Annotated in this window: 43 protein-coding genes and 1 tRNA gene (1 of these 44 only partly in view); 25 read left to right on the top strand and 19 right to left on the bottom strand. The window is 35.5% G+C overall.

Annotated features, from left to right (window positions below; translation table 11 throughout):
* The 5 genes in view from gyrA to HMPREF2801_RS05110 are tightly spaced (at most 9 nt apart) and all read left to right on the top strand, a layout consistent with a single transcriptional unit that may run on beyond the window.
* Positions 1-1,555, top strand: the 3' portion of a protein-coding gene (gene gyrA / locus HMPREF2801_RS05130) for a DNA gyrase subunit A (RefSeq protein ID WP_070610977.1). The gene continues 875 nt to the left of window position 1, outside the view; 1,555 of the gene's 2,430 nt are visible here — the last part of the coding sequence; its start codon lies off the left edge, out of view; its stop codon occupies positions 1,553-1,555.
* Between the two features lie 8 nt (positions 1,556-1,563).
* The gene (locus HMPREF2801_RS05125) at positions 1,564-1,875 is read left to right on the top strand and encodes an STAS domain-containing protein (protein ID WP_070610976.1); all 312 of its coding nucleotides are present in this window, start codon (positions 1,564-1,566) and stop codon (positions 1,873-1,875) included.
* Position 1,876: 1 nt separating this feature from the next.
* Positions 1,877-2,227 (top strand): ATP-binding protein, encoded by a 351-nt coding sequence (locus tag HMPREF2801_RS05120; RefSeq protein WP_019125343.1) that lies wholly within the window; start codon positions 1,877-1,879, stop codon positions 2,225-2,227.
* A gap of 9 nt (positions 2,228-2,236) precedes the next feature.
* Complete coding sequence (locus tag HMPREF2801_RS05115) at positions 2,237-3,022, top strand: SigB/SigF/SigG family RNA polymerase sigma factor (RefSeq protein ID WP_070610975.1); 786 nt, start codon at positions 2,237-2,239, stop codon at positions 3,020-3,022.
* Positions 3,022-3,672 (top strand): transporter associated domain-containing protein, encoded by a 651-nt coding sequence (locus HMPREF2801_RS05110; protein ID WP_070610973.1) that lies wholly within the window; start codon positions 3,022-3,024, stop codon positions 3,670-3,672. Before HMPREF2801_RS05115 ends, HMPREF2801_RS05110 begins: the two co-directional genes overlap by 1 nt.
* A 258-nt stretch (positions 3,673-3,930) precedes the next feature.
* Here HMPREF2801_RS05110 and HMPREF2801_RS05105 read toward each other — a convergent pair whose 3' ends face one another.
* The gene (locus tag HMPREF2801_RS05105; protein WP_070610971.1) at positions 3,931-4,263 is read right to left on the bottom strand and encodes a phage holin family protein; all 333 of its coding nucleotides are present in this window, start codon (positions 4,261-4,263) and stop codon (positions 3,931-3,933) included.
* 89 nt (positions 4,264-4,352) lie between these two features.
* Between HMPREF2801_RS05105 and cutA the strand changes: the two genes are divergently transcribed.
* Positions 4,353-4,670, top strand: coding sequence for a divalent cation tolerance protein CutA (gene cutA, locus HMPREF2801_RS05100; RefSeq protein WP_070610970.1), 318 nt, complete (start codon positions 4,353-4,355; stop codon positions 4,668-4,670).
* A gap of 100 nt (positions 4,671-4,770) precedes the next feature.
* Here cutA and HMPREF2801_RS05095 read toward each other — a convergent pair.
* Positions 4,771-4,847: transfer RNA gene (locus tag HMPREF2801_RS05095), tRNA-Arg, on the bottom strand.
* Between the two features lie 109 nt (positions 4,848-4,956).
* Positions 4,957-6,291 carry a D-alanyl-D-alanine carboxypeptidase family protein gene (locus tag HMPREF2801_RS05090; protein WP_070610968.1) on the bottom strand — a complete coding sequence of 445 codons (1,335 nt, stop codon included), beginning with the start codon at positions 6,289-6,291 and terminating at the stop codon, positions 4,957-4,959.
* Between the two features lie 178 nt (positions 6,292-6,469).
* On the opposite strand from HMPREF2801_RS05090, the gene folE reads away from it, so the two are divergent.
* The 5 genes from folE to HMPREF2801_RS05065 are packed head-to-tail and all read left to right on the top strand — an operon-like array spanning position 6,470 to position 9,652.
* Entirely contained in the window at positions 6,470-7,027 is a 558-nt protein-coding gene (folE, locus tag HMPREF2801_RS05085) for a GTP cyclohydrolase I FolE (RefSeq protein ID WP_019125349.1), read from the top strand.
* Positions 7,024-7,503 (top strand): HD domain-containing protein, encoded by a 480-nt coding sequence (locus HMPREF2801_RS05080; RefSeq protein ID WP_070610966.1) that lies wholly within the window; start codon positions 7,024-7,026, stop codon positions 7,501-7,503. Before folE ends, HMPREF2801_RS05080 begins: the two co-directional genes overlap by 4 nt.
* A gap of 10 nt (positions 7,504-7,513) precedes the next feature.
* The gene (gene folK / locus HMPREF2801_RS05075; RefSeq protein WP_070610963.1) at positions 7,514-8,332 is read left to right on the top strand and encodes a 2-amino-4-hydroxy-6-hydroxymethyldihydropteridine diphosphokinase; all 819 of its coding nucleotides are present in this window, start codon (positions 7,514-7,516) and stop codon (positions 8,330-8,332) included.
* Entirely contained in the window at positions 8,322-8,891 is a 570-nt protein-coding gene (locus HMPREF2801_RS05070; RefSeq protein WP_070610961.1) for a glycoside hydrolase family 73 protein, read from the top strand. Before folK ends, HMPREF2801_RS05070 begins: the two co-directional genes overlap by 11 nt.
* 41 nt (positions 8,892-8,932) lie before the next feature.
* The gene (locus HMPREF2801_RS05065) at positions 8,933-9,652 is read left to right on the top strand and encodes a hypothetical protein (protein WP_246829978.1); all 720 of its coding nucleotides are present in this window, start codon (positions 8,933-8,935) and stop codon (positions 9,650-9,652) included.
* A gap of 374 nt (positions 9,653-10,026) precedes the next feature.
* On the opposite strand, the gene mgtE is transcribed toward HMPREF2801_RS05065, so the two are convergent.
* Positions 10,027-11,349, bottom strand: coding sequence for a magnesium transporter (gene mgtE / locus HMPREF2801_RS05060; protein WP_070610958.1), 1,323 nt, complete (start codon positions 11,347-11,349; stop codon positions 10,027-10,029).
* 381 nt (positions 11,350-11,730) lie between these two features.
* On the opposite strand from mgtE, the gene HMPREF2801_RS05055 reads away from it, so the two are divergent.
* Positions 11,731-12,636 carry an alpha/beta hydrolase gene (locus HMPREF2801_RS05055; protein ID WP_070610956.1) on the top strand — a complete coding sequence of 302 codons (906 nt, stop codon included), beginning with the start codon at positions 11,731-11,733 and terminating at the stop codon, positions 12,634-12,636.
* A gap of 210 nt (positions 12,637-12,846) precedes the next feature.
* On the opposite strand, the gene HMPREF2801_RS05050 is transcribed toward HMPREF2801_RS05055, so the two are convergent.
* From HMPREF2801_RS05050 to msrB, 3 genes are all read right to left on the bottom strand, one after another.
* The gene (locus tag HMPREF2801_RS05050; RefSeq protein ID WP_070610954.1) at positions 12,847-14,250 is read right to left on the bottom strand and encodes an alanine/glycine:cation symporter family protein; all 1,404 of its coding nucleotides are present in this window, start codon (positions 14,248-14,250) and stop codon (positions 12,847-12,849) included.
* Between the two features lie 11 nt (positions 14,251-14,261).
* A complete protein-coding gene (glsA, locus tag HMPREF2801_RS05045; protein ID WP_246829977.1) occupies positions 14,262-15,194 on the bottom strand; it encodes a glutaminase A in 933 nt (310 codons plus the stop codon).
* A 203-nt stretch (positions 15,195-15,397) separates the two neighbouring features.
* Positions 15,398-16,336: a peptide-methionine (R)-S-oxide reductase MsrB gene (msrB, locus tag HMPREF2801_RS05040; RefSeq protein ID WP_070610952.1), complete on the bottom strand. Its 939-nt coding sequence runs from the start codon at positions 16,334-16,336 to the stop codon at positions 15,398-15,400.
* Positions 16,337-16,576: 240 nt separating this feature from the next.
* Here msrB and HMPREF2801_RS05035 point away from each other — a divergent pair, with 240 nt between their 5' ends.
* The gene (locus tag HMPREF2801_RS05035) at positions 16,577-18,580 is read left to right on the top strand and encodes a C69 family dipeptidase (protein WP_070610950.1); all 2,004 of its coding nucleotides are present in this window, start codon (positions 16,577-16,579) and stop codon (positions 18,578-18,580) included.
* Positions 18,581-18,717: 137 nt separating this feature from the next.
* On the opposite strand, the gene ftsH is transcribed toward HMPREF2801_RS05035, so the two are convergent.
* From ftsH to HMPREF2801_RS05015, 4 genes are all read right to left on the bottom strand, one after another.
* A complete protein-coding gene (ftsH, locus tag HMPREF2801_RS05030; RefSeq protein ID WP_070610948.1) occupies positions 18,718-20,562 on the bottom strand; it encodes an ATP-dependent zinc metalloprotease FtsH in 1,845 nt (614 codons plus the stop codon).
* A 92-nt stretch (positions 20,563-20,654) separates the two neighbouring features.
* Positions 20,655-21,695 (bottom strand): ribonucleotide-diphosphate reductase subunit beta, encoded by a 1,041-nt coding sequence (locus HMPREF2801_RS05025; protein ID WP_070610946.1) that lies wholly within the window; start codon positions 21,693-21,695, stop codon positions 20,655-20,657.
* Between the two features lie 18 nt (positions 21,696-21,713).
* Positions 21,714-24,242 (bottom strand): ribonucleoside-diphosphate reductase subunit alpha, encoded by a 2,529-nt coding sequence (locus HMPREF2801_RS05020; RefSeq protein WP_070610944.1) that lies wholly within the window; start codon positions 24,240-24,242, stop codon positions 21,714-21,716.
* Positions 24,243-24,454: 212 nt separating this feature from the next.
* Positions 24,455-26,215, bottom strand: a complete 1,761-nt coding sequence (locus HMPREF2801_RS05015) for a copper amine oxidase N-terminal domain-containing protein (protein WP_070610941.1) — start codon at positions 26,213-26,215, stop codon at positions 24,455-24,457.
* Positions 26,216-26,861: 646 nt separating this feature from the next.
* On the opposite strand from HMPREF2801_RS05015, the gene HMPREF2801_RS05010 reads away from it, so the two are divergent.
* The 3 genes from HMPREF2801_RS05010 (at position 26,862) to HMPREF2801_RS09465 (ending at position 40,405) form a co-directional block, all read left to right on the top strand.
* Entirely contained in the window at positions 26,862-33,845 is a 6,984-nt protein-coding gene (locus HMPREF2801_RS05010) for an InlB B-repeat-containing protein (protein ID WP_070610940.1), read from the top strand.
* Positions 33,846-33,869: 24 nt separating this feature from the next.
* Entirely contained in the window at positions 33,870-39,893 is a 6,024-nt protein-coding gene (locus tag HMPREF2801_RS09475; RefSeq protein ID WP_070610938.1) for an InlB B-repeat-containing protein, read from the top strand.
* Positions 39,894-40,018: 125 nt separating this feature from the next.
* Complete coding sequence (locus HMPREF2801_RS09465; RefSeq protein WP_070610936.1) at positions 40,019-40,405, top strand: hypothetical protein; 387 nt, start codon at positions 40,019-40,021, stop codon at positions 40,403-40,405.
* A gap of 289 nt (positions 40,406-40,694) precedes the next feature.
* Here HMPREF2801_RS09465 and HMPREF2801_RS04995 read toward each other — a convergent pair whose 3' ends face one another.
* From HMPREF2801_RS04995 to HMPREF2801_RS04960, 8 genes are all read right to left on the bottom strand, one after another.
* The gene (locus HMPREF2801_RS04995) at positions 40,695-41,132 is read right to left on the bottom strand and encodes a DUF4825 domain-containing protein (protein ID WP_070610934.1); all 438 of its coding nucleotides are present in this window, start codon (positions 41,130-41,132) and stop codon (positions 40,695-40,697) included.
* A 203-nt stretch (positions 41,133-41,335) separates the two neighbouring features.
* Positions 41,336-42,082, bottom strand: coding sequence for a 5'/3'-nucleotidase SurE (gene surE / locus HMPREF2801_RS04990; RefSeq protein WP_070610932.1), 747 nt, complete (start codon positions 42,080-42,082; stop codon positions 41,336-41,338).
* 23 nt (positions 42,083-42,105) lie between these two features.
* Complete coding sequence (locus HMPREF2801_RS04985; RefSeq protein ID WP_070610930.1) at positions 42,106-42,891, bottom strand: MBL fold metallo-hydrolase; 786 nt, start codon at positions 42,889-42,891, stop codon at positions 42,106-42,108.
* Between the two features lie 48 nt (positions 42,892-42,939).
* Positions 42,940-43,788, bottom strand: a complete 849-nt coding sequence (locus HMPREF2801_RS04980; protein WP_070610929.1) for a two-component system regulatory protein YycI — start codon at positions 43,786-43,788, stop codon at positions 42,940-42,942.
* A 4-nt stretch (positions 43,789-43,792) separates the two neighbouring features.
* Positions 43,793-45,130, bottom strand: coding sequence for a hypothetical protein (locus HMPREF2801_RS04975; RefSeq protein ID WP_070610927.1), 1,338 nt, complete (start codon positions 45,128-45,130; stop codon positions 43,793-43,795).
* Positions 45,114-46,913 carry a HAMP domain-containing sensor histidine kinase gene (locus HMPREF2801_RS04970; protein ID WP_070610924.1) on the bottom strand — a complete coding sequence of 600 codons (1,800 nt, stop codon included), beginning with the start codon at positions 46,911-46,913 and terminating at the stop codon, positions 45,114-45,116. Before HMPREF2801_RS04970 ends, HMPREF2801_RS04975 begins: the two co-directional genes overlap by 17 nt.
* On the bottom strand, positions 46,913-47,617 hold the full coding sequence (locus tag HMPREF2801_RS04965; protein ID WP_019125378.1) for a response regulator: 705 nt from the start codon (positions 47,615-47,617) through the stop codon (positions 46,913-46,915). Before HMPREF2801_RS04965 ends, HMPREF2801_RS04970 begins: the two co-directional genes overlap by 1 nt.
* 11 nt (positions 47,618-47,628) lie before the next feature.
* A complete protein-coding gene (locus HMPREF2801_RS04960) occupies positions 47,629-48,114 on the bottom strand; it encodes an Lrp/AsnC family transcriptional regulator (protein ID WP_019125379.1) in 486 nt (161 codons plus the stop codon).
* A gap of 190 nt (positions 48,115-48,304) precedes the next feature.
* On the opposite strand from HMPREF2801_RS04960, the gene HMPREF2801_RS04955 reads away from it, so the two are divergent.
* From HMPREF2801_RS04955 to HMPREF2801_RS04915, 9 genes are all read left to right on the top strand, one after another.
* On the top strand, positions 48,305-48,877 hold the full coding sequence (locus HMPREF2801_RS04955; protein ID WP_070610922.1) for a GNAT family N-acetyltransferase: 573 nt from the start codon (positions 48,305-48,307) through the stop codon (positions 48,875-48,877).
* Positions 48,878-48,880: 3 nt separating this feature from the next.
* Complete coding sequence (locus HMPREF2801_RS04950) at positions 48,881-49,891, top strand: DnaD domain protein (protein WP_070610921.1); 1,011 nt, start codon at positions 48,881-48,883, stop codon at positions 49,889-49,891.
* Positions 49,866-50,837, top strand: coding sequence for an ATP-binding protein (locus HMPREF2801_RS04945; protein ID WP_070610919.1), 972 nt, complete (start codon positions 49,866-49,868; stop codon positions 50,835-50,837). The genes HMPREF2801_RS04950 and HMPREF2801_RS04945 overlap by 26 nt, the downstream gene beginning before the upstream one ends.
* Entirely contained in the window at positions 50,834-52,036 is a 1,203-nt protein-coding gene (locus HMPREF2801_RS04940; RefSeq protein WP_070610917.1) for a pyridoxal phosphate-dependent aminotransferase, read from the top strand. The genes HMPREF2801_RS04945 and HMPREF2801_RS04940 overlap by 4 nt, the downstream gene beginning before the upstream one ends.
* Positions 52,023-52,304, top strand: coding sequence for a hypothetical protein (locus tag HMPREF2801_RS04935; protein WP_070610915.1), 282 nt, complete (start codon positions 52,023-52,025; stop codon positions 52,302-52,304). The genes HMPREF2801_RS04940 and HMPREF2801_RS04935 overlap by 14 nt, the downstream gene beginning before the upstream one ends.
* An 87-nt stretch (positions 52,305-52,391) precedes the next feature.
* Positions 52,392-53,993, top strand: a complete 1,602-nt coding sequence (locus tag HMPREF2801_RS04930; RefSeq protein WP_070610914.1) for a potassium/proton antiporter — start codon at positions 52,392-52,394, stop codon at positions 53,991-53,993.
* Between the two features lie 8 nt (positions 53,994-54,001).
* Positions 54,002-54,406: a hypothetical protein gene (locus HMPREF2801_RS04925; protein WP_070610912.1), complete on the top strand. Its 405-nt coding sequence runs from the start codon at positions 54,002-54,004 to the stop codon at positions 54,404-54,406.
* Between the two features lie 387 nt (positions 54,407-54,793).
* Positions 54,794-56,230 (top strand): APC family permease, encoded by a 1,437-nt coding sequence (locus HMPREF2801_RS04920; protein ID WP_070610910.1) that lies wholly within the window; start codon positions 54,794-54,796, stop codon positions 56,228-56,230.
* Positions 56,231-56,250: 20 nt separating this feature from the next.
* Complete coding sequence (locus HMPREF2801_RS04915; RefSeq protein WP_070610909.1) at positions 56,251-57,573, top strand: M18 family aminopeptidase; 1,323 nt, start codon at positions 56,251-56,253, stop codon at positions 57,571-57,573.
* Positions 57,574-57,671: the final 98 nt, after the last annotated feature.

Below are 57,671 nucleotides of genomic sequence, written 5' to 3'. Positions count from 1 at the left end.
AAATATAACAGATGCTTCAAATAGAAAGGGCATCAACATAATTGTTGAACTAAAAAGAGATGCCAATGCAGAAGTTGTTTTAAATAAGCTCTATAAAAATACACAAATGCAAACAACTTTTGGAATTATAAATCTTGCCCTAGTAAATGGAAGACCAGAAGTTTTAAATTTAAAGGAAATCATAAGATATTATGTGGACCACCAAGTTGAAGTTGTAACTAGAAGGACAAAGTTCGACTTAGACAAGGCTGAAAAGAGAGCTCACATAGTTGAAGGACTTTTTATAGCCCTAGATAATATTGACAGAATCATAAAAATTGTAAGGTCATCTAAAGATGACAATGAAGCAAAGGAAAAGTTCTACCAAGAATTTAAATTATCTGATGCACAATCTCAAGCTATTTTGGATATGAGAATCAGAAGACTTACAGGACTTGAAAGAGAAAGACTTGAAGCCGAATATGAAAAGCTAAAGGCAGACATAAAATGGTTTAAAGAAGTTTTGGAAAATAACGATGTACTTATGAATGTCATAAAAGAAGAACTTCTTGAAATAAAAACAAAGTATGGTGATCTTAGAAGAACTGTAATTTCTCACGACAGAACTGATATCGAAATGGAAGATATTATTAAGAGAGAAGATGTCGTAATAACTCTTACTCAATTTGGTTACATCAAGAGAATGAGCGAGGGAACTTATAAGCCACAAAAGAGAGGCGGCAGAGGAGTCTCCTCTGGAAATATGAGAGACGAAGACTTTGTCAAAGAACTTTTTGTCACATCAACTCACGATATGATTTTATTCTTCACATCTTTAGGAAATGTCTTTAAGTTAAAGGCTTATGAAATTCCAGAAGATTCAAGAACTTCAAGGGGAACTGCAATTATTAATCTACTTGATCTTCAAGAAGGTGAAAGAGTTACTTCAATAATTCCAGTGGAAGAATATGACCCTGACATGAATTTCTTAATGGTTACAGAAAAGGGACTTATTAAGAGAACTCCTTTTAAGGAATATAAAAACATTAGAAAAACTGGAATAATTGCCATAAAATTAAATGAAGGCGACAAGTTAATTGATGTTCATTTGACTAAGAATGAGGAAGATGTAATTCTTGTAACTAAAAAAGGTCTTGCTATAAGATTTAATGAAGAACAAGTTAGAAAATCTGGCAGAAATTCTATGGGAGTCAAGTCAATTGATTTAGATGATGATGATATTGTAGTTTCATCTGATTTAGTTTGCGAAGATAAGTATCTTCTCGTAATATCAGAAAATGGTTTTGGAAAATTAACTGAAATAGCTAAGTACAGACCACAAAACAGAGGCGGCAAGGGACTTCTAACTTATAAAATTACTAAGAAGACTGGAGATGTAGCTGCTGCTGCAGTAGTGGAAAAGGAAGACGATGTAATGATAATTGCAGATTCTGGAATTATTATTAGAATTTTGACAGAGGACATTTCAATTCAAGGAAGAAATACTTCTGGGGTTAAACTTATGAACTTGACAGATGCTAAAGTTGTAGCTGTTGCCAACTATATTGGAGATTAGGAGGCTTTATGGAATTTAAATTAGAGTCAAAAAATACTGATGAATTTTTAGTTTTATATCCCAAGGGAGAACTTGATGTATATAATACAAAAAAATTCAAAGAAAAATCTTTAAAGATTTATGAAAAAGACAAAAAAGATATTTTATTTGATTGCAGTGACTTGGAATATCTTGACTCAACAGGTCTTGGTTCACTTATTTTCATCTTAAAGGAAATAGAAAAAGACGGTCATAAAATTGTAATTGAAAATCTAAACAATTCAATACTAAAGCTCTTTAAGATAACTAAACTTGAAGATATGTTTGAAATCAGGGGGTAGTATGGATAGGCTTAAATATCAAATACCAAATGATGCAAAATACTTTTCTACAGTAAGGCTTATGCTATCAGGAATCTTAAATCTTTTAAATAGAAATATTGAAGAGATTGAAGACTTAAAAATGGCAGTTACAGAAAGTTTAAACATTGCACATAATTTAAATGAAGAAGATCATATTGACTTGGTATTTGAAATAGAAGATGAAAAAAATATAAAAATTTGTGTAAGTGAAATTGAAGAAGAAAAACTAGAATCATGTGAGAAATTATTCCTCGCAAAAACGATTATAGACTCTCTTGTAGACGAATGTTATTTTAATGAAAATACATTTATTTTATCAAAAAAATTGTAAGGATTTGTTATGAATTTAAAGGAATACAACAATTTAGATAGAAGGCTTACAAAAGAAGAGAGAAAGGAACTTTTCAAAGAATATCACGAAACTGAAGACCAAGAAATAAGAGATATTTTAATAGAAGAGCACCTCTATATTGCAGAAATCCTATCTAAAAAATATACAGGTAGGGGGATAGATTACGACGATATTTATCAGGTTGCATCTATTGGTTTAATCTATGCTATACAGAGATATGACCCAGACAAGGGTTTCGAGTTTTCTTCTTTTGCCACGCCAACTATTATTGGAGAAATTAAAAAATATTTTAGGGACAATGGATGGACTATTAGAGTTCCAAGAAGAATCCAAGAACTTTCTAAAAAAATTGCAAATGCAACTGTAACCCTATCTCAAAAATATCAAAAAACTCCAACTATTGATGAGATTGCAGAATTTTTAAATTCAACTCCAGAAGAGATTATGGAGTCTATGGAAGCATCAAAGGTCTACACTCCACAGTCTCTTGACATAACTTATGATTCAGGAGACGAAAGTGAAGTTAACCTATCAGATCTAATTGGAGTAGAAGAAAAATATTTCGACAAAATTGAATCAAATGACTTTTTCAAAAGAGCCATGGAAAATTTAGATGAAGTGGAAAAAACTGTTTTAATAGACAGATATTTTAATAAAAAGACACAAGTTGTCATTGCAAAGGAACTTAACATTTCACAAATGACAGTTTCCAGGATAGAAAAGAAAGTTTTAGAGAAAATGAAAAAAGAATTAGTAAAGACTATGGAGGTATAATGAACAGAAATAGGTATCTAGTTACACTTTTAAAACTAGTAAATATATTTGAAATAGTTGTGTCCATTATGCTAATAGCTGGAGTTATTATATCGGTGCCAGATATTTTGAAATATTATTTTAAAATAATAACAAGTGATGCCACACTTTCCTACAAAATATTTCAAAATTTTCTTTCCCATGTACTCTTATTAGTAATAGCAATAGAATTTGTAGTGCTAATGATCGCACATACTGATACAAACATAATTCACTTAATATTGCTTGTAATTTCAAGAAAGATGTTAGTATATTCAGACAATATGGTGGACTTACTTATAGCTACAGTTGCAATTGCAGTTTTATTTGCTACTAGAAAATTTTTACTCACTGGAGTTAATATGGATGTATCAGGAAATGAAAATAATGAATTTTCTGCCTCAACGCCTATTAAGATTCTCAACAAAAAATATAGCTTTGATATAGACCCAGGAGATTCAACTACACTTGGAGGCTATGTAACAGCACTTCTAATTAAGAATGCAGAAGAAGCAGGGGCTGGAGTAATAGTTGAGGATGGAGAATACCTCTTCCAAATAGTAAAAATGGCAACTGGTGGAGTTATAGAAACTGTTTCAGTTAAAAGAATTGACGAAAAAGAAAATAAATAATTTTAAAGACCTATTAGCTTGATTAAACTTCAAGTAATAATAGGTCTTTCTTTTATAATTAAAAAAAACTTTTCAAATAGATTTGAATTTAATATAGAATTTAAAGCTAAAGGCAAGCAATTACTAACAAATGTAGATAAAAACAAAAAATTGTGGATAACTTTTTGTAAAAATCTTAAAAATTTTATAAAAAACCTAAAAATTTCTCACTTATCCACAAAAAAAGGCTCGAGATTATATCGAGCCTTAAAAATTATATTACATAGTTTTTTTATCAACTGGTAAGAAAGTATCTACAATACCAAGAATAAGAGCACCGATAATAGCACCAAGAACTGATACTGTAAATCCGTCTACAATTTTGCCTGTAATGAATAAAATTATAGCGGCAACAACAAATCCAACGGCGCCTCTGCCAAAAGCTGATGCGTCAATGCCTGTGAATTTATTAATAGCCCAGTCTAAAATTCCTATTACAATACCTGCCATAATTGCAGTTGAATATCCATCTGTTTGAATGCCTGGTGATAAGGCAGAAGTTATAAGTACTGCTATTCCACTAACTAGGACTTTAATTAAAAGTTTTATCATAATCTTCCCTCCTAACTAATTTATAACCAGATACCATGTCTTTAAACAAATTTTAATAAGTTTGGGTATATAGAGAGGGGAGGTTTATCATGGAATTTTTAAAAATAGAAGTATTTATACCGAGAGAAAATACAAAAAAATTAATGGAAAAAGTAAATGAAGGCGGATTTTTAAAAGAAGAAAATTATGACTTTTGCTATGCCGAAACACCTGTAACAGGTCACTTTAGACCCATAGAAGGAGCAAACCCCTACATAGGTAGTCTTGGAAAAGTGGAAGATGTCCTGGAAAATAAGGTCGAGTTTAGGATAAGAAAAAAAGATTTAGATGAAGTCATGAAAATAATAAGAGAAAATCATCCCTATGAAGTGCCAGTAATAAATGTAATGGAGCTTTATAAGGATTAAAGAAAAATTTTCGCAAAATAAAAAAATTTATGAAATAAAAAATTTTATGAAATAAAAAAATTTGTGAAAAAAAAATCACCTGCCCTTGGCAAGTGATTTGTGGCGTCCACGAGAGGAGTCGAACCTCCGGCCCCACGCTTAGGAGGCGTGTGCTCTATCCTACTGAGCTACGTAGACCTATAAAATAATTGTATAAAAAATTTTAAGAAGTGTCAATTATTTGTGACACTTCTATTTTTTATTAACTTTTTTAAATTTATCCTAAGTTTAAAATTAAACCTAAAATTTATGCTGCTTTTTCCATGTTGACAAAAATTTCTTCGAAGACTCTTTTAAATTTGTTGAGAAATCCTCTCTCATAGACTTTGTCCTTAATTATTAAATCACTTTCATAAATTAAGTCGTCATCTTTATAAAAAGAAATTTTCCCAACGCTTGTGCCTGCTTCTAGGGGAGCCTTTAAGTCCTCGTCAATCTTTACAATTTCTTTTAATTTTTCGTCAGACTTTGAGAGAACATATCCCACTTCCTTTTGATAGACTGGTATGTTTTCATCTTGAGAGTTAAGGACTTCAATGGTCCTCACTTCTTTACTTGTGTCGCCCACTGCATTATAGCCGTAGCCTTCAAAGCCACTTGTGATTAGTCTCTTGCAAGCCACAAATCTTTCGAAATCGGAATTTGAACCAGTTGTTATACAAATTAACCTCATGTCCTTTGATTTGTCTTCAACGCCCTTTTCAAGACCTGTCAAAATTACACACCTGCCTGCTGCATTTGTGTAGCCAGTTTTTAGACCGTCCACTTCAGGCACAATGCCAAGGACAGGGTTTGTGTTGTACTCAATAAAATTTCTGTCAGGCTCTTCTATTTTTTCAATACTTGTGTACTTTAAAATTTCAGGATGGACCTTCAAAAGTTCTCTTGCAAGCTTAAACATTTCTCTGGTAGTCATCTTGTTGTATTCGATAATTTCATAATTAGTGAGTCCAGTTGGATTTATCATGAGGGCATTTTTTAGTCCAAGTTCTTCGCACTTGTCGTTCATCATCTTGACAAAGCCTTCTGTTGAGCCGCCAATATATTTTGCAAGGGCTGTTATTGCATCGTTACCTGAGACAACCATTGATGCCTTTATTAGTTTTTCGACGCTAACCTTGTCCCCTTCCTTTAGTTTAAAGGAAGAGCCCATTAGGGATGCAACTTCGTGGTCTATTTCCACCTCATCATTTAGTGAGATTTTTCCCTCTTCAATTTTATCTAAGACTACAAAGATGGAAACGAGTTTAGAAGTGGATGCCATTGCACGAACTTCATCTAAGTTGTAGCCGTCTATAATTTCGCCAGACTTATAATCTCCCAAGAGATAGGACTTAGTAAGTCCCTCCAAGGGAACTTCTTCCAATTTTTTAATTTTGTCTGCCTCATATTGGTTTGCCTTTTGCACACCCTCTTTAGTTGGCACTAAAAAGTTTTGATTTCTAATTGTATTTGGATCAACTTCTTGAGCTGTTACATTTGTATTTGCATTTTCTACTGCCACACCATCTACAGCAACTACATTTAGGGGAGCTGAGAGAAAGATTAGGGCAGCAGATAAGTATAGAAGTAATTTCTTCATCTTACACCTCGGCAAATATTGTATCAAATTATAAATAAATTGTAAATTAATGATAATATTAACCTGATTAAATTATTACAATCGCTAATTTGTGGGTATTTAATATAAATGTTAAGACCAATGTGTTATAATAAAATTTATAAATTTATAAATAAAAGGAACCCATGAGGAGATTATAATGGATAAAGAAAAAATTGAAAAAGCTGTAGAAATGATAATCGAAGCAATTGGAGAAGACAAAACTAGAGAAGGTCTAGTTGAAACTCCAGCAAGAGTTGCAAGGATGTATGAAGAAGTCTTTGCTGGAATTGGCAAGACTGCTGAAGAACATCTTTCAAAAACTTTTGAAATCACTGAAGACAATATAGTTGTAGTAAAGGACATAAACTTTTACTCAATGTGCGAACATCACTTCCTTCCCTTTTATGGCAAGGCACACATCGCCTATATTCCAGACCAAAAGGTTGCAGGACTTTCTAAACTTGCAAGAACTGTAGAAACTTATGCAAAAAAACCACAACTTCAAGAGAGACTTAGCATTGAAGTTGCAGATGCCATGATGAAATATCTTGAGCCAAAGGGAGTTTTAGTTGTAATTGAAGCTGAGCACATGTGTATGAACATGAGAGGAGTTAAAAAACCTGGCTCAAAGACTGTCACAGCTGTAGCCAGAGGAGTTTTAGAAACTGATGAAAAACAAAAGCAAGAAGCTTTTAGGTTAATTGAATTCAAGTGAAAAATACAAACAAAATAGTTTTAAGTAAAATTTACAGGGACTATTTAAATGAATTAGAATACCTTGAAAGAGACAGATTTTTTTGCAGGCACAATTATGAACATTTTATATCTGTGGCTAGAATTTGCTATATATTAAAATTAGAAGAAGATGTGGATGTAGATAAGGACATGATTTATGCCACTGCCCTCCTTCACGATTTGGGACGAGTTCTAGAGATAAAGGAAGGCATAAACCATGCCATAGGATCAGTGGATATAGCAAGAGAAATTTTAGAAATTACAGATTTTTCTCTTGAAGAAAAAAATAGAATTTTAAGCTGCATTTCTTATCACAGGACTAAGGATGCTGCAGAAGACGAATTTTTTAATATTTTTTATAGGGCAGACAAGCTGTCAAGACCTTGCTTTAGGTGCCCTGCCTATGATGAATGCAATTGGTCCTATGAAAAGAAAAATCACGAAATAAAATATTGATGGGAGAATTATGGATTTTATCAAGATAAAAGACCTTGAAGTTTATGCAAATCATGGACTTTTTGGAGAAGAAAAAAAACTTGGACAAAAATTTTTAATAAGTGCAGAAATTGGACTGAGCTTTAGAAAATGTGCAATAGAAAAAAATTTGGATGAATCCATAGATTATGGAAAATTATCCCACCAGCTTTACGACCTATTTGCCAATGAAACTGAAGACTTAATCGAGACTCTTGCCTACAAGCTTACAAAATTTATTTTTGACACTTATGAAATTGCAGAGACAGTTGAAGTCACTATAAAAAAACCTTGGGCACCAATAAATTTGCCCCTAGACACAGCATCAGTTAGCTGCAAGAAAAAGAGAAGAAATTATTATATAGGCATTGGCACAAACCTTGGCGATAGAGAAGGATATATAAAAAGCGCCCTTGAAATGATGGAAGAGGAAGGCTTAAAGATTCTAGAAAAGGCAAGTATTATAGAGACTAAGGCTTGGGGCAAAACTGACCAAGGCGACTTTTTAAACACAGTTGTAAAAGTATCTTCTTTCGAAGACCCACTTGACCTACTTCACATTTTGCAAAAGATAGAACTTGATTTAGGTAGAGTTAGACACGAAAAATGGGGCGAAAGGACAATTGACTTAGATATTTTATTTATCGATAGAGAAATTATCTTTACTGACGAATTAGTAGTGCCTCATCCCTATATTGCAGACCGTGAATTTGTTTTGGAATCACTAAATGAACTAATTCCAAATTATTTTCACCCAATTTTAAACAAAAAAATAAGCAAACTTTATGAAGAAGTGAAAAATGAAAATTAAAAAAATTGGCTGCGGCTGTCTTGTAATCATCCTAAGCTTTCTTGCCATTATTTTTGTAATGAGCTTTTTCATAAATAGGTCGCAAGAAAGAAAAAGATTAGAAGAAGAAAATTACAGAGAAAATTATATTGAAGATAGTGCAAAATTGGCAGTTAGAGTTGCCAAGAGAAATGATCTCTTCCCTTCAGTAATGATTGCACAATCAATTCTTGAAAGCAACTGGGGAAGGTCTGAGCTTTCACGAGACTACAACAACTATTTTGGCATAAAGGCAGTGAAAAAGGGCGACGGTATAGTCTTCGAGACAGAAGAATATGTGGAAGGGCAAAGTGGAAGGTACATGGAGTCTTTTAAAAAATATTCTTCAAAGAGTGAGTCCTTTAACCACTACGCCAAACTTCTTTCCACTGCAAAGAGGTATGCAAAAGTAAAAACTGCCAAGGACTACAGGGATGCAGCAAAGTATATTCAAGAAGGCGGCTATGCAACAGACCCCAACTATGCCAACAAAATAATATCTGTAATAGAAAAATATGGCTTAAATAAATATGACGAATAATAATCCCAGGAGGGATTATTTTAATGAGAAAGGAGCAAAAATTGAATAAAAAATTACAAAACATAATTCTCGCTGTTTCCATCCTAATACCCTTTGGCTTTCACTTATCAGGAATGAAGTCACAATTGGGACAAGCAAGTATAATGTATTCCATACTTTGGGCAATAATTAACTACCTATTTATAATGACTGCAGTGGATTTTTCTACAAAATTCAATAAAATCTTAAAACTTCCCGGCTTAAAAATAAGAAAGAGGACTTATTATATAAATATTATCGTCTACATAGGATTTTTAATTTTTGTAAATATATATTTCTTGCAACAAATATATCTAAGAAATGTGGAAATAATAAATGCTTTGGCAAATCCATTTTTTTTAATAGGACTATTTTTACTATTCCTATACAACATGCAAAATGGAAAATTCCCTAAAAAAGAAGAAAAAGAAACAGATATATACGAAATTTCTAAGAGATCATCCTTTAGAGATGGAAAAGACAGGCTAGGAACACTTGTAGGATCCTACGACAAGGGACTAGTAATTGGCAACTATTACTTCCCCTATGAAAACATGAAATCTATTTCCAAGTCCAAGGACGAAGAAATTATGATTAAGGGTAGAGAGGAATCAAAGAACTATATAATAAAGATTGGCTCTCTAAACTCTGCAAATCAAACAATTATTGAGTTAAACAATGCCCTCAATGAAGGAAAAATTGACGAGAAAAAAATAAATTTAAAAAAGATAAAAAATTTTTAGGAAAACATTGACAAAAATGCACTCATGCATTATACTATAGTTAAGCTAGCTAGAGAAAACAAAATTGGTAACTAAGAAAAGGTGATTCCAATGAAGAGTTTTAATTTATCCCGCAAGGGAAAGGTAGCAAAGTATCTCATTTGAAGTAGCTAAGTGCTAAAGGTTAAAATGCTTAATTTAAGAGATATGAAGCTATAGGTACATAACAACTAAAAATTTTAAAATTTAGAGATCCGTAAGGGTCTCTTTTTTTTATTTTCACCAAAAAAAACGCGATACATAAGTACCGCGATTTAAATATTTTTTCTATATAATTTATAACCATAATTTATTCCATAGTTTTTAGTCAGTAAAAAATTTTTGACTTCAATATTTTAAACACCTATTAACATAGTTGCCACTTCGAAATATACGAAGAGAACGAGGGTATCTACTATAGTTGTGATAAGTGGACCAGCCATAATTGTTGGGTCAATTTTTAGTTTTTCTGCTATTAGTGGAAGTATTCCGCCTATCATCTTTGACAAAACTATAGTCGTTAGCAGTGTAATAGAAACTGTAAGTGTCACTCCAAAATTAACTGTATCAAGGATGGACATTCTAACTATATTTACTACTACAAGTATTGCCCCAACTATAAGCCCAATGCGAAGTTCCTTAAACATTACTGCAAAAAATTCTTTAAATTCAACTTCGCCTGTGTAAATCCCACGAATTATTGTGGTAGATGATTGTGTTCCTGCATTTCCGCCTGAGTCCATTAGCATGGGAATGTAGGCTGCGAGCGCTACGCTTGATGCTAAAAGTGCTTCGTATCTTTTTATTATAAAGCTAGTAAAGGTTGCCGTCACAAGGCAAATTATTAGCCACATTGTTCTATCTTTTGCAAGTCTAAAAACTGACTTGTCCCAATAGTGTTCTGGTGTAGATTCGCTAATACCATGGATATTTGCAAGGTCTTCTTCGTATTCTTCGTGCATTACGTCGATAGCCCATTCTACAGGAACTATACCAACAAGTCTACCTTCAGAATCTGTTACAGGTATTTCTGATAGGTCATACTTAAAGGCTAGCTTAGCAACAACTTCTTGGTCATCTGTGGCATAGACGCTGGAATTTATTGGGTGCATAAATTCTTCAATATTTTTATTTCTGTTACGAAGAAGGTCGGCTAGGTTCACATAGCCTATGAGGACTAGGGACTCATTTGTGACCCAAACTTGTTCCAGTCTATCTGCATCAAGTTCTGAGTGAATTATTTTTTCCAGTGCCTCAGTTGGAGTCGCCGTCTTCTTTACAAAGATAAAGCCAACGGACATAATTGAACCAACGGACTCTTGTGGATAGCCCAAAAGTTCATTGATGACTGGTCTTCTCTCTTCTTCGATGAAGTGATTCATTAGCTTTCTAACCATGTTGGCTGGCAATTCTTGCAAGGTATCTACAAGTTCATCTTCTTCCAAATCCTTCATAAGGGACATGATTTTTTCTTGGGAAAGAGAACCCATTATCTCAATTTTTTTGTCCCTTGGCAAAAGTGAAAAGGCATCTGCCAAGAGGTCCTTGTTCAAAAGTTTTATCCAAATGGCAACTTCTTCCTTTGGTAGGTCTTCTAGTTTTTCTGCGATATCAACAGGGTCCATCCTGTTGATTAATTCTTGTGTCTTTAGTAATTCTTCTCTATTGTAATTTTTCATAAAGCCTCCTTAAATTTTTGCATAAAAAAAGCCGCTGTCTAGGCGGTAAAGAGGCATACTTAAATAGACTTAGCTCTTGCTAAATCTTTAGATCTTCCTTTATCGCATAGACTAATACATTTTTCCAGGGTCGACTGGTATCCATGTAAACACCTCCATATACATTTATATTATCACAAGGGCTTCTTTAAATCTATTTCAATATAAAAAAACACTCTTGGTGGATTAATTTTTCTAATTTATGATGTAGTAGAAAACTATTAGAGGTGCACCTTTTGCTTGCAAGATGTATTTCTTTAAAATTAAATAAATTACGCCAAGTTTTTTATAAATTTCTTTTTCTCAAAGTGATAAAATCGCCTTGAAAATAGGGAGGTCGCCATGAGCTTTACATATAAAATTCTTGAAAAATTTGTAAAATTAATTAGACTTAAAAAAATATTTCTACTTCCAGAGGACAAAATTTTAAATTATGCCAGAAGGCAAAATCAAAAGCCAAGCTTTAAAGTTTTTGATGAAGAGGATCTTTATTTTGAAGATAAAATATTTTTGTCCCAAAGACTAATCATTCTTCACTCAAAAAATAAAAAGGCTGGGGCTATTTTATACTTGTTTGGCGGCGGCTACATAACAAATCCCGACAAGAGAGATTTAAATCTTGCGAAAAAAATTTGCCACGAGACGGGGAAGGATGTCTGGTTTTACTTCTATCCACTTTGCATAGAAAACAGCATAGTAAAGGCTTATGCTTCAACGGTAAAAGTTTATGAAGAGATGACAAGAACCTACAATGAAGAAGATAAAGAGCCCCTTTCTCTTATTGGATTTTCATCTGGAGCCTCCCTTGCTCTTGGAATTTGCCTTTACATAAACGAAAACAAGTTGGACATAAGGATGCCAAAAGAAATAATCGCGTCTTCCCCAGGTGGCTGTCTATGTGAAGAGCTTGACATGGATAATCTTAAAAAATTAAACGAAAAAGATATTATAGTTGACTATAAATATTTTGAAACTGCAAAAAATATTATGACAAAGGGAAAAGCTGTACCAGACTACATGCTCTATCCCTTTAGGGGAAACTTTAAGGACTTCCCCATGACCTACCTCTACTTTGGATCAAGGGAAGTAATCTATGCCATTGCCCCACTATTTGAGAAAGCCCTAAAAAATTATGGCATAAAGTATAAAATAATTGTGGGCGAGGGACTTTGCCACTGCTATCCACTTTTGTCAATCTTCAAAGAAGGAAGAGATGCACAAGAGGAGATAATAAAAATTTTAAAGTAAAAACAAAGGCTCAAAGCGAGAAGGCCTGAGCTTTTTTAGACCGTCAACAAATTTTCCCCTTATCTTTAAAATTTTAGATGGTTCTTAGAAGTTTTTATTCTTAAAAATTCCCCCATCTAATTAAAATTTTGCAAAAAAATTGGACCTAAGTTATAAACCTAGGTCCAAATTTTTTATTTAGCAAATTTTTCAAAATTATTATTGAAAAAATTATTTCCAGTAGTCTAGTTTTGAAGTGTCGATGCCAACTGCTTCTGCCTTAAATACTGGGTTCTTGCCTTCGGCTCTTTGTTTCTTATAGTCTTCAAGAGCTTTAAGTGCAATGCTTCCAAGATATAAAATTGATGGAATGTTGATTAAGCACATAACTCCCATTAAGAAGTCGGCAACATCCCATGCAAGTGACATTTCCATACCAGCTCCTACAAAGATTAATATGATTGCTATAATTCTGTAGCTAAGCATAAATGTCTTTGAAGGTGTTTTCTTATTAAGGTAAGTTAAACAAGAATCAACGTAGTATAGGTTTCCAAGTAGTGTTGTGAAAGCAAATAGGGCAAGGGAAACTGTTATGAATATGTTTCCGTAAGGTCCAAATACTGTTGAAAGTGATGCTTGAACAAATGGTGCTCCTGCTAATTCTTCAGTTGGAGCTATTCCTGATGAAAGTGACATAAAGGCAGTTGCTGAACAAATTACAATTGTGTCTAGGAATACAGAAATCATTTGTACTAAACCTTGTTTTACAGGGTGAGATACTGATGCTGATGCTGCTGCGTTTGGAGCAGAACCCATACCAGCTTCGTTAGAGTAAAGACCTCTCTTAATACCTTCTACTAATGCTGAACCTGCAACTCCACCAAAGATTGCCTTGAAGTTAAAAGCATCTTTAAAGATCATTCCAAACATTGCTGGAACATTTTTAATGTTTATAACTATCATTACAAGTGCCATGATTACGAAAATAACACCCATGACTGGTACTAATAAAGATGTGAATTTTATTATTCTCTTGCCACCGCCAAGGATACAATATCCTGCGATTAGGGCAAGTACAGCACCTATCATCCAAGAAGTTTTTCCTGTTACATAGAAGTCATATACTCTAAAGGAGTCTTGAAGATTGAAGGATGCAAGCATGTTAAATCCTACTGCGTAAGTTGCTATAAGTGCTACTGCAAATAGAACTCCAAGTCCTCTTGAGCCAATTGCATTTTCGATGTAGTATGAAGGTCCACCATAGGATACTCCGTCAGATCCTCTTTTTTTATAAATTTGTGCAAGTGTTGATTCAATAAAAGCTGATGCACCACCAATAAGTGCAATGATCCACATCCAGAATACTGCTCCTGGTCCACCAAGACAAATTGCATTGGCAACACCAACGATATTACCAGTACCTACTCTTGATGCAGTTGATACCATAAGTGCTTGGAAGGAAGATACATCATCTTTTCCTTCTGGCTTTTCTGTTATTACTTTAAAAGCTTCACCTAATAATCCAAATTGTATAAATTTTGTTCTAATTGTGAAATAAAATCCACAAGCAAGTAATACTATAATAAGTATTGGATAATATAAAACGCCATTAACGGCTGAAAGTAATTCTCTCATTTTCCACCTCTCTAATAAATTGATAAGTCTAATTCATTTGATAAAAATTCTAACATTCTAACTCCAGAGTAAGAGTTTCCGTGCTTGTCAAGTCTTGGTGCATATACTGCAAGTCCTGTTTTATTTTTTGATGCAGTAACTATTCCGCCACCCACACCTGATTTAGCAGGAAGTCCAACTCTAATTGCAAAATCTCCTGAATAGTCATAAGTTCCGCAAGTTGCCATAAGGGACCTTAAAACTCTCGCTTCCCTTGCTGTTATAATCTCTTTGCCTTCTAGGTCAATACCGTCATTGGAAATGACATAGGACATGTGAGCCAAGTTTTCTGTGTTGACAAGAATGGAACAAGCTTTAAAATATGTATCTAAGACTTCCTCTACCTTTGTGTCACTTGGCAAAAGTCCCTTAGCTAACATTAAATAAATTAGGGTCCTATTTGTGAAAGAAGATTCTTTTTCTGACTGAGCAATTTCTCTGCTGTAGTCCACTTCTTCTCCTAGAAACTCACTTGTCTTTTCAAGAATAACATCAAAAGTTTTTTCTCTGTAAACATTATATAAAATAGCTACTATAATAATTGCTCCAGCATTGATAAAAGGATTAACTGGTATTCTCTTTTCAGAAAGTTCTAGTTCAATGACGCTGTTAAAAGGCTTTGCAGATGGTCTAACACCAACATATTTTTTAAGTTCAGCGACCTTGTAATTTTTCATGGCAAGGGAATATAAAATTACCTTTACAATTGATTGAATTGAAAACCTTACTTTTGAATCGCCAACGCTTGTCAATTTTCCATCTTCAATTGTTGAAATTGCAACCTTATTTGCATCAACCTTTGCAAGCTCAGGAATGTAATCTGCAACAGCTCCCTCGTGTAAGTATTTCCTACCTAAGTTGAGAGCTTCTTCTAAAATTTCCTCTCTATAAACTATTTTTCTCACCTCCTTATATTTATTTGGGATTGTTTTCCTCTAATAATTAGATTACCATATCAAAAAGCCTTTTTCAATGTAAAATTTGAGCTTAGTAATATACTAAACTATAGAGTCTGATCTTCATTTATCCACATAAATTCTTTAAAAATAGAGAATTTTTATAAAAATAAAGGACCCTCTTATTTAATTAGGTCCTCAAAAAAATTTATTCACTTAACAAAAATTTTATAATCTGAATATCCTTTCTCATCCATTTCTTCATAGGGAATAAATTCCAGGGCTGCACCATTTATGCAGTACCTAAGCCCGCCCTTGTCACTTGGTCCGTCACCGAAGACATGACCAAGGTGGGAATCTGAAGAAATTGATCTCACTTCAGTTCTCACCATGCCAAAGGAAGTGTCTACATTTTCATCTAAATAATTTGACACAATTGGTCGAGAAAAGGATGGCCAGCCGCAGCCAGATTCAAATTTGTCACTTGATGCAAAAAGAGGCTTCTTAGAAAGCTTATCTACATAGATTCCCCTTCTGTACTCGTCATTTAACTTGCTGGTAAAGGGTCTTTCAGTGCCTGCTTTTGCCATGACATTGTAGGAAAGATCGTCAAGCTGACCTTTTTTATCCTCAAGAAATTTTCTGTCATCATCAATTATTGGGTCTTCTGCCCTACTTAAGTTCACATGGCAATAGCCGCTTGGATTCTTGTCTAGGTAGTCTTGGTGGTAGTCCTCTGCCTTGACAAAATTTTTAAGGGGAGAAATTTCCACTGCTACTTTTCCAATTTTTTCTTCCTCATATTTTATAAAGTCTCTAACTATTTCTTCGGACTCAGAGTCTCCTTCTTCCCAATAAATTCCAGTGCGGTACTGCCTTCCCATGTCGTTACCCTGTCTATTTATGGACTTTGGATTTATAATCCTAAAATAGTGGAGGAGAATTTCTGTGAGAGAAATTCTTGAAAAATCGTAATAAATTTTCACTGTCTCTGCGTGGTCAGTCCTTGCCACAATTTCATAAGATGTTTCGTCACTATCGCCATTGGCATAGCCTACGAGAGTCTTTGCAATTCCCCTTAATTTTTTAAAATAAGCTTCAGTGCCCCAAAAGCATCCCCCAGCTAAATATATAACTTTAATATTTTTCATATAATCACCTATTTACTTATACCCAAATAAGGCTTTATCTTTCAAAGGCTTGACTCTTCTTCAAAAGTAAAATAGTGCAAACCTTTTTCTTCACTATAGCGACGAATAATTGTGCACCAATAAAAACATTGACTTAATGGTAATGAGGTGGTAATTTATATTTAGTCTTTCTCTTAAAAATTGTATTTATTCACAAGGAAAACAATTTTATTAAGAGAAAATTTTTAATAGGAGGCTATTATGAAAAATAGTAAGAAAAAATTATTAGTGGCAGGTCTTGCCTCTACCCTAGTTCTTTCCATGGCAGTTCCAACTTTTGCCTGCACAGGAATTATTGTAGGAAAGGACCTTACAGCTGACGGATCTTTTATCTTTGGTAGAACTGAAGACTATCAAAGAAATAGAACTATGAGACTTGTATGTCACCCTCGCGGAGAATTTAAAAAGGGCAGCAAGCTTGTGGACGTAAACAATGGATTTGAATACATACACCCAGAAGACTCCCTAAAATTCTTCTCAACTCCAGACTCTTCTGCTAAGCCAAAGGAAATGGAACAAGGCGTTTATGATGCAGCTGGCTACAACGAAGCTGGTGTTGGCATTTTCTGTACAGTTTCTGCTGACCCATCAGAAGAAATTGAAAAGGCAGACCCATTTGTTAAGAATGGCGTTAACGAAGCAAGCATGACTACATTTTTACTTGCACATGCAAAGTCTGCTAGGGGAGCAATTGAACTTTTAGCTGACACAATTGACAAGCAAGGCGCTTCCATGGGCGACATCGTAGCCTTTGGAGACCAAAATGAAGTTTGGTACATGGAAATTTATTCTGGCCACCAATATGTTGCTATAAAATATCCTGCCGACAAGTTCAGTATTTTCCCTAACGATTATTGGCTAGGTGGCGTTGACCTTAAGGACAAGGAAAATGTAATTGCATCAAAAGACATTGTTGAAGTTGCAAAGAAGGCAAAGACTTATAAGGAAACAGCAGACGGCTTAATGGACATGGCTGGCTCTTATGGTCCAAAGGAAATTTCTGACACTAGCCGTTCAAGAGTTTGGTCTGGTATTCACGACTTAGACCCTAATTCAAAAGTTCCTTACGATGCAGATAGGTTTGAACTATTAAATGACCTTTCTAAGGACTCAGAAAAAATTACAATTGAACATGCCCTAAATGTATTTAGAAATAGATTTGAAGGAACAGAATATATTCCATCAGACAACAAGGCTGAAAGAAAAGCAAATCCAAAGACTCACAAGAGACCAATTGGATCAATTAACACAATGCAAGCTCATATCTTCCAAATTAAAGAGGGCTATCCAAAGGATGCACCTGGCATCATGTGGATGACTCTAGGAAGCCCATTAAATATTCCTTGGATTCCAATTTTCCCTGACATCAACGATTCTACAGCTGAAGCAAAAAATAACGCCCCAATTTACGATGCAAATTCATATTACTGGGTTGGCTCATCTGTAAATGATTTAGTATCAGGAAATAGGGAAGAACTTGGCGAAGCAACTCGCAAGAAAGTAACTGATTTCGAAGAAAAAGTTATGAAAGAACTTCCAGAAGTTGAAAAAGAATGGATTGCCCTTTACTCTAAAGACAAGGCTAAGGCAGCAGAATTTTCTACTGCAAAGACAATGGAATGGGAAAAAGAAGTATTTGAATTTGAAAAGGGACTTCAAGGCGAACTTTCTAAAGTTTCAAAGACTGACTTAATCGACCACTGGGCAAGAAAACCAATTATCGAAGCCATGAACAAAAAATTAATGGTTGGCACATCTGACCTTAAATTCTCTCCAAATGACAAGATCACTCGTGGAGAATTTGTAACAATTTTGGGAAGACTAGGAAATGTTGACACTAAAAAATTTGCTGAAGTTAAGGATAAGAACATCGAAGCAGGAAAATTCTACACTGAATACATGAATTGGGCTGTAGAAAATAAACTTCTTCCAAAGACTTCAAAGGCTCTAGCAACAGAAGAAATCACTCGTGAAGAAATGGCTCACATTTTAGCATCTTATCTAAAACTAATGGGCGATGATGCTGCAACTCAAAAGCTTTTTGTCTTTGACGACGAAAAAGAAATTTCTGACTGGGCTTTTGAAGACATCCAATTCCTAGCTAACAAGGAAATTTTAAGCGGCACTTCAAATAACAAGTTCTCTCCAAAGGCAAACTTGACAAGGGCAGAAGTTGCACAAATTATTTCAAAACTTTCAAAATAAAATAAAGATTCTTGAAAATATTATTCAATTTATATTACTAAAAATCCTAGAGTTTTGCCTCTAGGATTTTTTTTGGCAAACAAAAAAGGCAGCCTCAGCCGCCTTCTTCTTAATCAAGATGTTTTTTCTTAATCAAATTATTTTTCTTCATCAAAATTTTTGTATTTTGATAAAATTTCCATAAACTGCTTGCCTGTTATGGTTTCTTCTTCAAGCAAGAACTCTGCAAGTTCCTTCATGGCATCTCTGTTGTCTGCAATTAATTTTCTTGCATTTTCTTGGGCACTCTTTACTATTTTTACCATTAAGTCGTCAATTTCTTTTCGCGTTTCTTCAGAGCAGTTCATGTTTCCATTATCGCCCATATATCTTGAGCCAGAATCTTGGAACTTAACCATGCCAAACTCGTCAGCCATGCCATATTGAGTTATCATTGCCCTGGCAGTTTCTGTCGCCTTTTCAATGTCGTTGGCAGCGCCAGTTGAAACTTCGTTAAAGATAACTTCTTCTGCTGCACGACCACCACAAAGAGTTGTGATGTGGTTTATAAGATCTTCTCTTGTGTAAAGATTTTTTTCATCCTTTGGTACCTGCATAGTGTAGCCCAGGGCTCCTGAAGTCCTTGGTATAATTGTAATTTTTTCTACAGGTTCAGAACCAGTTTGAAGGGCAGCAACAAGGGCGTGACCAATTTCGTGGTAGGATACCCTCTTCTTTTCTTCTGGAGATAGTATATCTTGCTTTCTTTGTGCGCCTGCAATTACAACTTCTATGGACTCTTGAATGTCCTCTTGACGAACTTTGTCGTGACCCATTCTAACTGCACGAAGGGCAGCTTCATTTAAAATATTTGCAAGTTGGGCACCAGATGCACCGGCAGTTGACCTTGCAATAAGTGAATAGTCAATGTCATCTTCCATTTGATATCTCTTGGCGTGAACCTTTAATATTTCAATTCTGTCCTTTAGTGTTGGAAGTTCAACTCTGATTTGTCTATCAAACCTTCCTGGCCTTAGTAGGGCTGGGTCTAAAATTTCTGGTCTATTTGTTGCTGCAAGCATTACTATGCCAATGTTGCCGTCAAAACCATCCATCTCAGTCAAAAGTTGGTTTAGAGTTTGCTCTCTCTCGTCGTTACCTGAAATTCCTGCTGAGTCTCTCTTCTTTCCAATTGTGTCGATTTCGTCTATAAAAATAATGCAAGGAGCATTTTTCTTCGCTTCTTCAAAAAGTTCTCTCACTCTTGCAGCTCCACGACCAACGAACATTTCCACAAATTCAGAACCTGCTATGGAGAAGAAAGGCACATGGCTTTCGCCAGCAACTGCTCTTGCAAGTAGGGTCTTACCAGTTCCTGGAGGTCCAACAAGTAGGGCTCCCTTTGGACACTTTGCCCCAATCTTTGTGTACTTCTGTGGATTTTTTAGGTAGTCAACAATTTCAACGAGAGATTCCTCTGCCTCCTCTTGACCTGCCACATCATCAAAGTTTACAGTTTCGCCATTGGGTTCGTATTTTTCAATTTTCTTTCCGCCGCCAAAAATTCCTCCAGGACCACCAGTCATGCCTGCCATTTTCTTGGCAAAGGCTCTTTGTAAAAAGAAAAATAACAAAATTGGAATTCCCCAAGTCATTATAAAGGACATAAATAAACTTGGCTTTTCAGGAATTTCTGAAGAGTATTTTACATCTTTTTCTTCCAAATCTTTAACAAGGTCTGGGTCTTCCATCTTTCCAGTCTTGTAAATTTTCTTTTCATCCTTTAGGGTGTAAAGAATTTGGTCCTGTCTAAAGTTTACTTCCTCAATTTTTCCCTGGCTCAAATTTCTTCTAAAGTCGGAATAGGCTGCGTTCTCCATGCTGTTTTGTGAAAGCATGGGAAGAATCAACCAGTTAAGTGCAAAAACTGCCAAGATGACAACTAAATAATATCTCAGCAAATTATACTGTGGTCTCTTATTATTATTGTCTCTATCTTCCATCATTATCCTCCTAATTTTATTGGGATGAATTATGTAGCTTAAAATTTTTAATTAAAAAACCGGATACAAGATCCGGCTAAAATTTATTGCTATTAAAGGTCGTCTTCGATTACAGAAGATTTTGAATAAGCAGATGGCTTTGCTTCAAAAAAGTCTGTCTTAATTTGATTTGGATCGGAGTATTCGCTGACCCACTTCATAGATTCAGGCTCTTCAGTGTTCTCTTCAAAGAGATTTCCAAAACCTAAATTTCTTGAACGCAAGTTGCCAAGATACATAATGTAGTCTTGGATCATTTTTTCATTTAGACCTCTAATTTCATCGCCTATGACATACTTACCCCAAGAGATTTCTTCTTCAACACCTTTTTTAAGCATCTCTTTATATTTTTTTATATTTTCATCAGTAAATATTTCTGGATTTTCCTTTTTCATTTCAAGAATAATACTTCTAAAGAGCCAAAGGTGAGTGTTCTCGTCTCTGTTGATGTATCTTATTTCAGAAACTGTGCCAGGCATCTTGCCCATTCTGCCAAGATTGTAGAAGAAGGAGAAGCCTGAGTAGAAATAAATTCCCTCCAAAATATAATTTGCAATAAGGGCCTTCATGAAGTTGTCAATATTTTCATCTTCATAAAAATCTTGGTATTGGTCGCCAATAAATTTATTTCTCTTTAAGAGGACTTCGTCGTCCTTATATTGGTAGAGGATTTCTTCCCTCTCTTCAGGAGAGCAAATTGTGTCCAAAATATAGGAATAAGATTGAGAGTGAATGGACTCTTGATAACCTTGGATTGATAGGCACAAATTTATTTCATTTGCCGTTACATAGGATTGAAGTTTTGGAATTTGTGCAGTTTGTAGTGAATCAAGATAAATAAGAAAAGACAAAATTTTGTCGTAGGCAGTCTTTTCGTGGACATCTAAAAGCCTATAGTCCTTTACATCTTGGGAAAGATTGATTTCTTCTGGTATCCAAAAATTATTCATGGCTTGGCGATACCAGTCGCTCGTCCAGCTATACTTAAGGTTGTTAAAATCATTTAAGTTTGTTGTGTTTCCGTTAATAACTCTTCTCTTAGATGTTTCAATGTCTCCCTTTTCGTTAAAGAGACCTCTCTTTGAAAGTTTCATAATTCCTCCTATTATAATTTATGACGCACAGTAGTCGCAGTCTTCAACTTCTAGCGACTTGCTTCTGACATAGTAAACTGACTTTATCTTTTCCTTAGCGGCTTTGATGTAGAGATTTAAAATTTTTCTCATTGTAAAGTCTGTAGTTATATAAAAATTAATTGATTGAGACTGGTCAATGTGCCTTTGACGAATGGCAGCAGCTTCAATTACAAAATTTTGGTCTAGCTCGTGAGCATTTTCATAAAGCCAAAAGGTTTGTGGAGTCAAATCTGGAGCAACTCTAGGTAGGATTGAGCCCTTCTTTTCTTCCAAGAAGTACCTATTCATAACTGGGTCAACGCCAGCAGTAGTTGCAGATATAATTGAAGTTGAACCTGTTGGAGCTATTGCTATTATATAACCATTTCTAAGCCCATTATTTTTTACATCTTCCCTAAGTCTATTCCACTTGTCATCCTTGTAGTCTCTGAGGTCAAAATACTCGCCGCTTTGCCAATCAGAGCCTTCAAAGAAGTCGTAAGAGCCTTTTTCTTTTGCAATCTCCATGGAGGCAGTGATGGCATGATAATTTATCCTCTCGTAAACATCATCTGCCCACTTCAAGTGGTCTTCTATATCAGAAAATGCCATGCCAGCTTTTACAAGGGCGTGATGATAACCAGATGTGCCAAGCCCAATGGACCTGTATTTCCTATTTGTTACCTTGGCATAAGGTATTGGATAGTAATTCAAGTCGATTACATTATCAAGGGCCCTTACTGTTGTGGCAACAATGTCCTTTAAGCCTTGGTCGTCCTCTAGGTCAATATTGCCAAGGACAAGGGAGGCAAGGTTACATACAACAAAGTCGCCTGGTCTTGTCTTTGTGACAATAATTTCTTCGCCGTCAATATTTTCTATACTTGTGTCAAGAGTTTCAATGGCAGACATATTTTGCATGATTTCTGTGCAAAGGTTGGAAGAATAAATCATGCCCTTGTGCTTATTTGGATTCATTTCATTGACATTGTCCCTGTAAAAGGCAAAAGGAGTTCCCGTTTCTGTAAGAGACTTTATAATAAGTCTCACTAAGTCTTTGACGCTCATTTCACGCCTAGAAATATTCTTATCTGCAATACATTCCCTATATTTTTCTTCCCATTCCTTGCCGTAAAAATCTTCAAGAGAATAACCCTTCTTCTCCAAAATTTCATGAGGATCAAACATATACCAAGGAGCGTTGATGTCCTTTTCTGCAAGTTCAAAGAATAGATTTGGATAGCAAATGGCAGGGAAGATGTCATGTGCCTTCATTCTGTCGTCGCCATTATTGGTCCTAAGTTGCAAAAATTCTGGAATGTCCTTGTGCCAAGCATCTAAATAACAGGCAACAGAGCCTTGACGAACACCAAGTTGGTCAACAGCGACAGCAGTATCGTTGGCAAGCTTAATCCACCTTATTACTCCACCAGCAACGCCCTTAAAGCCCCTTATGTCTGAGCCAGTTGCACGAACCTTGCCAAAGTAAAGACCCATTCCGCCGCCATGTTTTGAGATTTGTGCAAAATTATCAATAGATCGATAAATTCCCTTTAAAGTGTCTGGCACTGTGTCAATAAAGCAAGAAGAAAGCTGGTTATAAGGCTTTCTCGCATTGGACATAGTTGGAGTTGCAACTGTGACCTTTAGCGTGGAATAGATGTCGTAAAATTTCTTTGCCCAGTAAATTTTATTTTTTTCAGGTATGGCAAGGTGCATGGCTATGCCCATGAACATCTCTTGGATGCTTTCCACAAACCTGCCGTCATGACTTCTTATGACATATCTCTTAATGAGAAGGTCAAGACCAGAATAATTTAAAAGCTGATTTCTTGAATTATCAATATAATTTTCAAGCTCTAAAATTTCCTCGCGAGAATAATTTTCCAAAATATATTTTCCGTAGAGATTTTTTTCAGTTAAAAATTTAATTTTTTCGTAGAAATTATTTATATTGATGTCGCGCAAATTTTCTGCAATTTTCTTTTCCAAATCATAATTTAAAAATAGGGCAGCAATAAACTCCCACTTAGGTGAGTCCTTGTCAGTTAGTTCACTGGCAGCCTTTATGATTTCAGAAAGATAGGCATCTTGACTTTGATCCTTTTTCACAAAAGATTCAAACTTCTTGTATAAATTTTCCAGCTCGTATTTCTTTGGGTCGTAATTTTTTCTGACAAACTTTAAAACCTTAAGGACATTTTCGTCTGTAATAAAATTAGCAAACTTGTCCAAAATTTGTCTTTCTTCAGAATGTCTATTTCTGTAAAGGATGTAGGCCTTTACAACTTCGATTTCCTTCTCGTCGATTAGCTTTAGCTCAACTAGATCCTGAATTTCCTCAACAGTGGGAGGATTCTTGGGATCATAATTTTCCAAAAGCCTATCTTTGATGTCGAGAGCATAATTATTTATGACCTTGTCATCGTAAACCTTACCTACAGAATCAAAGGCCTTTTCAATGGCATTTTTTATCTTCAAATGGTCAAAAGTAACCTCTCTCTTGTCTCTTTTTAATATTTTCATGAATCCCCCATATAGTATAATTTTTTATAATTTTATTCTAAATACTACTATATATTATCATAAAGAATAGTTTATAAGTAGTCTAATTCTGAAATATAAAAAATTTAGTTTCCATGAAAAATTTTTCTCAAGCTGAGAAAATATAGATGGAAATTTTTTATGACAAAAAAATCCCAAGAGCCTGTGCCCTTGGGATAACTTTTTCTTTAAACTTATTTAATTACTGAAAATAAAATTTTTGCTGCTTTTTCTGCAGATTTTTCTGTCTTTTCAGCAACTTTTTCTTCTTTAACTTCTTTATCTTCCTTCTTGTCAGCTTCCTTTGCTTCTTCCTTGTCGTCACCTAAAAGATCTTCCATTTCCTTTTTAACTAGGTCTTGGTATTTCTTTAAAAGTTCAGGATTTTTGTCAAGGTCAGCCTTTGCTGCAAGAATTTTATCAAGTTCTTCGCCTTCATAAAGTTCTTTTAAAGTTTTTACAACTTCTTCGTCTTTAAGGTCAGACTTCATAGAAGCAAGCATCTTATAATTTTCTTCTTTTTCAATTTGAAGAAGCTTGTCTGCAAGTTCTTTTTCAGTGATGTTAAAGATGTCAACTATTGGCATTCCTTCGTTTGCATCGTATTTAACCTTGTAGCCAAAAGCTTCTGAAACAAATCTTACTGGGATGTAAGTTCTGTCTTTGATAATAGTTGCAGGTGAATCAAGGGCAACTTCTTTGCCATTTACAAGAGCTTTGTTAGCACCAATTGTAAGGACAATCTTGTCACTACCCTTAGTAACAGTTACAGTCTTGTCCTTTCCATTCCAATCAACTTTAGCGCCGATTTTTTCGTAGAAAGTACGAGCTCCAAGCATAGTTCTGTCATTGATAATTTGTGGAAGAGCCTCCATATCATCAAAAGTGATGTCTTCTCCATTTACCCTAACAGTAACAAAGTTTGTATTCATTTCTGGCATTATTAACTTTAAATATTCGTCCATAGTTAATTTCTTAACTGAAGTTGGGAAATTAATTTTTACAGTTTCATCCTTAACTGTATCAACATTTCCCTTAACAGAAACTTTTACGAATTCAGCAAAGTTAAATGTAAGAGCAAGTTCTTGTTTACATTTATTTTCTTCAAAAGTAGTTTTTTCAGAAAGACTTGACCCTTTAATAGTTTCTTTGATTCCCTTAGCAGCTTCCTTTAAATCTTCTGCCTTGTATTCCTTGTTAAGTTCTTTGAAATCTTTCTTTTCTTCTTCACCTAATGGAAGACCAGCCTTGTCAACAATTTTAAGAGCGCTTGTTGAAACAGCGTCCCAATTTTTCATAATGCTATCAGCATATTTGATGAATTCATCGATAACAGCATCACTTGTAGTGTTTAAAGTGTAAGTGTTGCCTTCAACCTTGTAGTCAATTCCTTGCTTAATTTCTTTAGAAGCAGTGTTCATTAAATCTAATAAATCAGTTTTAAATTCTTCAGAGCTAAAATATTTAGTAGCCTTTGGTGAAAGACCATTTTCTTCATTGGCAATTGAGATGTAGTCTTCCTTTATGTCCTTAAGTCCATCTCCAGCTAGGGCGAAGATGTCCTTTGACATAATAACTTCATTATCTTTTACAAAGATATCCATTTTAATTTTGTCAGGCACATCTTTGTTAAGACTTGCAATTTCTTCGTCTGAACCAGCCTTTTTAGCAATGAGTTCTTTAAACTTTGAGAAGTCCATGTTCATAACAACATGAGCTTTGTCTCTTCCCATTTGTTCGCCAGTAAGACTTACAGGGAAATTAATTTTTTCAGTTTCTCCACTTTCAGGATCTTTAACTTCAACATTGTATTCAAGCTTTCCTGAAACTTTTGAGCCCTTCCAGTCTGCAACCTTTTGGGCTGAGTCTAGGTAAGATGTCGTGTTTGCACTGCAAGCGCCAAGAGTCATGGCAGCTACAAGTACAAGTAAAATAGCTAAAATTTTCTTTTTCATAAATACCTCCTATTTTTTTCATTGTATTACAAAAGAAAAAGCTTTTCAAATTAAAAACTTATTACAAAAACCCATAAAATGCTAGAAAATTCCTTAACATTATTTCCGTGAAACTTGCTTAAAAAATTAATAGCTTTTAAATTTTTGTGGTGACTTTAAAATTAAAGCTTAGCAAAATTTTTTGTGTCGCCTTTGTTCTTACAAGGCATAAAAAATTTTGTGTCGCTTTTGTTTTTACAAGGCATAAAAATTTTGTGTCGTCTTTAAAATTACAATTCATAAAAATTTTTTAAATCGAAAGCTTTTTAACAGTAAAACAATTTTTATAGTGTATATACTTTATATCCACACTATAGCCCCGGCAAATAAATTTGTCAAGCCTTTAATTTTATTTTCCAAATAAAAACACAAGAAAGACTAGCTTTTAAAGTTAAAAAAAATTTGCAAATCATAGCTAAACAAGAAAAGAGAGTGAAAAAAATTTCATTCTCTTTTCTTTATGGTGAAAAATGAAAAAAAATACAGGAATAAACATTTTCTTCATTCTATTTTAGGTGGATTTATAGTATAATCCAAGTATAGATTATTATTTCAATATACAAATTTTAATTTTAAAATATTTCGATAAAAACTAAGGAGTGAAGATATGAAAAATTATTTGAAAAGAACTACAACATTTATATTAGCCCTACTAATGTTATTGTCGGTTCCATTACAGGCTTTTGCCGAGGTTAATTATGACAATCTAGCCGGCGACAAGGCTAAGATTATTAATAAGCTTAAACCTGTTAAGCCTGCAAAACCAGAAGCTGGCAAAACGGCAGAGGATTTAATAAAGGATCCAGACCAGCCAGAGATTTATACCCTACGCACAGACTACAAGGTGCAAAGAGGGGATAAGTATGAAGTTGATTACCAACCCTATATTGCCAGTGTAGGTGAAGCTGCAACGGAAGAAGAAAAGGCCAAGGTCAATCAAACAGTTAAACTTCCGGACCTTACAGGCTACGAAAAACCGGATGACGATTATTTAATTACTTACGACAAGGTGAAGAATGCCGGAAATAATGGCAGTCAAGAATTCCGTTACAAATCCAAGGCCAACGCCATTACAATCAAACACGTTTTCCAAGACTTGCATGATTTTACAAAGTACACCAACCCCGACGGAAGTGTTGGAGAAGAAGGACAACTTATTACCACTCAAAATGGTAACACAGGCTCAACTATGGAAGTCAGTCCTTTGAATGATAATCATCCTAATAGAAAGGGCTTTGTTCCGGAAGCACCTTTTATCACCATGCAAGTTCCGGAAAATGCCGAAAACTTTGTCTTGGAATACCGCTATAACCGCGCCCATTACGATGTCAAATTTGACACCAAAGGCGGCACACCAGTTCCGGCTCGTACACTTTATTATGAACAAATTATTCCTAAAATTGCCGATAAATCTATCCCTACAAAAGTAGGCGGTATATTCCAAGGTTGGAAGCCATCTATAACATTAGAAACAACAGACGGAAAAACCTATCAAGCAAATGAAATCATCAAATATCCAAGTGGCAACTCTATTAATAATCTAGCTGCTAATCTAAAAATGCCTGCCGAAAATGTTACCTTTACAGCAGTATGGAAAGACAAACCCAAGGCGGAATATGTCATCCAATTTTGGACTGAAAAGACGGATTACGATGACAAAGATAATACCCTACCATTGCGTGATTGCTACGACTTTATCGGCGCAAGAAGAATAGATGATGCCGACACCGGTTCTACTCCGGATCTTACAAACTTAGATACCCACGGAATCACCTTCCCCGACTTAAATGACGGACGCTTGGAAAAGGCTCAAGATGATAAAAAAGAATTTGAAAGATATTACTTTTTAAATGAAGACTTGACTAAAAAGCAAAACGCATCTGAAGACAATCCTGAAATACAAAAAACTGTATCATCTACAGGAGAAACGGTCTACAATGTCTACTACGACCGCAGAGTCTATACCCTTTACTTTACAGCTGCTAATGAACTGGCATTTGATAATGCCGGTAGCTTCTGGCCGATTATAACAAGAGATGGACAAATAATAGGGCAAGAAGGATCTCCTTATAAAGTAGATGTTCGCTTCAACCAAAGCTTGGATAAAATATGGCCAAAGGATGAGGAAGTTTCAAATCTTCCGCCTGATAGTAGCGAAGAAGGTGTAGACATCGGCCTAATAGGCTGGATAATTAACAATAACGCGGGTGAACAAATTTATCGTGACACTCCACCTTATCGTTTAAGCGCAGAAGATTTTATAGATGCTGAAGATGTAATGAGTGAAGAAGAATTTTATGGAGATGGTCACGCAGATCAAATACCTATAGGAGAAAATAAAACAAAAGCTAGGGACAAATATGAGATTTCCATTGGATCGACATCCTGGGAAAAATCCGTTGTCCACCACATTGATATTATAAAGGACGACTTTGATGGCAAGGAACAAATCGATTATGACCTGTCCTATTGGAAGAGCGATACGAATGCAATTGGAGCTGATGGGTATCCCTTCATTTTGCCACATCTTCAAGGTTTTACCCTTAAACAAGAGACAAGGGAAGCAGAATGGATAGGACTAGAAAAAGGTACGGGTAAATGGGACCCACAAAAAACTTTTGATGAATTAAATACGGAGAGAAATAAGAAAACGCCTTTTAGAAGCGACGCCGACAAGATCGAATACATCGATAAATTTCCTTGGGGCACAAAATCCTTTAATGGTATAAATGCCTACAATTATGCAAACTACTCCCGTAACAAGTACAAGTTAAAGTTGAACGACGATCCAAAGACAGTAAAAAATGACAGCGAATATGGTGAGGGCAATATTATAGAGGTGCCTTATGAATTGCCATTAAATGATTTAAAGCTCGATGCGACACACAAACCCGAAAAACCGAATTGGGTACGTGATGATTGGAGCTTCTTAGGCTGGGCACTGGATCCCGCCGGCGACAACCTGGTAAAAGACGGAAAAGAAACTAAACTTCATTATGACCAAGTTCTCTACGCCAAATGGGGCGAACCTGACTATAAGTGGAAGGTTATCTTTGACCCAAATGAAGGTAGTTTAAGATCAATCGATGAAAACAAATTAACCACAGAACGCAAGACCATAAAAGAAGGCGATATTGGTCAAGAAATAGAAACAACTTATCCTATAAAAGAAGCTAATCAAGATGGTAAGCAAGTATTCACTGTAATTCAAAAACAAAGACTTATAGAACCTAAATTTAAGCCTGTAAGAAAGGGCTACGACTTTATGGGTTGGGAAATAATTCGCTATATAAAGGATGAAGATGGTAACTATACAGATGAAATCGACAACTCATATCGCGAGACTTACAAAGTGCCGGAGCTTTACTCCTTTGGCAATGATGTTGTATCTCCAATATATCTAAAGGCAATTTGGGTGCCAAATGCAAGAGTGGACGTAGAGGTTCTTCACTATTATTTAGACAAGGACTATAACTTAGATAAAAGCATAAGTCCTAATCCCGATTCGGATACGCTGGAAAACAAACGTGCCGACTATTTAGTAGCAACAACCGGAGACAGACAAGACGACAAATATACCCTTGTACCTCATGACGAGCTTAATGAGAAATTAACCGGCGATTTGAAGACGATATACGAAGAATATAATAATCGCGTAGGACTAAACAACTCTTTCTTCCAAACTTTTAGAGTTGAACCGGCAGAGATTCCGAATCCTGAGGATTCTGAAAAAATGATTCCTAATCCGGACGTTAAAAACAATGTCTTTAAATTCTTTTACAGGCCATACAGACATAGAGAATACAAGGTCAACTATATAGACGAAAGCTTTAAAGGCAAAGAAAACGAAAAAGCCGGAGCCATTATAGACCAAGAACTAGTTGTAAATGGCAACCGCCACTATGACGCAAGAAACTACAGACCGATCCCAGGTTGGGTTTTAACAAGCCCACCACAACAACAATTATTCTTCGACGTTGATGAAAAAACAAATGAATTATTAGGCATCAACGGAACGGGCAAAGATGAGATTACCTTCTATTATAAGGACGTAAGAGTAATAGAAGTACCGGAAGGTGGAAAGACACCGGAAGGTTATGTAAGAGTAACCTTTAAGGCAGACAAGGGAGGTTCCTTTACGGACAACACCGGAAAATCTGTAACAGAACTTCACTATGATGTAATAAAGGGACTTAAATCAGACCTACTACCAGTTCCAGAAGAATTGGGAACAAAGGCTGACGGAACACCTAATGATAAGGTTGAAGGAAAGTACTATATCACTCCGGAAACTGGAAAGAAATTTACTAAATGGGATGAAAAACCGTTATTAAACAAGAACACAATAGTTGATAATGATACAAATGACTTCTATGTATTTACAGCGAAATTTGAATGGTCAGGCTTAACGGCAAAGGGAATGGTACGCACCGAAGCTTTTAAAGATCCTAATGGCAAGTGGACTAACGACTTTGCCCCAACGATTGCTCAATTAAAAGCACAACTTGAATGGAGAGAAAAGGACGAGGTAAAACCACTTCCGGCAGGAACAGAAATAAAATTATTTGACGAAGCCGGCAATGAATTAACAACAGACGATCAAGTATATGAATTAGTAAATGAAAAGAAAGCTGCCGACAAAGACGAAGTCGTTCGCACAGTAAATGTCAAGGCTAAAGTTACTTTCACAGATGGCAAAGAACCGCAAGAACTAACTATACCGATTACAGTTTACAAAAACGTCTACGAAGCCCTTAACAAGGAAGGCGACAAACCGCTATTCTTAAAGGAAGCTGAAGGCAAAAAAGCTGAAGAAGGCGGATTACAAGACGTGACCGGCGACTATGTCATGGTTACGATAAAGGCAAGCAAAGACTTTAACGCTAAAGACGATAAAATTTACTATGTAAATAAAAATGCATGGGTGGAAATTCCAGAAGTTAAAACTGAAGGTTCATCAACATTTGTCAATTGGACAGCAGATAAAGCTGCACAAAACGAAGGACAAGTAGAAAACGGAATCTTTGATTTTGGAAAACGACACAAGTTTACTGAAAATACAGTTATAAGTCCAAGCGATGCTAATGATGTAGTAGAACAAAAACAAGGCGAAGACAAGCCAAAAGTACCTGATACTTTTGTAAAAGTTATAGTTAAAACAACTGACAAAGCAACAGATGAAACAGCATTTGAAAAAACATTCTGGGTTAACCCAACTATGGAAGTTACTATTGATGTAACAAATCCGACAGGAAAAACTGTAGCTGCAGATCCTGCAAATATTGGAGCAGTTGGTTACACAATGAATTTCTCTAAGTGGGAAACAGAAGACAAGGCAAAAACTTGGTTAGATAAGATAGTAGGAAAATTTGAAAATGATACTACAATCATTGCAAAATATTCTGTAACACCTGAAGTGATAAAAGACCAAGTCCCAACAACAGATACAGTTCACACACCACAAGGAAAGACACCGACAGTAGACGAAATCAAAGATAAGATTACTCCACCTGAAGGAAAAACTATTAAGACAGTAACAATAGTTGAAAATCCGGATGTAAATAATCCCGGAAACAGTACGGCAAAAGTAATTGTTGAATACACTGACGGTTCAAGCGTTGGAACTCAAACAAATCCGATAGAAGTTCCTGTAGAAGTTCACGAAAAGATTGTACCTGCTAATCCAGATGGCACTAAACCTGAAAAAGCACTTGAAAATTATGTAAAAGTAATCTTTAAAGCAGGCACAGGTGGAACAGTATCAGGCGACTTAGTTTACTATGTATCACCTGAAGTAGAAGTCGACATGACTGACTCAGCTGGTAAGATTACAAAAACTCCAAGTGTTGGATACTTTGCAAACGGCGAAAACTGGACTAACAAAGATCAAAAAGCTTTGAAAGGCACATTTGCTGATCCGGAAACAGAATTTGTATTTAACTTTGACAAGTCAGAAGATATAGTAGAAAAAACAAGCGACGACGTGAAAAAACCTGAAGGCTATGTTACCGTCAAATTTATCGCTGGAGATAATGGCGAAGTTGTCGGCGGCAATAAAACTTATTACGTTAACCCCGAAGCAAATATCAAACTAGTTGATAAAGATAAGGCAACACAAGGCGCTACTAATGAGTTAATTGTTCCAGAAGCAAAGGCAAATGATAATTACGGATTTACCGGCTGGGTTGAAGAAATTGACTACGATAATCCCATCAAGGGCGATCGTGAACACGTAGCAAAATTCACCTTAGGGAAAATCACCCTAACCTATGATGCAGGTGGAGCTGAAGGAACAGTTCCGGATGCAGTTACAGTAGACCATGGAACAAGCATAAGACTTGCAAGACCAGAAGGACTAACAAAAGACAATGCTACATTTGCCGGCTGGAAGATAGGAGACGAAACTTATCAAGCAGGCGACCAAGTGACATTAAATGAAAACACAACAGCCACAGCCCAATGGACAACAGACAAACATAAAGTAGTGTTTGACACAGATGGTGGTTCAGAAGCTCCAGCAACTCAAGAAGTAGAACACAATGGACACGCAACAAAGCCAACTACTGATCCTACAAAAGAAAACTTTGTATTCTTAGGCTGGAAAGAAAATGCAAATGATAAAAATTATTTTGATTTTGAAAATAAACCTATCGATAAAGATTTAGTCCTATATGCACAATGGACAAATGCAGTTCAAGAGATTACTGATACTGATACTATTGATACAGAAAAATTCATCAAAGTAACTTTCAAAGAAGGCGACCATGGTAAATTAAAACTTGCTGACACAGAACAAAAAAGTCCAGTAACTTACAAAGTAGCAAAAGACTTAACATTCGACAAAGCTCAACAAGCAGGACTAGAAGTTCCAGAAATTGCCCCAGCAAAATACTACAAAGCAAAAGCAGAAAACTCTGGTTGGAATCAAGCACTTGACTTAACACTTGAAGAAGGTCAAACAGAAAAAATCTTTACAGCACTCTACGAACCAGAAGCAGACGTAATACCAGTAGAACCTGGAAAGACAGATACACAAATTGAAGAAGAAAAACCAGAGGGCATGGTATTAGTAACATTTAAAGTATCAGATGATAACAAATTCTACCTTGTAGGCAATGCAAAATACTATGTCAAGAAAGAAACAGAAGTTAGAATTCCTACACCAGTAGTTTTAGAGAAAAACATTGATGATGTCTTTAAAGGCTGGCAAGATGTAAATATTGTTAACGAACCACTTGATCCAAATACTACTGACCCTAATGCAACAAAAATACAATTGGTAAAACAAAGCTTCTCTGAAGACACAGTTATATCCGACCAAGGTGTGACAGAACTTAAACTTGTAATAGACATTCCAAGAGCAGGAGAAAAAATAGTTTATATAAAAGAACTATCAAATGGAGCAACAGGTAAACTTGAAGTTATAAGTGGTAGCGGAAGTAAAACTTACGACAATACAACTTATACTAGAAGAAGAAAAACTTCTAATGTATTTAAGCTAGACTCTTCAGTACAATCTGGCGATATTTTAAAATATTGGGCAGAAGATGGTTCTAGAAGATCTCTTCCAAGAGAAGATTCGGTAGAATAGGGAAGAAGGAGTGAGCATAGTATAATGAAAAGAAAAATATTGACAGGGTTTTTAGCTCTAGTATTAGTATTGCAAGCTTTTATACCAAGCTTTGCATACGCATTAGAGGAAAAACCCAAAGATAACAAATTAATAACAAAAAAACTTGAATCATCAGATTCAAACTTTATAACAATTGGAAAGCTAAAAGGAGTGGGATTCTCTAAAGACAATCCCACTGCATCTATTTCCATAGAAGGAGTAGAAGAAAAAAACCACAAAGATACAGCCACTTTAGATGGGCTGGAAATAGGCGATGAAATAATTCCTCAAGCATTAAGGAGCCCTAAGTCCCCTTACATCGAAGGTCAACAACCGGCTGATTCCGAGAAGCCAAAGTATTGGGCAAATGTACAGGGAACACTTACAACAGTAGGTCTTGACGGTGGAAGCTTTGATTGGAATAAAGTACTGGGTCAAGGGGCAAAGGTAAAGCTTTTGTTTACCCAAACAAATGGCAACGTAATGACTGGTGTAAGATTTTATCTGGAAGTAGATAAAGACGGAACCTACACTTGGTCAAATAGCGATGACAATCCAACCTACCTACCTCTATATGATGTAGATGGAAATCCCTATACCTATAATGTCCAAATACAAAGAAACTTTAGTGAAAATGTTCAACTTATTATCCAAGAAAGTAACGGTACACCGGGTGTATCATGGAGACCGGAAGGGGACAAACAAGTTGCAACTATATCTTTCCTAGATATTAATATTCAACAAGTAGCTTCTACAAAATTTGTATCTGAATGGCACACAAGCCTTGCTGAAGCAGACAGACCTCAAATTGAAGGTTACTTCGAGGTTGATACTGATGTAGACAATGACTTTAACTTCCCTAAAAATGACACAACAAGAACAATATTAAGATCTAGTTTTGTAGAAAATTTTGATGAAGATGAAGTTAATGGCCCATGGTCCTTCTTACCTTCTGAACTTGAAACAACTCCAAAGACAGTAGAAGTTAAAACCGACACACAAGGATTAACTTTTGAAGAAAATAATGGAGTTAAAACTGTCACATCAGGCGACCACAAGTTTAAATATGACTTCAACTACGATGTTATAGAAGGCGGAAAGCTTTCTATGACGGAAATTATCTCCGTTACATTTGATGCTAACGGTGGTAAGTTTGCTTCTATTACAGAAGAAGGCGCAGACCAAAAGATTGTAAAAGAAGTTGACTATGAAGGCACTTTAACTGATAAAGCAGAAGACCCAACAAGAGAAGGAAAAACTTTTAAGGGTTGGTCATTAACTAAAGACGGAGCTATTGCTACTGATGCTGATTTTGCAAACATCAAAGAAGCCAAGACCTTCTATGCTATTTGGGAAAATAACGATATAAAAGCGGAAGAACTTACTGTATTTGAATCTTTTAACAATGGAACAGAATATGTCAATGACTTTATTCCTACACTTGATACCTTAAAAGGACAAGTAGAGATTAAGGATGCAAATGGAGTTTATCAAGAATTAAAAGATGGCGACAGCCTTCAAATATTAGATGATAGTGGAAATCTAATTGCTGATGATGATCTAAAAGTTAAATTATACGATAAATTAAAAGAAGATCCAGCAACAGAAGTTTCAAGAAATCTTACTTTAAAAGCAAAAGTAAACTTTGCCGATGGCACAAGCCAAACAGTAGATATTCCTATTAAGGTCATCAAAAACATCTACGAAGGAACTTCTACGGGTGGTAAACCTAGCTATGTACCAGAAAATTATGTAAAAGTAACTGTCGACCCAACAGATAAGGCTCAAGATCCACAAAAGACTTACTACTATGTAAATCCAGCTGCCAAGGTTGTAATACCAGGAACAGACCCAACAGGAACAGATGGCAATGTATTTACTAAATGGACAATGAAGGCAGATACAGCCACAGGTGATGGTGCAGATTATAACTTGTCAGCCAGACATCAATTTACAGAAGCATCTACAATCACAGCACAATACTCAAAAGATGTAATTCCACAAGAGGGGGATACAAAACCTGAAGGAGTACCAGATAATTTTGTAAAAGTAACTTTTGTACCAACAGACAATGGTACTATGGAAGGTGCTAAGATTTTCTGGGTAAATCCAGCTGTAGAAGTAACAATTCCAGTAAATAATCCAGTAGGAAAAACACACTACACATTTAAAGAATGGAAGATGGGAGCAAATGCAGATGGAGCAGTTTATACTCCAAGCACTCCAACAAAGTTTACTGATACAAATGGAACAACAATCACAGCGACTTATAAAGAATCAGATAATATAATCCCTTACGACCCAAGTGTGCCAGACCCAATGGTTAGACCAGAAGGCTATGTAAGAGTAACTTTCGCAGCAGATCCAGGACTAAAACTAACAGAATCTAAAGCCTACTATGTAAAGGCAAATGCAGGTATAACTTTAAAAACAATTAAAGATGATGCAACAAAAGGATATCCAACTTATGAAGAAGAAACAGGTTATAAGTTTAAAGAGTGGGATAAAGAAGATTCCCTTGTAATTGAAGCTGCTGACATTGTAGTAACAGCAAAAGCAACAACTTTAGACGATGTTGTTCCAAAGGACAATCCACAAGGCGGAGAAAATGACAAACCGGCCGGTTATATCTCAGTAACTTTTAAGACAACCGACAAGGCCGGAAGCATAGAAAAAGTTGTATATATTAATCCAAATAAAGCTGTTGCATTAGAAGGTCAAGCACCTGAAGTAAATCCAATTACAGGATATGAATTCGCTGATTGGGATCGACCTATTAAAGAAAAAATTCAATATAAAGACAATGACGTAATTACAGCACAATTTAACAAAATTGGTGATGTAGTTCCGGGAGATAAGGATCAACCGGCAGGTTACGTTAAAGTAATATTTGATAAGGGCGAGCATGGAGAATTATCAGGCACAACAAGTTATTGGGTAAAACCAGAAGTCGAAGTAACTGTTGAAGCTCCAAGTGTAAAAGCTAATATTGGTTATAAGTTTACAAATTGGGATAAAGAAACAACATTAACTGCTAAAACGACAGATACAGAAATTAAAATCACAGCAAAATACGAAAAGCTTGATGACATTATCCCGTCAACTGATGAAAATGGAAAGCCAAATACCAAACCCGAAGGTTATGTAACAGTTACTTTTGACAAGGGTGACCACGGAAAAGAAATAACAGGACAAACAGTTTACTATGTAAATCCAAAAGCAGACCCAGCAAAAACTTTAGGCGACACATTAATAGTTAAACCAGAAGTAAAAGCAGAAGTTGGCTATAAGTTTACTGGCTGGGACACTAAAGATGAGTTTGAAATAAAAGATAACAAAACAGTTATTGCGCAATATGAAATAATTGACGATGTAATTCCTAAGGAGAATCCACAAGGTGGAGAAAACGAAAAACCAGAGGGATATATCACAGTAACATTCGACAAGGGTGCTAATGGAGAATTAGAAGGAAATACTGTTTTCTATATCAATCCAAATAAAGCAGTTGTACTTGAAGGCAAAGCTCCTACAATAAAACCTAATACTGGATACACTTCAGCTGGTTGGGACACAAGCATTAACAAAGCTATTCAATATAAAGACGGCGATAAAATTACTGCTCTTTATAACGAACTTGGCGATGTAATTCCACAAGAAAAAACTGACGGCTCAGATAAGCCAGCAGGATATTTAACAGTAACCTTCCTTGATGGCGGTCATGGAACATTGACAGGAAAAACTGTTTACTATGTAAAACCTGATAAAGAAGTAACAGTACCTGCACCAACAGTCACTCCAAATGTTGGTTGGAAACAAAAAGACGGAGAACAAGCTTGGGACAGTAAATTAACTAGAACATTTACAGATGAAAATACAACTATCACAGCCCAGTATGATCCACTAGAAAATGTAATCCCAGGAGACCAAACAAAACCTGATGGATATTTCACAGTAACATTTAAGGCTGAAAATGGTTCACTAACAGGCACTACAGTTTACTATGTAAAGCCTAATGTTGAAGTTGATTTAACAAACACAGCAGATGGAATTACTAAAAATCCAAAAGTAGGTTATACTGCAGAAGGTGGCACTTGGAGTCCTGCAATTACTAAGCAACAATATACAGCAAATGAAACTTACACATTTAATTTTGTAAAACTTGATGATGTAATTCCTAAAGATAATCCACAAGGCGGAGAAAATATAAAACCAGATGGATATGTAATTGTTGAGTTTATAGCAGATGCAAATGGAAGTATTGTAGGTGGAAATAAGACTTACTATGTAAACCCAACTAAAGGCATTAAGGTTGGTTCAACAGAACTTCCAATTCCTACAACAACACCAAATGACAACTACAAATTTGATAAATGGTTAGAAAATATTGACCAAAATGAAGTAATTACCACTGACAAGAAATATGTAGCGACTTTCAAGATTAATAAAGTTACTATGACTTACAAGGCTGATGATAAAACTTCTGGAACAGTTCCAGCAGCATTATCCTATGAAATTGGAACAGAAATTACTATTGCTGGTGGAAACGACCTAAAGAAAGATAATGCTGTATTAACAGGTTGGAAGATAGGCGAAAAAACTTATAAGCCAGGAGAAAAATTTACAATTAATGCAGATACAACTGCAACAGCTATATGGGAAGCTGGTCTACACACTGTAAACTTTGATACCGTTGGTGGAACTCATATCGATTCACAACAAGTAAAGCATGAAGAATTAATAACACCAGTTGGAAATCCTGAAAAAGATGGATATTTCTTTGTAGGATGGAAAATCAAAGGTACAGATAAAGTTTTTGACCCAACTAAGGACAAAGTTACAGAAGACATTACTCTTGTAGCTCAATATTCAAAAGATATTATTCCTCAAACGGGAGATAATAAGCCTGAAGGAGTACCTGATAGTTTTGTATTAGTAGAATTTAAAGAAGGAACTAATGGTACACTTACAGGAACTACAAAATACTGGGTTAATCCTACAGCTGGAAAGAAACTTTCTGATATAGTTCATCCAAGTGTAACGGCAAATGAAGGATGGAAGCATACAGGCTGGGATAAGACTGAAGATACAGAAATTAATAATGCGTTGGAAGTTACAGCTAAATATCTAAAGAAGGTATTGACAGAACAACCGACAGAAAATGTAGAAAAGTATGTAAAGGTAGAATTTAAGCAAGGTGAACATGGTACAATAGCTGATGCCGAAACAAGCGCTTACTGGGTATTAAAGGATGAAGCAGTAACACTTACACCACCAATAGTAAATCCAAATACAGGCTATGCACAAAAGACTGGCGATGAAGCTTGGTCACCAAGGCTTAAAACATCGTATAGCACAGACACTGAACATGTTGCACAATATGATTACAATGGAAAAGATGTAATTCCTCAACCAGGATCTGAAAAACCAGACAATGTGCCAGATAATTTTGTCCTAGTAGAATTTAAGCCAGGGGACCACGGAAGTATTGCTTCTACAGAAACGGTTAAATATTGGGTAAATCCTACAAAACTTGTTACTTTAACACCTCCAACAGTAACACCATATGCTGGATATGAACAAGAGAAAGGCTTAGGTGCATGGGATAAATATCTAAGAGATATGTTTACTGAAGATACAGTAATAACTGCACAATACAGAAAACTTGAAGAACCTTGTCCACCACCAACACCGGATAAGCCAGATGATCCTTATTATCCAGAAAGGCCAGACTATCCTTATTATCCAGAAAGACCATACTATCCACTTCGTCCAGAAGTTAGATATGAAACAATAATCCAAGAAAAAGTTGTCAAAGTGCCAATAATTGACAATGCTTATTTCAAAGAAGTAAGGTATATGCAAGGTTTTATGGGAGACTTTAGACCTAAGGATGGTTTAACTCGTGCTGAAGTGCGCAAATTCTTGCCAACGCTCTTGTTGAAGACGGCTACAAGTACAATGCAAACTTCAAACTTCCTTACAAGGACATTGGAGAAGCTTGGTACACTAGAGCTGTCAAGATTGTAACTGAAGCTAATGTATTTGAAGGTTATGACGATGGCAACTTCAAGCCACAAGATAAGATTACAAGAAATGAATGGATTGCTACTCTTAAGAGATTCCAAGAACTTGGAGATGTTAGTGGCAACCACATGAAGCTTAAAGATGGACACTGGGCAATGGCTGAAATCGAAGCAGCTTACAAGGAAGGCTGGTTAAAGATTTACTCTGACGGACTTGCAACTTATGAAGGCGACAAGTTCATCCCAAGAGAAGAAGTTGCTGCAGTTTCTAACAAGGCTTTCAATAGGGTTCTTGACAAGACTTATATTATAAACAATGACAAGAGTTTAATAACTTACAAAGATGTTAAGAAGGATATGTGGTCTTACGAAGATATTCTTTGTGCAAGCAACACTTTCTTATACAAGAAGGACCTTTATAGGGCACACTGGATTAAGGAAGACAACAATCAATTTAACATCAACACAGATGGATTTGAAATTGTAAAAGCTAAGTTTCAAAGAAATCCTAGATAGAAAAAAATTAGAGAAGGAGTGATCCTTCTCTTTTTTTGGCTTTATAATATCTGTTGGAGAGTAAATCTCTAACAGATAATTTTATTTAAAAAATTTTTAAAGTCTGAAAATTTTTGCACTTTTTAAATTTTCTTCAAAAATTTTTTGCTGGCAAAATTTTGCCTCTGTGAATTTTTTCTTAATTGGAAATTTTTGGCAGGAGAAATTATTATAAGGTCTCACCCATTTTTTTATATAATTTTCTAAAGATTTGCAAAATTAAACTCTCCCAGTTTTCTGAGAGAGCTCTTTATTTATTTATAAAATTTTCTAGGCTTTCTTGGCTTTCTGATATTTTGTCAAGACTTGTCTCTTCTTTTTGAAGCCCTTCTTCCACTTCAGCACGACTAAAGCTAAAGATTTCTTTTTCGTCAGCATCTACATAAGATAAATTGTCCAAATTTTTTATTAGGGCAAAAGTTGTGGCTGCGTTTTTAAATAAGTCTTCTTTTTCTGTGTCTTCAAAATTTTTGCAGAAGATCTTTAAGCCATAGGGCTCTTTTTCTGATAGGATCTTTATCTCTCCTGTCTCAAAATTTTTAGGATAGGCCTCTTTAGAAACTATTTGTGAGACCCTTGTGTTGTCACCCACAAAATCTGTCTTAAAGTCATATAGGCTCTCTTCTTTTTTCTTGCAAGAAGAAAATATTAAGACCAGGGCAAAGATTATAGGTATAAATTTTTTCACACTATCACCTCTTTACTAAATTATAGCAAAAAAATAAAAAGTCGCCAAGACTTTTTAAATCTCATCTTATATTAGTCTTCACCTATTATTCTTCGCAGCTTACAATTTTTTCGCATTACATAATAGTTCTAAAAAATATTCCAAAAATTAAAATTATTAAAAAGATCAAAGTAAATTTGTAGTTCACGATTTTCTCTCCAAACTTATTTTAAAATTTCCTTTAACTCATTGATTAGAGTTAGGTTTGTCACATCGTAAAGAAGGGGGCTAACTGTTGCATAATCTTGTCCCAGATAATAGATGTCTGAGTCCTTGCCGTTGTTCTCCTTGGGGAAGCCCTTTAGCTTCATGTTGTAGCCTTGACCGTCTTCTGATATGTCGTAGATGGACATGACATCGGCGCCAACCTTGCAGACTTCTATGCCCTTTAAGTCTTGGTAGTCAAGGTAGGGCACATTTATATTTAGGACCTGAAGCTTTTTAAAGTCCTCAAGTTTATTAAAGATATCCATGGCAACTTTTGCCGCTGAGTCAAACTTGGAGTGCCCCTTCACCCATTGAGCTGACACTGCAATTGCTGGTATGTTAAATAAATTTGCTTCGATGGCAGCTGAAACTGTGCCTGAATATAATACATTTGTGGCAGTGTTGTAGCCAGAGTTTATTCCAGAGAAGCAGTAATCGAATTTTTCGTCAAGTAAATGCACAGCTGCTCTTACGCAGTCAGCTGGCGTTCCATAGACGCATAGGCTTCTTACGCCCTCAAGACCTTCAAGCTTGGCGTCTTGGACCATTAGGGGGCTCTTAAAAGTTATGGCATGAGACTTGCCAGAGTTTTCTACATTTGGCGCCGCAATTGTAACTTTGTGGCCTTCTTTTATCAGTGCCTTTGCAAGGACTTCTATGCCTTCGGCGTTAATTCCGTCGTCATTAGTAACTAATATGTTCAAATTTTTCCTCCCTTAAAAAAATTTTAAAGTTCAAAGACTTCCGATGGCGAAAATCTTGGTGCAACATCTATGGTGTAGTCCACGCTTTCTTCCTTGTGGTCTTGCAAGAGCAGGTCATTTATGGTCTTTAGGGCAAGGTCTGGCAAATTGTTGTCAGCTGAAAGGTGTCCCAAGAGAATTTTTTCTTTTTTCTTTTTTAAGATCATTGATAGGACTTCTCCTGCGTTTTCGTTGGAAAGGTGGCCCTTAGTTGATAAAATTCTTTGCTTTGTTTGGTAGGGGTAGGTCCCCTGCATTAGCATGTCTACATCGTGGTTGGATTCAAGATAAAAAAGTTCTGACCCATCCATTTTTTCCATGGCATCGGCGTTGACCCAGCCTGTGTCTGTCAAAAGGGAAATTTTTTTGTCGCCACTTATGACAAAGCCACAGCCACTTGCACAGTCGTGGAAGGTGGATATTGGCATGATCTCCAAGTCTTTAAAGGTAAAGCTCTTGCCATTTTCAAAGATAAAGGTCTTCTTTGGGTCAAGCTTTTTCACTGTTGGCAGCATGGCATCTAATGTCATCATGTTGGAGAAAACTTTTAGCTTGTGTCTTCTTGACAAGACGCCCACAGATTTTATGTGGTCAATGTGTTCATGAGTGACAAAGATTGCGTCAAGTTCACTTGCCTTTACCCCAATTTCTTCCAAGTTTTCTTCGATTTTTTTGCCAGAAAGTCCAGCATCTATTATTATTTTTGTATTTTTATATTCAATATATTGGCAGTTGCCTGATGAGCCACTTGCCAAAGAGCAAAATTTCATAAAAACCTCCAAAGCCTATTTTATCACAGGCTCAGTGATTTGTTAAGCTTAGTAATTGGAGAGGACAGTGTATTCTCCGTCTGTAAATTTCACCTTCCAGGCAGGTATGGCACGACCATTTACTGCTCGTGTTATGTCTTCTATATAGCCCTGGTCTTCGGGGTTAAAGTAAAAGCAAGGGGAAATTTTTTCTATGGTCTTGTTGTAATATTCTGTCTTATTTAAAAGAGATAGTAGGGCGCGACCTGCTGGCGCCAGATGTATTTTTTGTTCAGACTTATTTAATACATCAAGCCAAAGTCTATCCATGGACATGACACCTCTCGCGTCAATGACAAAATTTGTGTAGGAAGACTCAACAGGCAGGGAGTCGAAAATTTTTGTGTAATTTAAAATATATTTGTCGCCATCTACTTGGTAGTAGGAGAGATAAATGTCTCTAGTGTCATATTTTTTGTCCAATAAAAATTTTTGGGCAATATTTTGCGCCTCTTCAAGGCTATCTAGCTTATATTTATCTTCCTTGTTCCTATTTTCATAGAAAACCCTCCTGCCATTTAAGAGGTTAACATATTCGTCGCCAAGAGAAATCTCCGCAAGGTCTGTACTTGGTCTTGCCACCTTACCCTTGCCCTTAAAGTATCTGTCATTGATGTCTTCTTCTGATGATGTTTCAAAGGAAACTAGGACTGAAGGGAGTTTTTTACTTCGCCTTGGAATTTTTGTATCAAGGCTTATATTTTTTTCTGCCAAGAGGTCACTAACTTCCCTTACAAAATCTATTCTAGTGGATTCGTTTCTCAGCCTAAAATTATTGTAATTTGAGTAGCAAAATAAAATTGCATTGGCAACTAAGAGAGCTATTATTAAAATTTTTTTAATTTTTTTCCAATCCATAATACTACCTTACCATCATTAGCTTTCCACTTTCAGTGTTAAAATAATAAATATTTCCCATATAAGTCATTTCGTAGACAAGCATGGGTGCCTCTGCCTCCTTGCTACTAAAGCTTAGGTAGACAAGGTTTAAATTATCAACAGAAGCTAGGACATCCATGGCCTTCTTGTCATCAAAGAGGTCACTATTTTTATTTATGATCCTGTGAATGGCTTCCAGATAAATTTTTTCTCTCTTATAAATTGGGTTGTCGTCCTTTCTGATGTAGTACTCCCTATAATTTTTTACAAATTCAGAGTAGACATCAATTTCTATAAAGCTGTGGTCCTTTGAAGGGAGAACTAGAGGTATTTGTCCGTCCTTTAGGTTAAAGAAAAATCTGTAGCCAAGGTTTTCGTTGTAGTCGCAGGGCTCAATCTTCTCAAGGTAAATGCCAGAGCTTATGCCAGTCTTTTGGGCAATAAATTCCACAGCCCTATCTAGGCACTTATTGAGGTCTCTTGACTTCACATCAAAAAGTGATTCAAGAGAATATTCTATTATGCCTTCAGAGGATAAGGAGAGGTACTCATTTTCGTAGATGTAGGTGTTCTTGCCGTCTACAGTTATTTCTCTGATGTAGTCAATGGGCACATCTAAAAATCTTTCGGCAAGAGTTGACTTCTTGTCCTCTTCCAAATTATAGAGACCAGACACATAGGAAACCTCTTGGAGAGAGAGGTAGTCCTCGTCGGGAATGTAGATGTCCTTTTTAATCCCGTAGGCTTCATAAAAGTTTATGGCACGAAGACCCTTGGCCTTTACTTCAGTTAAGATGTCTTCAATGGGAAAGTCCACCTTGATGTCCATAAGCTTGTAAAGACTCTTGCTGCCAGAGATGTAAATTTCCCCAGTGTCAGATATATAAATGGAGTTCACGCTTAGGTTTATGTCGTTGGAATTTCTGTCGTCGCCAATTAAATTTACAAAAACTGAGCCAGATAGGGGCGAATTAAATTTAAAGACCAGAGATTTTTCCTTTTGAAGATTTAAATACTCTTCAGTGTCAATTAATTTTAAATTTTCAGAAGTTGCCCTTTGGAGTTTTTCAGAAATATCTTCTGCAGTTTCCTTCCAATATTCTCCCAGGTCAGTTGTCATGTAGTGGTCTCTCTCGCCAAAGTTTGCAATAACCCTTTGGGGAGTTAGAATTTCCTTTAAAAATTCATTTACATCGCCAATGGTTTTTTCGCTTTCGTCCCCTGTGTCAAAGGAGAGCCAAAGATTTTTCGATTGAAAAACTAAGAGGAGGATCAAAAAAATTATGGCAAGGGTGGATAAAGATTTATGAAATTTCTTCATCTTCATCACCTGCTTTAAATAGGAGCCTAATACTTGTGCCCTGACCAAAAACTGATTCAACCTTTAGACTTCCGCCAAGGGATTTTATCATTTCATTGGCAATAGATAGGCCTAAACCAGTGCCGCCCATTTCCCTACTTCTTCCCTTTTCAACGCGGTAAAACCTCTCTGTAATTCGCGGCAAGTCTTCCTTAGGTATGCCTATGCCGTTGTCAGTTACCCTTATCTCAACAAAGTCGTCAAGATTTTTGGCAGTGATGGAAATTTTTCCATTTTCTGGCGTGTACTTGCAGGCGTTGGAGATAATATTTGTAAGAATTTGGTCTGCCCCATTTCTGTCGGCGTAGATATCTTTTATGTCCATGGCTATGTCAAATTCAATTTTGTGATTTTTTTGCGTAATGAGTAGAGATTGTGACTCAATTGCCTCGTCAATAAATTCGTAGGTGTCAAACTTAACAAGATGCAAGTTGTCCTTGTTGTAGTCAATGTTTGATAGAGATAATAGGTCCGTTACAATCCTAGACATTCTTGAATTTTCTCTGTCAATAACCTTTAAGAATTTCTTTTCAGATTCCCTGTCTAGGTCGCTGTCTAAAAGAGTTTCTGTGTAAGATTTTATAGTTGTAATAGGAGTCTTTAACTCGTGGCTTACATTTGCCACAAATTCTTTACGCATAATGTCAAGCATGTGGTCTTTATTTACATCTTGTAAGACTATTATCAGTCCAGAATTTATAAGAGCATCGGACTTATAGGGTGCGTACTTGATTTTATAAAAGGTGTCAGAAATTTTTGTAAGCTCTTCACCCTTTAAGCTCTCTTCATTTTTGTAGTCAATGTTGTAGAGGTTAATACTTTTTAAATTTATTTCACGGTTAAAGTCCTTTTCAGAAATATTTAAAATTTTCTTGGCAATGGAGTTGGCGTGAATGAGTTTGTTGTTTCTGTCAATGGCAATTACGCCTTCAGCCATGTAATTAAAAATTGTGTCAAGCTTTGACCTTTCAAGGTCCATCTTTTCTATAGTCTCGCGAAGTTCCTTTGTAAGGAAGTTAAACATAAGACCAAGTTCACCAATTTCGTCGTCACTTTTTACTTCAACGCTTTGGTTAAAGTTACCCTTTGCCATGGCCTTTGCCTTTTTTGTGAGAGTACGAATGGGACCTGTAATGGAGTTGGCAATAAAATATCCCAAAATTGAAGTTGTGATAAGAGAAATTATTGTTGCGTAAGTAATTATTACCTTGGAGTCCTCAATTACAGAATAAATTGAATTTAGGTTTCTCGTCATATAAATAATGGCGAGAATTTTTCCGTCGCCAGATAAAATTGGTCTGGCAATATGTTTTTCTACATTGCCTTCGTTTTTGTATTCCACAATTTTTTCGCGAGTCTTGCCCTTTAGTGCGTCCATGACAAGTTTTGGCTCTATGGACTTAAAGGAATAGGCATCCATGGAGTCCTTTTGTGAAATATTTTTTGTGGAGGCAAGAATTTTTGGCGCCTGGTCAGAGGATATAATGTAGGCAGATTCTTCACTGGAAATACCCCAGTCTTTTAGGGTTTGGTCAAGCTGGGGTAGTGTTTTATAATTATTATCTTTAAAAAAAGCTGATGTTGTAGTTGCAAGGGTGTCCATGGTTTTGACCATGGCAGTAGTTGCAGTTTCGATTTGTACATTTTCAAGCCTATCAATTATAAAGGTAGATGCAATAAACATGGAAATCAAAACAAGTACAACATAAATTAAAATAAATCTAGATTTAATAGAGTGGTTCATTAGCCTTCACCATTATCTGATGCGAATAAGTATCCAACTCCTCTTTTAGTCTTGATGTATTTAAAGTCTTTGTTTTCATCTTCGATTTTTTCGCGGAGTCTTCTCACAGTAACATCCACTGTTCTTATATCGCCATAGTATTCATATTCCCAAACTTCTTCAAGGAGTTCTTCTCTTGAAAAGACTACGCCTGGGTGTGAAGCTAAATATTTTAAAAGTTCAAACTCGCGAAGAGTCAACTCAATATTTTCGCCCTTTCTTCTAACTTGGTATTTATTTAAGTCAATTTCAAGGTCCATTACCTTTAAAACTCTTGTGTCCTCTTCCTTTTTTTCTTGGGCATCAAAGCGCCTTAGTACTGCCTTGACTCTGGCAAGGAGTTCTCTCATAGAGAAGGGCTTCACCACATAGTCGTCTGCCCCAAGTTCAAGGCCAAGGACCTTATCCACTTCATCTTCTCTAGCTGTCAGCATAATGACAGGTACATCAGAGGACTTTCTAATTTCTCTTAGGGCTTCAAAGCCGTTTAATTTTGGCATCATAATGTCAAGTAGAATTAAATCGTAATTATTTTCACCTGCAAGTTCAATGGCACTTTTGCCGTTGTCGGCAGTGTCAATGATGTATCCTTCCTTTTCAAAATTAAATTTAATAATATCAGATATTGCAGATTCATCGTCTACTACGAGTATTTTCTCTTCCATAAAACCATCCTTTATTCTTTATCAATTTTTGTAAAAATTTCGTCGTTTCCCTTTTCTGAGTACAAAATCAATAGAGTTTTCGTGTCAAGTATTCCATCTATCTTTAAAATCATATCATAAAACCTAGTGAGGTCGGAAGTGTTTACAGTTTTTATGCGAAGCATAATGCAGTGCTCGCCAGTAACCCTATAGCATTCAAAAATTTTAAATTTTTCATCTTTTATTTCCATGATTTTGGAGATAAGTCCCTTGAAGTCATTTGTATTGACCTTGGCAAGGACATAAGTGTCTACATTGTAGCCGATTTTTTGCCAATCAACTAGGACCTTGTAGCCCTTAATAAAACCAGCGTCTTCCATCTTATATATTCTTCTATGGATGGCAGGCCTTGTAAGATTTAATTTTTTTGAAATATCTTCGTGGCTCATCCTTCCGTTTTTTCTCAAGAGTTCCAAAATTTCGATATCAATTTCATCTAAATTTTCATTTTTTCTCATAAAAGTTCTCCCCGTTACGAATTGTATAATTTTTTTTATTTACCTTACTTTATTTTAACATAAATTAAAAAAAATGAAATAAAATTAAACTTTATATATAAAAAGAAAAATTGCCAGGAAAAAATTTAAAAAGGCGATACTTCTTTATAGAGATGAGAAAATAGTATATAATAACTTGCAGGAGGCTCCTATGGAAAATTTTTCAGCTCTGACTTTTAGAAAAATGACTTTAGAGGATGTTTTTACTTTTAGAAATTGGGGAAGACATGACTCAATTTTATTTTTAGAATATAATTTTCTTGAAGAGAGAGAAAAAGATATTGAGGACTGGTACAGGTGGAAGACCAACAAGGCCTTCTCAGAATACTATGTAGTTCTCCTTGAAGAAAAAATTATTGGCTACTTGTCTTTAAAAAACATTAGCAAATTTTTAAAAAGAGGAGTGCTGGGAGTTGTTCTTGATCCCTCTTATATAAATAGGGGCATTGGCAAAAAAATTCTTAAGATCTTTTTAGATGACTTAAAAAAGAGAGGCTTTAGAAAGATAATTTTATTTGCCGCAACTTATAATGAGAGAGCCATAAAAGTTTATGAGAGCCTGGGCTTTAAGGAGAAAAATAAATTTCTCATGCGCTTTACTAATGGCAATTACGACGAAAATAATCCCGACTTTAAAAAGCATAGGGAGTCTTTTAAAATTATTTTTAACAGAACTTATAACTATGCCATAAAAATGGAATTAGACATGGAAAGAGATTGGTGAGATATGTTTTTACTAGAAAAAAATAAATACGACCTAGGAGAAACTTCCCTAGAAAATATTTTTATAAATGATTTTATGCCTGGCGCCAATGGCGAATTTGTAAAAGTTTATATTTTAGGCTACAAATTTGCCAGAGAAAATAGAGAAGACATCACTAACGAAAAGCTCGCCGATTACCTTGGCATACTTGAGTCTGATGTCAATAGGGCTTGGCAGTATTGGCAAAAGATGGGCATAGTTGAGCTTGAGGGGGACAAGGTAAAGTTTATAAACTTAAAGGAACTTTACATCAACAATGTCTACAACTTAAAGGAAGAGAAAAAGGATGAAAATGGCTATTCAGAAATTGTAGAAAATCCAACCTATGCAAATTTACTTACAAGGGCTGAGTTTTTAATGAGAGAGCCCATTGCTCCCATGAAAAAAATTGACATAATAAATTGGATTACTTCTTACAATATGCCAGCAGATTTAATTGAAGAGGCATTTTTTTACACAACAGAGATCAAGGGCATCTACAACATTTCCTATGTTGAGCAAGTAGTGAGGAATTGGTCCAAAGACAACATTAGGACCATGGAAGATGTGGAGAAGTCCTACATTGAGCACGACCTAAAATATTACAGGTATAAAAAGGTCATGCGCTATATTGGCGTGGACAAAAAATTCTCTCAAGCTGATTTTAATATTATTAATTCTTGGTTTGACGAATTTAATTTTTCAAAGGACCTAATCCTTGCCGCCTGCAACAGAACTTCAAAAATTTCCAAGCCCAATGTCTCCTATGTTGACGCCATACTTAGGAAGTGGAAGGAGCTTGGCATAAATTCTGTGGAAGAAATCGAAGAGAAGGATCAAAAGAAAAAGAAGAGAAAGCCAACTGCTTTTCACAATTTTAAGCAGATCACTGACAAGTATTCTGAAGAAGAACTTTTTGATGTGGCAATGAGAAAGCAGCGCGAAGGCTTTAAAAAATTAGGTGTTGATTATGGAACTGACGGCAAAGATAAGTAGTTATTACGAAAACCTGAGAAGGGAAAATGCAGAAATTCAGGAAAAGAGATTGGAAGAAATTTACAAAAAAATTCCTGAAATAAGAGAAATTGATGGACTAATAAGAGATATTGCCCTTCGCGCATCAATTGAGCAGATTAAAAATCCAAACCAGGACAAGTCCCTTGAGGAATCGGAAAAAATTTACAATTTAAAGCTCAAAAAGATGGACTTTTTAGAAAAAATGGGCTATCCTAGAGACTATCTAAGTGAGATATTCACTTGCAAGGATTGTCACGACACAGGAATAAATGAAGACAATGAGAAATGTCACTGCTTAAAGAAATTAATTGTCTCAGAGCTATATGACATGTCCTCCATTTCTTACATGCTTGAGAAGGAAAATTTTGACAAGTTTGACTTAAATATTTTTTCTGAAAAAGTTTATGAAAAATATAATATGTCTCCAAGAGAAAATATGAGAAATATTCTCGCCCTTTCAAAAAATTTTATCAAGACCTTTGATGAGAAGAATGATTTGAATTTGCTCCTTTGGGGACCAACTGGTCAGGGCAAGACCTTTTTACTTAACTCAATAGCAGCTGAACTGATAAATAAGGATGTCATAGTTATTTATCAGACTGCCTATGAAGTTTTAAAGACAATTGAAGATAGAAAATTTAAAAACATAGATGATGATAGGTATGATTTGTACTTTGAGTCCGATCTTTTAATCGTAGATGATCTTGGCATTGAGTTTGTAAATTCTTTTACAACTTCAGAAATTTTTAACATTATAAACACAAGGCTTTTGCGAGGCAAGAAAACATTAATTTCCACAAATTTATCGCCAAAGGAACTTTCAGAAACTTACACAGACAGAGTTTTCTCCAGAGTTTTTCAAAAATTTGTGCCAATTAGTTTTTTTGGACCGGACCTTAGATGGCAAGGAAGGGAGAAAAGATGAAACTATCAGAAAGAATTGAAAAAATAGAATATTCAGCAATAAGAAAGCTTATGCCTTATGCTGACAAGGCAAAAAAGGAAGGGAAAAAGATTTATGAACTAAATATTGGGGCTCCAGATATTGATGTGCCAGATATTTATTATGAAACTTTTCAAAGTTTTAGGAGAGGACCTCTTCCTTACGCTTACGCACAAGGACTTCTTGAGCTGAGAGAAGCCACTGCAAATTATTATAAAAAGAGAAATATAAAATTTGATGCTGATGATATTTACATCACTAACGGTGCAAGTGAAGCAATTTTATTTACCTTCCAAGTAATTGCCAATGAAGGCGATGTTATTCTTACAACAGACCCCTTCTACACAAATTACATGACAGTTTTTGAACAACTGGGCATTGAGCTTGAAGCTTTTAAAACTGATCCAGACAAGGGCTTTGCTCTCCCAGATGAAGAAGAAATTGAAAAGCACATTACAGATAAGACAGTTGCAATTTTGCTTTCCAACCCAACTAATCCAACGGGAGCTCTTTATTCTGAAGAAGAAATTTTGAGGATTGTAAATCTTGCAAAGAAGCACGACTTATATATTATTGCTGACGAAGTTTATAGAGAATTTGTCTACGATGGCAATACTTATAAGTCCTTTGGAGAAGTTGAAGGACTAGAAGAAAATTTAATTTTAATTGATTCCATTTCCAAGAGATTTGGCGCTTGTGGCGCAAGAATTGGTTCAGTTGCATCAAAAAACAAGAGATTTAATGATGGAATAAATAAGCTTTGCAACTGCAGACTTGCTGCATCAACAATTGAACAAGCAGCAGCTGCAAAATTATACGAAATTGACAAAAGCTATTTTGAAGCTGTAAATAAGGAATATCAAAAGAGAAGAGATGTAATCTACGAAGAACTAATTAACATTCCTGGCGTAACTGTAAAAAAACCAAAGGGAGCCTTTTATGTTATGCCAAAACTTCCTGTAGATGACACAGAAAAATTTGCAGTTTGGATGATTGAAAATTTCGACATAGACGGTGAAACTCTTATGTTTGCACCAGCTAAGGGATTTTTCAAAGACAAAGAAGAAGGAAAGCAAATGATAAGACTTGCCTTTGTACTAAACACTGATTCCTTGAGAAAGGCAATGAGAATTTTAAGAGAAGGCATTAAGGCCTATAATAGTGAAAATGAAAAGAGATAAGATTTTAAAAATACTAGAAAAAATAGTAATTTTTCTAGTAACTCTTGTAATGATTTCAGTTCTTGCCAACCAATATATAAAGACAAGTGCAGGTGCAATAAATGAGACTCTTAGGATGGCACAAATTGTCCTTGCTATATTAATAGTTTTTTTAACACTACTCATGGCTATAATAAGCAAAAATAAGAGCTTGTTTTTTGTATTACTTGGCTTTTATGTTTTAACTGCTTTACTTTTCTATGTCTTTAAGTCTGCAAATAAAATTTAAATTTTGAGTATTTTAATAAAAATGGGATATAAAAAAAATATGGAACTGTCTTAGGCAGTTCCTTTTTTAAAAGAAAGAAGGGAAATAATGAATCTGTTACTTATAACGGTGGTACTCTTACTAGCAATTATAGCCACAAAAATTTCAAATAGATCAGGTCTTCCTGCCCTGCTTTTGTTCTTGGCAATGGGAGTTATCTTTTCTGCCCTGGGCTATGATTTTAACAATTTTAAAGTTGCAGAAAATATTGCAAGTCTTTCCCTTATGATAATAATTTTTTATGGTGGCTTTGGTTCTAACTGGACTATGGGTCGATCAACTGCAAGACAATCCATAAGCCTTGCAAGCTTGGGCGTCTTTGCCACAGCTATACTTACGGGACTTTTCTGCCACTACATTTTAAAAATTGATTTTTTAGAATCAATGTTACTTGGTTCAGTAGTTGCCTCTACTGACTATGCAGCCGTATCAAATATTTTAGTTTCAAAAAACCTAAACCTAAAATATTCCACTGCGCCACTTCTTGAAATCGAAAGTGGGTCCAACGACCCTACAGCCTATACCATGACCATGGTCTTCTTGTCACTCCTATCAGGCTATAGCGTCTCCATTTCAATAATAATTTTGCAACAAGTTGTCCTTGGCATAATTGGAGGATTTTTACTGGGCTTTATTTTTATAAAGCTTATAGAAATTCTCTCCCTTGACGAAGACGGACTCTTTTCAGTTTTTATAGCCACAATGATGATAGGAACCTATGCCCTTACATCACTAGTTGGCGGCAATGGATTCTTGGCACTATACATCCTTGGCATCTACATTGGCAACCACGAATTTAGAAGGAAGAGAGATGTTGTATTTTTCTACGACGGACTTTCAACGATTTTCCAAATAGCAATGTTCTTCCTCTTGGGACTTTTATCAGATATACATTTAATAATAAAGGCTCTACCAATAGGCTTTGTCATTGCAATCTTCATGCTCTTAGTGGCAAGACCACTTACAGTCTTTGGACTTATGGCGCCCTTTAAGATGAAAAAAAATCAGCTAACCCTAATTTCACTGGCAGGACTTAGGGGAGCAGCAGCCATTGCCTTTGCCATAATGGTTGTAAATAGGGATATAAACCTATCTATTGACATCTTCCACATAGTTTTTGTAATTTGTATATTTTCACTTTTAATCCAGGGAACGGCCCTGCCCTTTGCCACGAAAAAGCTTGAAATGTATGATCCAGACGACACAGTTCTTAGGACCTTTAATTATTATTCAGACAAGACAGATCTTGAATTTATAAAAACTCATGTATCAAAAACTTCTCCTTGGGTGAATAAAAAAATATCAGACATAGAAATTGCCTTTAACATAATAATTGCAAAGATAGAAAGAGAGGGCAAGAGCATTGTCCCAAGGGGCGACACTTATCTTAGAGATGGCGATGTAATCGTCCTTGGCGGCGAAGGATATTTTGATGCCACTGGAGAGGACCTATTGGAAATAAAAATTTCTGAAACACATAAGTGGGCAAATAAGAGAGTAAGGGACATTCACATTGGAAGAGATGAGCTCATAATTATGGTACAGACTCCAAGTGGAGAAATAATTGTGCCAAGGGGCAATACTATTTTAAAGCCAGGAGACAGGGCAGTTATATCTAAGGAATCAAATGAAATAGAAGACCCAGAATAGGAGGAAAGATGACAGACTTAAAGGAAATAAAGGAAGCGCGTGAGGCACTTTTAGATTTGCAAGATGAAATTGACTCAGTAATAAAAGAGACAGAAAGTGCAAGTAAGTGGGGCATCTTTGACATTTTTGCAGACTCAAGCTTAGTTAGCTTTGTAAAAAGAGGAAAGATAAAGGACATCAACTCAGGCCTCGAAATTATTCGAAAAAAATTAGAAGTTGCAAAAAAAGAACTTGGCGATGTGAGAATAAATTTAGATGAAGAAATTAGCGACACGACTTATGATTTTTTCGTAGATATAATTTTTGACAACATCTTCACAGACCTAAGAGTAAATAGGGAGATAAAGGAAATAAGGGAAAATTTATTTGACCTAAGAGACAAGGTGGAAGAAATTTTAAGAAAACTAAATTAGATTTTAAAATTAACAATGAAAAGTTAAAGTAAAATCCTCGCTTGACGGGGATTTTTTTGTGGAAAATTTTTTTCATAGAAAAAATGTATAGTTAAGATAAAAACCCAAGCCCAGAAGATAGAAGGACCAAGGCAATAAAATTGTTTTTTTAAAATATAAATCATTAAAAATATTTCAAAACAAAAAAATTTACTCAGCACTGTAAAAGGATATAGTTATGTATTTCACAAGACTCTAAACTTTGTATGCTAACTGATTTAAACCGCTATAGAATTTTTAATTCAATGTAAAAATGTTTTCTAAGTTTATGAATTATACTAGACTACAGTTTTTTTTAAGGTTATAATTAATTTAATCATGCAATTATATTATGAGAGGAGACAAAATATGCAAGATTCACAAAAGAAAATTAAGTGGTCCATGCTGGCATTTATGGCATTTTCCACTTTATGGGGCTTTGGAAATGTTGTTAACGGTTTCGTATTCTTTAACGGAATCCAAGTAATATTTTCATGGATCCTAATGTTCGCACTTTATTTCATTCCTAACGCACTTATGGTAGGGGAACTTGGTTCATCCTTTAAGGACGAAGGTGGTGGAGTTACTTCATGGATTAGGGCAACTTCAAGCGATAAGTTAGCTTATTATGCTGGTTGGACTTATTGGGCATGTCACATTACCTACATCGCTTCAAAGGGTTCTGGTGGACTAAAGGCAATGTCCTGGATGTTCTTCCAAAACGCAGAAGTTTATGACTCACTTCCAACAGTTTATGTACAACTTGCTACTTTAGCAGTATTTTTAATTTTCTGTTGGGTAGCAAGTAGAGGTCTTAACCCACTTAAAAACCTTGCAACTATTGCAGGTTCAAGTATGTTTATCATGGGTATCCTTTACATCTTAATGATGCTAGCTGCTCCAAAGATCAACCCTAACGGTGGTTACCAAGCTATGGACTGGTCTCTTAACAATTTGATTCCAACTTTTGACATGAAGTATTTCACAAGTTTATCAATTCTTGTCTTTGCAGTTGGTGGTATTGAAAAGATGAGTCCTTATGTAAACCACATGGAAGGAAATTCTTCAAAGGAATTCCCTAAGGCAATGATCTTTGCTGCTGTCATGGTAATTATTTCAGCTATCTTTGGTACTATTGCCATGGGTATGATGTTTGACCCTGCTATTATCAATGCAGATCAAGCAACTTTTGACTCTTATGCGGCTAACGGTGCTTATTGGGCTTTCCAAAAGGTTGGAGAATATTATGGCCTTGGCAATACTATTATGATCATCTACGCTCTTTGTAACATGATCGGTCAATTCTCTACACTTGTTGTAAGTATTGACGCACCACTTAGAATGTTACTTGATGACGACAGAACAAATAAATATATACCTAGAAAGCTTCTTAAGAAAAATAAATATGGAGCTTACATCAACGGTATTAAACTTATAATTGTCCTTGCAGGTTCAATTATCCTTGCACAAATCCTAGTGCCAGGTGCTGCAACTGTTTTAAGACAATTAACAAAACTTAACTCAATTACAATGCCACTTCGTTACCTATGGGTATTCTTGGCATATATTTTCTTGAGAAAGAACAGGGGCGATGTAGAAAGAGAATTCTACTTTACTCGTAACCAAGGAGTTGCTTTATTCTTTGGCTTCTGGTGCTTCATAGTTACACTAGCTTGCTGTATATTAGGTATGATTTCAGACGACCCAATGCAAATGGCACTTAATGTAATTACACCACTTGTACTTGTTGCACTTGGAGTAATAATGCCAATGCTTAGAGCAAAGGAAGATAAAAAATTAAGCTAAATTCCAAAAAGGAGGAAGTTATGAATTATTTAGAAACTTCAAAGGAATTGTTAGAATTTATTAAAAAGAGCGCAAGTATGTTCCACACAGTTGACACTGTGAAGACATACCTTGACGCAGAAAATTTTATAGAATTAAAGGAAGGCGAAAGCTGGAATATTGAAAAGGGCAAGAATTATTACACAACAAGAAATGATTCATCAGTAATTGCCTTTAAGGTAGGTAGTGACCTTTCAGACTACCACTACCAACTTGTAGCTTCACACTCTGACTCTCCAACATATAAGGTTAAGAGCATGCCAGAGCTTGAAGGTCCAGGAGGCTATGTAAAGCTAAATGTTGAAGTATATGGGGGACCAATTGATTCAGTTTGGTTTGACAAGCCACTTAGCCTTGCAGGAAGAGTTTTAGTGGAAGAAGATGGCGCCATAGTTTCAAAGCTACTTCACATTGATAGGGACCTTTTAATCATCCCTAATGTTGCCATCCACATGAATAGAGAAGTAAACAAGGGCTATGAATACAATAGACAAGTAGATTTACTTCCACTATTTACAGCAGGCGCCATGAAAAAAGGCGACTATGACAAGATGATAGCAGAAGAACTTGGAGTAAAAGTAGAACAAATTATTTCCAAAGATTTATTCCTAGTAAATAGACAAGAAGGAAAAATTTGGGGCTACAAGGATGAATTTGTATCATCACCAAAACTTGACGACTTAGAATGTGCCTTCACATCACTAAAAGCCTTTATTGCAGGATCTAACGACAAGGCAGTAAATGTATATGCTTGCTTTGACAACGAAGAAGTTGGCTCAAACACAAAGCAAGGTGCCATGTCAACACTTCTTCACGACACATTAAAAAGACTAAATGCAGGTCTTGGCTATGACGAAGAAGAATACCACAAGGCAGTGGCAAAATCCTTCCTAGTTAGTGCAGACAATGCCCACGCAGTTCATCCAAACCACAAGGAATTAACTGACGATGAAAACAGAACTTTCATGAACAAGGGTATTGTAATAAAAGAAGCTGCCAACCAAAAGTACACATCAGATGCCTTTTCACAAGCAGTCTTCAAAAAGATTTGTGCCTTGGCAGAAGTTCCAGTGCAACACTTTGCTAACAGAAGCAATATGCAAGGAGGCTCAACTCTTGGAAACTTATCAAACACACAAGTTTCACTTCACGCAGTTGACATTGGACTTCCACAACTTGCAATGCACTCAAATTATGAAACAGCAGGAGCAATGGACCCAGCCTATATGATTAAGGCACTTACAAAATATTACAACTCAAATGTAAAAATTGAGGGAGCATCAAAAATTTCTGTTGAAGAATAATTTATTTAAAAAATAATTTTGACGAAGAATAATTTTGGTGGAAAAATTCAAAAATAATTTTAAGCTGATGTTGCAGAATAGATGATTCTACTCTGCAA

Origin of the sequence: Peptoniphilus sp. HMSC062D09 (assembly GCF_001811425.1) — a bacterium.
GTDB lineage: Bacteria > Bacillota > Clostridia > Tissierellales > Peptoniphilaceae > Peptoniphilus_A.
The sequence above is the reverse complement of the archived record's forward strand: the minus strand, read 5'-3'. Positions and strand labels throughout refer to the sequence as shown.

Coding starts and splice junctions, on each gene's coding strand:
- HMPREF2801_RS05010 (WP_070610940.1), top strand. CDS start 26,862: ATGAAAAATTATTTGAAAAGAACTACAACATTTATATTAGCCCTACTA.
- HMPREF2801_RS04940 (WP_070610917.1), top strand. CDS start 50,834: ATGAAACTATCAGAAAGAATTGAAAAAATAGAATATTCAGCAATAAGA.
- HMPREF2801_RS05120 (WP_019125343.1), top strand. CDS start 1,877: ATGGATAGGCTTAAATATCAAATACCAAATGATGCAAAATACTTTTCT.
- HMPREF2801_RS04945 (WP_070610919.1), top strand. CDS start 49,866: ATGGAACTGACGGCAAAGATAAGTAGTTATTACGAAAACCTGAGAAGG.
- HMPREF2801_RS04935 (WP_070610915.1), top strand. CDS start 52,023: ATGAAAAGAGATAAGATTTTAAAAATACTAGAAAAAATAGTAATTTTT.
- ftsH (WP_070610948.1), bottom strand. CDS start 20,562: ATGGAAGATAGAGACAATAATAATAAGAGACCACAGTATAATTTGCTG.
- folK (WP_070610963.1), top strand. CDS start 7,514: ATGGATTTTATCAAGATAAAAGACCTTGAAGTTTATGCAAATCATGGA.
- HMPREF2801_RS05015 (WP_070610941.1), bottom strand. CDS start 26,215: ATGAAAAAGAAAATTTTAGCTATTTTACTTGTACTTGTAGCTGCCATG.
- HMPREF2801_RS09465 (WP_070610936.1), top strand. CDS start 40,019: ATGAAGCTTAAAGATGGACACTGGGCAATGGCTGAAATCGAAGCAGCT.
- HMPREF2801_RS04920 (WP_070610910.1), top strand. CDS start 54,794: ATGCAAGATTCACAAAAGAAAATTAAGTGGTCCATGCTGGCATTTATG.
- HMPREF2801_RS04965 (WP_019125378.1), bottom strand. CDS start 47,617: ATGGAAGAGAAAATACTCGTAGTAGACGATGAATCTGCAATATCTGAT.
- HMPREF2801_RS05110 (WP_070610973.1), top strand. CDS start 3,022: ATGAACAGAAATAGGTATCTAGTTACACTTTTAAAACTAGTAAATATA.
- HMPREF2801_RS04915 (WP_070610909.1), top strand. CDS start 56,251: ATGAATTATTTAGAAACTTCAAAGGAATTGTTAGAATTTATTAAAAAG.
- HMPREF2801_RS05035 (WP_070610950.1), top strand. CDS start 16,577: ATGAAAAATAGTAAGAAAAAATTATTAGTGGCAGGTCTTGCCTCTACC.
- HMPREF2801_RS05090 (WP_070610968.1), bottom strand. CDS start 6,291: ATGAAGAAATTACTTCTATACTTATCTGCTGCCCTAATCTTTCTCTCA.
- msrB (WP_070610952.1), bottom strand. CDS start 16,336: ATGAAAAATATTAAAGTTATATATTTAGCTGGGGGATGCTTTTGGGGC.
- HMPREF2801_RS05105 (WP_070610971.1), bottom strand. CDS start 4,263: ATGATAAAACTTTTAATTAAAGTCCTAGTTAGTGGAATAGCAGTACTT.
- HMPREF2801_RS04960 (WP_019125379.1), bottom strand. CDS start 48,114: ATGAGAAAAAATGAAAATTTAGATGAAATTGATATCGAAATTTTGGAA.
- HMPREF2801_RS05070 (WP_070610961.1), top strand. CDS start 8,322: ATGAAAATTAAAAAAATTGGCTGCGGCTGTCTTGTAATCATCCTAAGC.
- HMPREF2801_RS05055 (WP_070610956.1), top strand. CDS start 11,731: ATGAGCTTTACATATAAAATTCTTGAAAAATTTGTAAAATTAATTAGA.
- HMPREF2801_RS04980 (WP_070610929.1), bottom strand. CDS start 43,788: ATGGATTGGAAAAAAATTAAAAAAATTTTAATAATAGCTCTCTTAGTT.
- HMPREF2801_RS09475 (WP_070610938.1), top strand. CDS start 33,870: ATGAAAAGAAAAATATTGACAGGGTTTTTAGCTCTAGTATTAGTATTG.
- cutA (WP_070610970.1), top strand. CDS start 4,353: ATGGAATTTTTAAAAATAGAAGTATTTATACCGAGAGAAAATACAAAA.
- HMPREF2801_RS04925 (WP_070610912.1), top strand. CDS start 54,002: ATGACAGACTTAAAGGAAATAAAGGAAGCGCGTGAGGCACTTTTAGAT.
- folE (WP_019125349.1), top strand. CDS start 6,470: ATGGATAAAGAAAAAATTGAAAAAGCTGTAGAAATGATAATCGAAGCA.
- HMPREF2801_RS05050 (WP_070610954.1), bottom strand. CDS start 14,250: ATGAGAGAATTACTTTCAGCCGTTAATGGCGTTTTATATTATCCAATA.
- HMPREF2801_RS04955 (WP_070610922.1), top strand. CDS start 48,305: ATGGAAAATTTTTCAGCTCTGACTTTTAGAAAAATGACTTTAGAGGAT.
- HMPREF2801_RS04970 (WP_070610924.1), bottom strand. CDS start 46,913: ATGAACCACTCTATTAAATCTAGATTTATTTTAATTTATGTTGTACTT.
- HMPREF2801_RS04985 (WP_070610930.1), bottom strand. CDS start 42,891: ATGAAATTTTGCTCTTTGGCAAGTGGCTCATCAGGCAACTGCCAATAT.
- HMPREF2801_RS05115 (WP_070610975.1), top strand. CDS start 2,237: ATGAATTTAAAGGAATACAACAATTTAGATAGAAGGCTTACAAAAGAA.
- HMPREF2801_RS05025 (WP_070610946.1), bottom strand. CDS start 21,695: ATGAAACTTTCAAAGAGAGGTCTCTTTAACGAAAAGGGAGACATTGAA.
- HMPREF2801_RS05020 (WP_070610944.1), bottom strand. CDS start 24,242: ATGAAAATATTAAAAAGAGACAAGAGAGAGGTTACTTTTGACCATTTG.
- HMPREF2801_RS04930 (WP_070610914.1), top strand. CDS start 52,392: ATGAATCTGTTACTTATAACGGTGGTACTCTTACTAGCAATTATAGCC.
- HMPREF2801_RS04975 (WP_070610927.1), bottom strand. CDS start 45,130: ATGAAGAAATTTCATAAATCTTTATCCACCCTTGCCATAATTTTTTTG.
- HMPREF2801_RS05125 (WP_070610976.1), top strand. CDS start 1,564: ATGGAATTTAAATTAGAGTCAAAAAATACTGATGAATTTTTAGTTTTA.
- HMPREF2801_RS04950 (WP_070610921.1), top strand. CDS start 48,881: ATGTTTTTACTAGAAAAAAATAAATACGACCTAGGAGAAACTTCCCTA.
- mgtE (WP_070610958.1), bottom strand. CDS start 11,349: ATGAAAAATTACAATAGAGAAGAATTACTAAAGACACAAGAATTAATC.